Source organism: Kribbella monticola, from assembly GCF_003261635.1.
Lineage (GTDB): Bacteria > Actinomycetota > Actinomycetes > Propionibacteriales > Kribbellaceae > Kribbella > Kribbella monticola.
Window position 1 is genome coordinate 506,236 of sequence record NZ_QFXK01000035.1, and the last position, 55,506, is coordinate 561,741.

Here is a 55,506-nt window from a genome sequence, read left to right on the forward strand (position 1 = left end):
CTCGACTGGACGGCCGACGTCACCGGTACGACGGTGACCGTCCACCTCTCCTCAGCGGTCGACCTGCCGTTCGCACCACCCGGCTGGCAAGGGACCGCCGACATCGGCTCGGACGCGGCGGCCGTCGTACCAATTCGTTGATAATGGCAACAGCATCAGGGCACGCGGCGCCTGGGAGTGCGGCGCGCACGAGCAGATGAACAGCATCAGGGCACGCGGCGCCTGGGAGTGCGGCGCGCACGAGCAGATGGCAACAGCATCAGGGCACGCGGCGCCTGGGAGTGCGGCGCGCACCAGTAGGTTGTGCGCAAGGCGTTCAGGGGTGAGCTGGTCAAGCCGCTTGGGTGGGGAGCGTGATGATCTCGGCGCCGTTGTCGGTGATGGCGATTGTGTGTTCGCTGTGGGCGGTGCGGCAGCCGGTTGCGCTGCGGAGCGTCCAGCCGTCGGCATCGGTGACGAGCTTGTCGGTGTCTTCCATCACCCACGGCTCGAGCGCGAGCAGTAGCCCAGGGCGGAGTTTGTAGCCGCGGCCCGGCTGACCGGTGTTCGCGACATGCGGGTCCTGGTGCATCGTCGAGCCGATCCCATGGCCGCCGAACTCGGTGTTGATGGAATAGCCCGCCGCGCTCAGGACCGAGCCGATGGCATGGGAGATGTCCCCGATACGCGCACCCGGGCCGGCAGCGGCGATCCCCGCGCGCAGAGCACGCTCAGTCGCGTCGATCAGCGCGACGCTCTCCGCGGGCTTGGAATCGCCCACGATGAAGCTGATCGCCGAGTCGGCGGCGACTCCACCTTTCAGTACGGTGAGGTCGAGCGTCAGCAGGTCGCCGTCGGCCAGCGAGTAGTCGAACGGCAGCCCGTGCAGCACGGCGTCGTTGACGGACGTGCAGATGTAGTGGCCGAACGGCCCACGCCCGAACGACGGCTCGTAGTCGACGTAGCACGACTGCGCGCCGGCCTCGGCGATCATGGTCTGGGTCCATCGGTCGATGTCCAGCAGATTCGTGCCGACCGTGCAGCGGCTCCTCACCGTCTGCAGGATGTCGGCGACCAGTGCGCCGGTCACTTTTGCTCGGGCCAGCTCGGCAGGGTTCAGGATCTCGATCATGCTTGCCTTCTCAGCCCTCTCAGGATTCTTCATGCGGCGCCAATAACTATACCGGCCATACTATGCCGGTACTAGAATGGGTTCCATGGTCAGATTGCCGCTCACTCCCGCGGACGTCGAGCGCGGGCAGCGCCTCGGCGCACTCCTGCGCCGCGCCAGGGGCGAGCGCTCGATGCTGGAGACCGCGCTCGATGCCCGGGTCTCCCCGGAGACGCTCCGCAAGATCGAGACCGGCCGGGTGGCCACCCCCGCCTTCCCGACCATCGCGGCGATCGCCGATGTCCTCGGTCTCTCCCTCGACGAGGTGTGGGCCGAGATCAACCGCCCCGAGCCCGGCGCCGAACCGACCGGCCGCACCCGCACGCGATTGGCCTCTTGATTTCCGTACGCCGAGGAGCCTGGCGCAGCGCTGATTCCCGGCCGGACCGGTTCAACGGGTACGCTGCTTGGTTGTGGCTGGACCTGATTTCGACGCTGACCTGAAGGCACTCGACGCGACCCTGACGTCCATCGAGAAAGTTCTCGACGTCCCGGCGATGAAGCGCGACATCGCCGACCTCGGCGAGCAGGTCGCGGCGCCGGACCTGTGGAACGACCAGGCCAACGCGCAGAAGGTGACGTCCCGGCTGTCCCGGCTGGAGGCCGACCTCGAGCGGCTGACCGGTCTGCGCAGCCGCGTCGACGACCTCGGCATCATGATCGAGCTGGCCCGCGACGAGAACGACAGCGACGCGCTGGCCGAGGCCGAGCGCGAGATCGCCTCGCTGACCAAGTCGATCCAGTCGCTCGAGGTCCGCACCCTGCTGTCCGGCGAGTACGACGAACGCGAGGCACTGGTCACGATCCGCTCCGGCGCCGGTGGTGTCGACGCGGCGGACTTCGCCGAGATGCTGCAGCGGATGTACCTGCGCTGGGCCGAACGGCACGGCTACCCGACCGAGGTCTACGACACGTCGTACGCCGAAGAGGCCGGGCTGAAGTCGACCACCTTCGGCGTCAAGGCGCCGTACGCGTACGGCACGCTGAGCATCGAGTCGGGGACGCACCGGCTGGTCCGGATCTCGCCGTTCGACAACCAGGGCCGCCGGCAGACCTCGTTCGCCGCGGTCGAGGTGGTCCCGGTGCTGGAGCAGACCGACGAGATCGACGTACCGGAAGAAGAGCTGCGGATCGACGTCTACCGGTCGTCCGGGCCGGGTGGGCAGAGCGTCAACACCACCGACTCCGCCGTACGAATCACCCACATCCCGACCGGCACCGTGGTCTCCTGCCAGAACGAGAAGTCGCAGCTGCAGAACAAGGCCAGCGCGATGGTGATCCTGAAAGCCAAGCTGCTCGCGCTGAAGAAGGCCGAGGAGCGCGCTCAGATCGACGCGCTGCGCGGCGACGTACAGGGCTCGTGGGGCGACCAGATGCGCTCGTACGTGCTGCACCCGTACCAGATGGTCAAGGACCTGCGGACGCTGTACGAGTCGGGTAACACCAGTGGCGTGTTCGACGGTGAGATCGACGAGTTCATCGAGGCGGGGATCCGCTGGCGCCGTACCGGCCAGCAGGCCGCCGACCAGAACTAGCCCAGTGCAGCTGGCCGACCTGCGAGCGGACTGCGGTAACTGCCACGGTCTGTGTTGTGTCGCGTTGACGTTCGCGAAGTCGGCTGACTTCGCGATCGACAAGGACGCGGGCGAGCCGTGCCCGAACCTGCAGCAGGACTTCCGCTGCGGGATCCACGAGAAGCTGCGGCCGAGCGGCTTCCAGGGCTGCACTGTGTACGACTGCTTCGGCGCCGGCCAGAAGGTGTCGCGGCTGGCGGGGCCGAGTTGGCGCGAGCAGCCGGGACAGAAGATGTTCGAGGCATTGCCGATCATGCGGCAGTTGCACGAGCTGCTGTGGTACCTGACCGAGGCGCTGCAGTTGGAGCAGACACGTCCGCTTCACCAGCAACTGCAGGAGCTCCGGGACCACGTCGAGGAACTCACGCTGCAGGACCTGGCGACGGTCGACCTCGCGGCCGAACGGCACAAGGTCAACGAGCTCTTGCTGGAGACCAGCAAGCTCGTCCGGGGAAAACAACCCAAGAAGAAGGAACGCCGCGGAGCTGACCTGTTCGGGGCCAGACTCCGCGGCGCGGACCTGCGCGCTGCCAACCTGCGGGGTGCCTACCTGATCGCGGCCGATCTGCGAGAGGCCGACCTCCGCCAGGCCGACCTGATCGGCGCTGACCTCCGCGACGCCGACCTGCGCGGTGCCGACCTCACCGGCGCCCTCTTCCTCACCCAGTCCCAGGTCAACGCCGCTCGTGGTGACGCCGCGACGAGACTGCCTTCTGCTGTACTGCGCCCAACCCACTGGGCTTAGCGCAGCTTGTGGGTGACCGGCGTCATCAGAAGAGAGATGGCCGTGATCGCCAGCGCTACTGCGGCGAGTGCGCCGCCCTGGCCCCAGGACGTTCCGGCAAGCGACAAGTACGCAGTACCGACTGTTGCTGCTCCTAGTGCGAGGCAGGTCTGCTGGCTCGTGAGCAGGATGCCGCTGCCGAGTCCTGCTTGTGCCGGTGGCACCTGGCCGACGACTACGCCGATCAGAGGAACCATCACTAGGCCGCTGCCGAAGCCTGCGATCAGCATGGGGATCGCCAGCGTCCACGGAGTCACGTCTGGCCAGACAGTGAGCGCTACGACGGCCAGTACGGCGTACCCGACCGACTGCACGATCCAGCCGCGCAGGATGAGGCCGGCGCCGTACCGCTGCTGCAGGCGAGGTCCGTAGATCGAGGTGATCAGGAACCCGACTGCCATCGGAAGCAGGCTCATTCCGCCTTCCAGAGGAGACATCCCCGCTTCGCCTTGAGTAGCCAGCGCGAACACGAACATGAACCCGCCGAAGGTGGTGAAGAACCCGACGGCCAGCAGCAGACCGATCCGCATCGGACGCAACCGAAGTACGGTCGGCGGGATCAGCGGGGCCAGGCCGGCCTTCTCGGACTTGTGCTGGTGCACACCGAGCACTGCTAAAGCAGGGATGGTCGCTGCGAGCGACACCCAGGTCCAGAGCGGCCAGCCGAGCGGGCGGCCCTCGGTGAGCGGCAGCAGTAGCAGTACGAGGGTGAGAGCAAGCAGGCCGGCGCCGACGAGGTCGACCCGTTGCGCCTTGGCCGCACGCGTCTCGGGCAGCAGCTTGACCGCCGCAGCCAACGCGAGCAGACCAACCGGCACGTTGACGAGGAACACGGAACGCCAGCCGAGATCGAAGACGTTGGCCTCGATCAGTACGCCGCCCAGGATCTGGCCGAGCGCGGCGGCAGCACCACCGGCTACCCCGAACATCGCCATCGCACGGGCGCGGTGCTCGCCGGTGAGCAGGCTGCTGATCGACGCCAGCACCTGCGGAGTCATCGCCGCGGCGGCGGCTCCTTGGACGACACGAGCCGCCAGCAGTACGCCGATGGTCGGTGCGATTGCGCAGATCAGCGAGAGCACGGTGAAGCCGGTCAGGCCGATCATGAACAGCCGCTTGCGGCCGAAGCCGTCGCCGAGGCGGCCGCCGACGACGAGCAGGGTGGCGTTGGCGATGCCGTAGCTGCCGACGACCAACTGGAGTTCGCCCGAGGTCGCGTGCAGGTCGGACCCGATCGCGGGCAGGGCGACGTTGATGATGAAGAAGGAGAGCATCGGCAGGAAGGCGCCGAAGAGCAGCGTGGTCAGCGCCACCGGCCGCAGCGGTGACACGGCACGCGACTCGGCGCCGCGGACGGAGAGAACCTGGTCTGTCATGGAACCAGCCTGCGGCCGAACCGAGCCTGGTGGTGAGAGCCTGGTTATCCTGGTATTGCCAGCACCCGGAACCAGGCTGGGAATCGCGGCCGCCGACCTGCACGATGGAGAGGTGAGTCTCCTGACCAGCATGCCCGCTGCCACCGACAAATCCGCCGGCACCACCGAGCCTGCGCAGAGCGGCAACGACAGCAACGGCACCGTCGATGCGGCGCGCAGCCACAGCAGCGACACAGTCGAGGCGGTACGGGGCGACAGCACCGGCACGGTCGAGCCGGTGCGGACGCGTAACGGCGGTGCGGTCGTGCAGGCGGGGAGCGACACCGGCGGCACGGTCGAGGCGGTGCGGACCGGTAGCGGCGATGCGGTTGTGTCGGCGGGGAGTGACAGCGGCGGTGCTGTCGAGGTGGCGCGGACTGGTAGCGGCGGTGCGGTTGTGTCGGCGGGGAGCGACAGCGGCGGTGCTGTCGAGGCGGCGCGGACCGACAGCGGCGGTGCTGTCGAGCTGGCGCGGACCGGTAGCGGCGGTGCGGTCGTGCCGGCGGGGAGCGACAGCGGCGGTGCTGTCGAGGCGGTGGGGAGCGCCCGCGGCGGTGCGGTTGTGCCGGCGGGGACAGACAGCAGCTGCGCGGTCGAGGCGGTGCGGGGCGACAGTAGCGGCAAGGGGGAGCGGCGGCGGGAGTTGGCGGCGTTCCTGCGCAGCAGGCGGGAGCGGATCCGCCCGGACGAGGTCGGCTTCGCGCCTGGCGGCCGACGCCGTACGCCGGGGCTGCGGCGGGAGGAAGTCGCTCAGCTCGCCGGGGTCGGCGTCACCTGGTACACCTGGCTCGAGCAGGGCCGCGACATCAACGTGTCTGCCCAGGTGCTGGAGGCGATCTCGCGAACGCTCCGGCTGGACCGCTCCGAGCGCAACCACCTCTACACACTGGCCGGTCTCTCGCTGGGCCCCGCGCCGGCCGAGTGCACCGCCCTGCCGAAGTCGGTCCAGCGAATGCTCGACAAGGTCTCGCCGTACCCCGCGCTGGTGCTCAACACCCGGTACGACGTACTGGCGTTCAATGACGCCTATTGCAAGGTCGTGCTCGACATGACCACCGTCCCGGTGGAGGAGCGCAACCTGCTCTGGCTCACCTTCGTCTCACCGGAGTGGCGCTGCTCGTTCCTGGACGGCGAGTCGATGAAGTTCCACCTGGTCGCCGCGTACCGCGCGGCGCTGGCCGACCACCTCGGCGAACAGGAGTGGCGCGACCTCACCGAGCGCCTGCTGGCCAACTCGGCGGAGTTCGCCCAACTGTGGGAGCGGTACGACGTGGCCGCGCCGAGCACGAAGGTCAAGCTGCTCGAGAACGAAAGGCTCGGGCTGCTGCGGGTGGAGCCGGCGAACTTTTGGCTGACCCGGCTCGGCCAGTTCCGGGCGACGGTCTACACCGCGGTCGACGAAGCCACCGAGGAGAAACTCCGCCGCCTGGTCGACGCCTAACAGTTGCCGGAGGCATCCAAGGTGCCCCCGGCAACTGGACTCAGCTGATCGGGATGCCCGGGTTGGTCAGGCCGCGGCCGCCGGTGATCGTGTTGGAGTTGTCGATCGTCACTTTGCACGAGGACGCGTTGTAGTTGGTGATGTTGAACGCGTAGCGCCCCGGCCCGGTCGCGCCGGTCAGGTCGGAGTGGTTGTTGCGGAACACCGTGCCGCAACCCCAGCCGCTCTGCTGGGTGTGCGTCTCGTAGCCGTTGTTCGTGGTGTTCTTGCCGGTGTTGTTCTCGATCACGTAGTTGTTGCCTTTGACATCGACCCAGCTGTCGTCGTAGTTGGCGCCGGTCAGCCCGCGGCCGTCGAAGCTGTTGCCCGCGACCCGGCCGCCGGTGGTCCCTTCCTTCAGATCGACGGCCTCACCGCCGACGTCCGGCCCGATCGTGTTGTCGAGGATCTGGACATGGTCGGACTTGTCCGAGGTGCCGCCCGCGCTGCCGACGTACACGCCTTCGCCCATGCCGCGACCGTCGTTTCCGGTGTCGTAGATGGTCGAGTTCCGGATCGTTCCGTAGCTGCTGCTGTTGCGGAAGTGCACGCCTTCCATGTCCAGGCCGTGCACGGTGACACCGTCGATCGTGACCCTGGTCGCGGAGTCGATCATGATGCCCTTCTGGCCACCGGTCACGGTGATGCCTTGCACCTGCCAGTAGCTCGCGCCGTTCAGGTGCAGACCGTAGCCACCGCTCGCGGTCAGAACTGCCTTGGCGCTACCGGTCAAGGTGATCGGCGCCGACGAAGTGCCGGACACGGTGGTCTTGAAATTGCCGGAATAGGTGCCGTCGGCAAGCTTGATGGTGTCACCGGCCTTGGCGTTGGTCAGCGCCGTCTTGAGTTGCGCGGCGGTGCTGACGTTCACGGTTGCCGCCTGCGCGGGGATCGCGGGGAGGGCGGTTGCGAGGAGGAGGGCGGACAGTGCTGCTGTGCGGAGCAGTCTCATGACAGCGACCTTTCAGTGAACGACGGAAGGGGGCGTTGCGTCGTACACAGGGGATGCGCCCCGGGCCGGCGACGGGGCGGTCCGCCGGCCCGGAAGGAATCTCCATGATTAGGAAAGTTTCCTAATAGTTCACCGGAACTTAGCGGTGCTGCACAGCGCTGTCAATCGGTCGCGAAGGGTGATCACAGAAATTCCCGCGGGCCGGAACGGGAGCGCCGGATCAAGCCGTGTCGCGGGATTTCCAGCCGGCCTTGAGGGCGGCGAGGGTGGCCGCGATGGCCGGGCGCCGGGTGGTGGCGGTGCGCCATACGGCGTACAGGCGGCGGCTGGGGGCCGGCTGCAGCGGTACTGCGACGACGCCGGGCGGGAGCGGGCCGCGGCCGAGTCGCGGCAGCAGGCCGATTCCGATGCCTTGGGCAAGCATGGCGAGCTGGGTCTGGTACTCCGCGACCGAGTACACCACCTCCGGCTCGACGCCGGCCTTGCGCATCGTCCGGATCAGCCAGTCGTGGCAGATCGAACCGACCGGCTGACAGATCCAGCGTTCACCCACGAGGTCGTCGGCGCGGACGGACTCCTTGCCCGCAAGGCGATGCGATGCCGGAACCAGAATGTCGGCGGGATCGGTGCCGAGCTTCACCCGGGACAGGTCGTCGGGCAAGGTCAACGGGGTGTTGTGCCAGTCGTGCACGATCGCGATGTGGATCTCGCCGCGACCGACCGCGGCGACGGCCTCGTACGGATCCGTCTCGGACACCCGTACGTCGAGGGCCGGGTGCTCGTCGATCAACTTCGGCAGTACGGCGGGCAGTAACCCTCGTGCCGCGGTGGGGAAAGCGGCGAGCACCAAGGTGCCGATCGCCTGGCCGCGTTGCTCCTCCAGGGTCAGCTCGGCCTCCTCGACCAACTGGAGGACTTGACCGGCCGTCGCCGCGAGCTGCTGGGCCGCATCGGTGAGCACGATCCCGCGACCACGCTTCTCCAACAGCGCTGTCCGCGTCTCCCGCTCCAGCTTGGCCAATTGCTGCGAGATCGCCGACGGGGTGTAGCCGAGGGCGTCGGCCGCGCTCCCGACGGACCCGTAGACCGCGACGGCGTGCAGGGCCCGCAATCGGCCGAGATCAATCATTTAGCACTCCTACAGTAAGAGCGGTAGCAGGATTCGCTGGTCCTTAACAGTAGCTGGCGCCCAGACTAGATGACCATGAGCCCGCGCCATGTTCTCCTCGCTGTCACGGTCGCCATCGTCTGGGGGATCAACTTCGTCGTCATCGAGGTCGGTCTGCAAGACTTTCCACCACTGCTGTTCTCGGCGCTGCGCTTCTTCTTCGCGGCTGTACCGGCCGTCTTCATCCTCGGAAAGCCCAGAGTGGCCTGGCGTTACGTGATCGCCGTCGGGCTGGTGCTCGGGGTCGCGAAGTTCGGCCTGCTGTTCGTGGGGATGTCGCACGGCGCCCCGGCCGGACTGTCCTCGCTGGTGTTGCAGAGCCAGGTGATCTTCACGCTGCTGTTCGCCGTACTGGTCCTGCGTGAGCGCCCTCGCAAGACCCAGTTGCTCGGGATCGCGATCGCCTGCGTGGGCATGGTCGTGATCGCGCTGGACCATGGGTTGACTGCGCCATTGGGTGCTCTGGTCCTCGTGATCGCGGCCGCGGCCTGCTGGGGCGTCTCCAACATCGTCACCCGGCACGCGAAACCCCAAGACACCCTGCGCTTCATGATCTGGGTCAGCGCCGTCGCCGTAGTACCGCTGGTTTTGTTGTCGCTGGCAACCGAGGGGGCTCATAAAGATGCTCAGGCCCTCCGATCGATCGACCTGACCGGCGTCGGCGCCATCGCCTACCTGTCCTTCGTAGCCACCCTCTTCGGCTTCGGTGCCTGGGGCTTCCTGCTCCGCACGTACGACGCCAGCACGGTCGCGCCCTTCTCCCTGCTCGTCCCCGTAGTCGGCATGGCCGCCGCCTGGACCCTTCGCGGCGAATCCATCGGCCTCCAACAAGCAATAGCCGCCACCCTCATCATCGGCGGCATGGCCTGCACCGTATTCCGCCGCCGCACCCGCGCGAGTTCACCGACGGCGGCGGTGCTCGCTAGTACTGGTTCGATGCCGGGGTAACGGGCCGCACGTCGACGTGGATGAGCGCGGGGCGTGGGACTGCGTGGCAGGGTGTAGGTATGGATGGCGATGTGGTGGGAGCTGTAGCGAAGCTGACCGGGCGCTGGGTGCGGGAGTTGCCGGCCGGCAACAGTGTCGTGTCGGGGCTCGGGGTCTGGCCGTTGCTTGCGTTGCTGGCGACGGCGGCGGATGAGCCGGGGCGAAGTGAGTTGGCCGAAGCTGCTGGCGTCGACGCGGGCAGCGCGGCAGCGAGAGCTGTCGAGCTGGTCGAGACCATCGACCGGTCGGCGGATCTGCACGCCGCGATGGCGATCTGGGTCCACGAGCAGCTCAAGCTGAGCGAGTCGTTCGACGACGTAGTACCGGCTGCCTTGGCCGGGACGCTGACCGGTGATTCCACTGCTGACAAGGCCAAGCTCGATGCGTGGGCGGCCGAGCACACCGACGGGCTGATCCGGAAGATGCCGATCGAGGTGACACCCGACCTGGCCGTAGTACTCGCCTCGGCCCTGTCCCTCAAGACCACCTGGACCAAGCCGTTCAAGGAGCAGGTCAAGCGGCTGTACGACGGTCCGTGGGCGGGCGGTTTGTGGCACTGGCTCGAGCGCACCGATCGTGACCTCGATTCCGTACGCCGGTACGCCGACTCGCCGGCCGGCCCGTTGACCGTGATCACGGTGGAGGGCGACGCCGACGTCGACATCCTGCTCGGAATCGGCGACGCCCAGCGCACCGACGTACTCGCAGGTCTTCTCGCGGCGTCCGCCAAGCCCGCCGATGGGCAGCCGGGCAGCGCTCTGGTGGAGCAGGGTGAGCCCGGGCAGGAGGTCGCGCCTGGCGTCAAGATCGGCCTGACCACGACCTCCGTGCCGGAGGTGAAGTTGTCCCTGCCGTCGTTCAATGTCGAGGTCGAGCACGACCTGCTGGCGCTGCGCGAGATCTTCGGCCTGACGACCGTGACCGGGCCGCCGGCTGACAACGGCCACTTCAGCGGCATCAGCCCGGAGCAGTTGGTGGTCGGATCGGCGAAGCAGACCGTCCTCGCCCGCTTCTTCGCCACCGGCTTCGAGGCCGCCGCGGTCACCGCGATGGGCCTCATGCGGACGTCGATGCCCACCCACCAGGCCCGCCGCCTCGACGTCGAACTCGCCCGCCCCTTCGCCTTCACCGCCGTACTGCGGGAGAGCCGCCTCCCGATCGTGACGGGCTGGATCGAGCAACCCACCGAGCCGGGCTAGGTCGGCAGCGCGAACAACCGGTTGAGCAGGGCCGACGCTTCGTCGACGCCCGCCCGGTCGCCGGTGAGGAGCAGATCGAAGAGCAGTCCACGAGACGCCGCGAGACCCAGCCGGGCGTACGCCGGGGCCTGGTCCGGGGCGATGCCGGCGCGGATGCACAGGTCGGTCAACGGGGGCAGCCAGACATTGATCAGGTCCGCCTTGAGTGCCTCGGTGTGCGGCTGGTCCTGCATCGCGTGCGCGGCCAACTCGAAGAACAACGGCCCGTAGATCAGCGCGGCCTCGGTCACGCGGCGCCAGAATTCCTCAGCCTGTTCGGCAACCGTGCCCTCGGTGAGCGACGCGAGGAGATCGCGCTGCTGTTGCTCGACCGTGCGGACCACTTCCGCGAGCAGTCCCTCGCGCGAACCGAAGTGGTAGATCAGCATCCGGTGGCTGGTACCGATCGCGGTCGCGATCGCGCGCAGGCTCGCATCCCCGATGCCGTTGCGGGCGAAGTGATCGACCGCGTCGGTGAGCAGGCTCTCGCGGCTCACTCCCGCTCGCTGACCTTCTTGAGGTTCTCGGTCTCGGTCGCGATGTACCGCTTCGTCAGGCCGGCGTAGAGCCTCCCGAACAGCCAGCCGAGCGGCCCTTCCTGGATGATCGTCGCCGTCGCCACGGTGCCTTCCGGCGTACTGACGACCCGATGGCCGCCGGTGGTCTTGATCCCCGGGGCGCGCGAGACCCATTCGAAGTACTCGCCTTCTTTCAGCTCGGTCACCTCCCAGATCGCGACCGGCAGCTTCGGCTGGCGGATCCGGGTCCGGGCGCCGACGTGGATGCGGCCCTCGTCGAGCCGCTCGACCTGCTCGACCGTGGGGGTCCACTCGGGCCATCGGGCGACGTCGCTGAACACCTCCCAGACGCGTTCCGCCGGGGCCTGGACTGTGATGGAGTGATCGAAGCGCATGTACCAAATGGTACATGGACTCCGGGCACCGACCAATGCCCGAGCGGAGCGTGAACGGTAGTCGGACAGCGCGTAAGAGTCCGGTCAGAACGAGGGTTGGTCGGTGCTGGCGGTCCGTCCGCCCGGGTAGGGTCTGCGGCATGGCTGACCAGAACCTCACAGAGAACGAGCAGGACCCGGGTGCGAGCACGCAGATGTTCCGCGCCTTCGTGAACGAGGGAACGACCGAGGCGACCGAGGAGCCCAAGCTCAACGGCCGCACGCTGGCGATCGTCGGCGGCGTCGTCGTCCTGATCGCTGTCATCGCCGCGATCCTCGTTCTCTGACCTCCTGTGGTGACCACCGTCGACGTTCACGTCGTACGGGTGTTCGTCGACCCCTCCGGCGACTTCGGCAACCCGCTCGGCATCGTCGACGGCACCCTGGTCCCCACGCAGGCCCGCCTTCGAGTCGCCGCAGCGCTCGGCTACAGCGAGACCGTCTTCGTCGACGATCCCGCGAGCGGTCGGCTGCAGATCTTCAGCGCCACCGCCGAGATGCCGTTCGCCGGTCATCCCACCGTCGGCGTTGCCTGGTGGCTGCACTCCCAGGGCTATGACACTCCCGTACTACGGGTGCCCGCCGGTGAGGTACTCGTCTCTCGCTCAGGTGACATCACCTCGGTCCAGGCCGACCCTTCGTGGGGCAGCACCTTCACCTGGTACGAGCTGCCCACTCCGGACGCGGTCCTTGCTGCCGACCCGGGTGACTACTCGGACGACCACTCCTACCTGTGGTCCTGGATCTCCGAAACGGACGGCACCATCCGCGCCCGCATGTTCGCCCCCGCCATGGGCGTCCCGGAAGACGAGGCCACCGGCTCCGCCGCGACCCAACTGACCGCCCGCCTCGGCCGCCCGCTCCACATCACCCAAGGCGCCGGCTCGGAACTCCACACAACAGTCATCTCCCCGACCGCGGTCACGGTGGGCGGCCGGGTCAGCGCAGCGCCCCCGCGCACCATCTCTGTCTGACATCTCTCGCGCGTCCAGCGCAGTCGTTCTCCTGAGAATCGTTGACTGGGGAAGCCTGCGGATAGAGCATGGGGGCTCGGCTACGTGGGAGGTTGCTGTGGCGGAGGTTGTGCGAGCGGCGCTGGTGCAGACGAAGTGGACCGGCGACCAGGAGTCCATGACGAAGGCGCACGAGGACTATGCGCGCCAGGCCGCGGCGGCCGGCGCGAAGGTGATCTGCTTCCAGGAGTTGTTCTACGGACCTTACTTCTGCCAACTCCAAGACCCCAAGTTCTACGAGTACGCCGAGTCCGTGCCCGGCCCGACGACCGAGCGCTTCCAGGCGCTGGCCGCCGAGCTCGGAATGGTGATGGTGCTCCCGGTGTACGAGCAGGAGCAGCCCGGCGTGCTCTACAACACCGCGGCGGTGATCGATGCCGACGGCAAGTACCTCGGCAAGTACCGGAAGAACCACATCCCGCAGGTGAACGGGTTCTGGGAGAAGTTCTACTTCCGCCCGGGCAACCTCGGCTATCCCGTCTTCGACACCGCGGTCGGCCGGATCGGCGTCTACATCTGCTACGACCGGCACTTCCCCGAAGGCTGGCGCGCCCTCGGCTTGGCCGGCGCCAAGATCGTCTTCAACCCCTCCGCCACCAGCCGCGGCCTGAGCTCGTACCTGTGGAAGCTCGAGCAGCCCGCGTCGGCCGTTGCCAACGAGTACTTCATCGGCGCGATCAACCGGGTCGGCATCGAGGACGAGTTCGGCGACAACGACTTCTACGGTACGTCGTACTTCGTCGACCCCGAAGGCAAGTTCGTCGGTGACGTCGGGCACGACCACGACCCCGAACTGATCGTCCGCGACCTCGATCTCGGCCTGCTCGACACCGTCCGGGACCGCTGGCAGTTCTACCGCGACCGCCGCCCCGACGCCTACGGCGACCTCACCAAACCCTGACCCACGATCGCTGACGTCCGAAGAAGTGAGGGTCAGGACCCACGTTTGTTCGGACGCAATGTCTAGAGATGAGGAGCGTGGAGGATGTCGTTGCTGGTCAAGGGTGGAATCGTCGTGGGGGCGACCGGGACGCAGCCGGCCGACGTCCTGGTGGAGGGCGAGAAGATCGTCGCAGTACTGGATCCGGCGTACAGCCAGACCGTGCAGGCGGACGAGCTGATCGATGCCACCGGCAAATATGTGATCCCGGGTGGCATCGACGCGCACACCCACATGGAGTTGCCCTTCGGCGGTACGGCGGCCAGCGACACGTTCGAGACCGGGACGCGCGCGGCGGCGTGGGGCGGCACGACCACGATCATCGACTTCGCCGTGCAGCGGACCGGCGAAGTGGTGCAGGACGGGCTGGCCGCCTGGCACGCGAAGGCCGACGGCAACTGTCACATCGACTATGCGTTCCACATGATTCTCGGCGGCGTGGACGACGACGCGCTCAAGGCGATGGACCAGTTGGTCGCCGACGAGGGCATCACCAGTTTCAAGCTGTTCATGGCCTACCCCGGGGTGTTCTACTCCGACGACGGCCAGATCCTGCGCGCGATGCAGACCGCGCGGGAGAACGGCGCGATGATCATGATGCACGCGGAGAACGGGATCGCCATCGACGTGCTCGTGCAGCAGGCGCTAGCGCGGGGCGAGACGGATCCGATCTACCACGGGATCACCCGGCCGGCCGCGCTGGAGGCCGAGGCGACCAACCGCGCGATCTCGCTCGCCGAGGTGGCGCGCGACTGTCCGCTGTACATCGTCCATCTCTCGGCGAGTCAGGCGCTGGAGCACGTGGCCGTTGCCCGGGACAACGGTCGCAACGTGTTCGCGGAGACCTGCCCGCAGTACCTGTATCTGACCCTGGAGGACCAGCTCGGCGCGCCTGGTTTCGAGGGCGCGAAGTGGGTCTGCTCGACGCCGTTGCGGAGCAAGCACGAGCCGCACGCGAAGGATCTGTGGAAAGGCTTGCGGAGCAACGATCTGGCGATCGTGTCGACCGACCACTGCCCGTTCTGCATGAAGGACCAGAAAGAGCTCGGCCGCGGCGACTTCTCCAAGATCCCCAACGGTATCGGCGGCGTCGAGCACCGGGTCGACCTGATCTACCAAGGCGTGGTCGACGGACAACTCTCGCTGGAGCGCTGGGTCGAGACGATCGCGACGACGCCGGCCCGGATGTTCGGGCTCTATCCGCAGAAGGGTGTGATCCAGCCCGGTTCGGATGCCGATCTGGTCGTCTACGACCCGAACGGCACGACCCGGATCAGTGCGGAGACGCATCACATGAACATGGACCATTCGGCGTACGAAGGGTTCGAGATCTCCGGCCGGGTGGACAAGGTGATCTCGCGCGGCAGCGTGATAGTGGCTGATGGCAACTACCATGGCCGCAAGGGGCACGGACGATACCTGCGCCGCGGGCTGTCGTCGTACCTGGTCTGACGAGGGGACAAGCCGGTGGACTTCGGAGTGGTGTTCCAGTGCGATCCGCCCGCGTCGGCGGTGGTGGAGCTCGCGGTCAAAGCCGAGGAGGCCGGTTTCAGCCACGTCTGGACGTTCGACTCGCACCTGCTCTGGCAGGAGCCGTTCGTCATCTACAGCCAGATCCTGGCGGCCACCGAGCGAGTGATCGTCGGCCCGATGGTGACGAACCCCGGCACCCGCGACTGGACCGTGATCGCGTCCCAGTTCGCGACGCTGAACGAGATGTTCGGCAATCGCACGGTCTGCGGGATCGGTCGCGGCGACTCGGCGTTGCGGACCCTTGGCGCGCAGCCGGGGACCGTCGAGGAGATGAAGCAGTGCGTCGAGGTCGTCCGTTCGCTGGCGCGCGGCGAGACGGTGACGTACCGCGGGCAGCAGTTGAAGTTCGCCTGGGTCGAGAACGGCCGCCTCGAGGTCTGGGTCGCGGCGTACGGGCCGAAGGCGCTCGCCGCAACCGGTGAGGTCGGCGACGGGTACATCCTGCAGTTGGCCGACCCCGACATCGCCGCCTGGATGATCGCCGCCGTACGACGCTCTGCCGAGCAGGCTGGCCGCGATCCCGAAGCGATCACGTTCTGCGTGGCGGCACCGGCGTACGTGGGTGACGATCTCGCCCACCAACGCGACCAGACCCGATGGTTCGGCGGCATGGTCGGGAACCATGTCGCCGACATCGTCGAGCGGTACGGCGCCTCCGGTCAGGTGCCGACGGCGCTGACCGACTACATCGCCGGCCGCAAGGGCTACGACTACGCCGAACACGGACGGGCCGGAAACACCCATGCCGACTTCGTTCCCGACGACGTCGTCGACCGCTTCTGCATCCTCGGCCCGGTCGAGAACCACCTGGCCCGCCTGGAAGAGCTGCGGTCGATCGGCGTCGACCAGTTCGCTCTCTACCTCCAGCACGACGCCAAGGACGACACCCTCACCGCCTACGGCAAGGATGTCATCCCGGCGCTTCAGGGGTAGACGAACAAACCGTCCGGGTCGTAGGTGGCGCGGACCTCGGCCAGTCGGGCGAAAGTTTCGGCCGGCCAGCTGGTCTCGTAGGAGTTGGCGAGTTCGAGGCCGCCGGCGAAGTTGATGTTGTTGTCGGCCGAGACCCAGGGCCCGAGCTGGGCGACGATGCCGTCGACGAGCGGGGGCAGGACCGTGCTGAACAGGTTCGGGTCCGGTACGCCGACGAAAGACAGGCTGTACGCCGCCGTGCGCCCGCCGACCGCGCTGCCTTCCGGGACATCGCGCGCCGTCGCCCCGCCGAGATGCCGCAGCTCGGTCACGATGATCGGCACCTGCTGCTCAGGCCCGACCGCACTGAGCAGCGTCTTGGTGAAATCGCCGTCGAGCTCGTCCAGCAGCAGGGCGCGCACCCAGCCCGGGCCGGGGTCTCGCGGGTCGTTGTGGATCTGGGCGATGTTCGCCGCCGGCATCTCGGCGACTCCATCGATCAGCCGCGGCGCCAGGTCGCGGAGCGGCTGGAGCACCTGCTCGCCCTCGGCGGAGTCGCCGACGAAGGCGTAGCGCAGGTTCAGCAGCGTCTTGCCACGCAACGGCTCGGGGATGAACTCGAGCGGTGGCAGTCGCAGGATCGCCACCGAGCTCGAAGCCGACTCCGGTGCCGTTTTGGTCCAGTCGATCCACGCGTTCAGGACGGGCGCGATGTGCTCGGCGTCGAAGAACAGCGAACCGCCGTACAGGGTGGTGAGCGGGACGAGTTCGAACTCCATCGAGGTGACGACACCGAAGCCGCCCTTGCCGCCACGGAGGGCCCAGAACAGGTCCGGGTTCTCGGTCGCGTTCGCCGAGATCAGTTCGCCTGAAGCGGTGACGAGCCGGAAGCCGCGCGCCCAGTCGGAGGAGAAGCCGTAGGTCCGGGCAAGCGGGCCGAGGCCGCCGCCGAGGGTGTAGCCGATGGTTCCGACGGTGTCGGAGGCGCCGGCGATCGGGGCCAGACCATGTTCGGCCGCGGCCGCGATGACCTCGGCCCAGGCGCAGCCGGCGCCGATGTGCGCGATCCGGCTCTCGGGATCGATGCTGAGTTCGTTGAGACGGGACGTGGTGATGAGAATGCCGTCGGTGACCGCTGTCGAAGCGGTGGTGCCGTGGCCGGTGCCAAGGACGCGCACCGGTACTGCGTGCTTCGCCGCGACCCGGACAGCCGCGGCGACGTCGCTCTCCGAGCTGGCGCCGACGGCGATCTCAGGCGTGTGGGCGGCGATCGTGTTGTGCGCGGCAACCTCTTCGGTGAAGCCTTCGTCACCGCGCGTCAGGACCGGACCGGTAATGGTGGAACGGAGTTCGTCGATCATGCCTCAGTCTGTCCAGGCATGGGGTCATTCGCTGATGCCGGAGCGCTCCACCCCTTCGACGATCCAGCGCTGCAGGAAGACGAACATCACCACCAGCGGCAGGATCGCGATACTGGCCGCGATGAAGAGCTGCGGCAGGTTGATCGTCTGTGCGGTGAGGAAGGTGGACAGCGCGATCTGCACGGTCCAGGAGTTCTGGTCCGGCGCGATCACCAGCGGCCAGAGGAAGGCGTTCCACGAGCCGATGAAGGTGATCGTGCCGATCGCGGCGATGAAGCCGGCCGAGTTCGGCACCACGATCCGCCAGAACGTTCCCCAGTACGCCGTCCCGTCGAGCTGGGCGGCTTCTTCCAGTTCACGCGGGAAGTTGAGGAAGTACTGGCGGAACAGGAACGTCGCGAACGCCTGGAACAAACCTGGAACGATCAGGCCGCGCAGCGTGCTCACCCAGCCGAGCGAGGACACCAGCACGAAGCTCGGGACGAACGTCACGGCCGCCGGGATCAGCAGAGTGGCGACGATGAAGTAGAACACCGCATTCGCATACCTGAAAGGGATTCTGGCCAGCCCGTAGCCCGCGAGCCCGGAGATGACGAGCACGCCGACGGTTTGCACCACGGCGATCACCAGCGAGTTGACCAGGCTGCGTGCCATCGGCACGGCCGGGTCGTTGAACAGGTCGCTGATGTTGCTCCAGTGCAACGTCGACGGGAACAGCTTCCACGTCGGCGAGGTGATGTCGGCCTCGGTCGACAACCCGTTGCGCAGCAGCAGATAGAACGGCAGCAGGAAGAAGATCGCGCCGATCCCGAGTACGACGTACCGGATGGCCGAGCCGGCTTTGTCGGCTCCCGAGCGCTGGATATTCGCCATCTCAGTCCTCCCTCCGGCCGAGTCCGAGCACGCGGTTCTGGCCGAGCGCGACGAGGGCGATCAGCAGCGTCAGGATCACGGCGCCGGCGCTGCCGTGCCCGAAGTCCTGACCCTGGCCGAGCGCCGCGTAGTACAGGTAGACCAGCGGGGGACGCGCATACGGCGGGTATTGGCCCGAGCTGGACAGCAGATTGTAGAACTCGTCGAACGCCTGGAACGCGTTGATCAGCAAGAGCAGCAGTACTGCGGTGGAGGTGGCTCGCAGCTGGGGGAGCGTGATGAAGCGGAGCACCTTCCAGCCGCCGGCGCCGTCGATCGCGGCGGCTTCGTACAGCGACGGCGAGATCCGTTGCAGGCCGGCCAGGAACAAGATCATGTAGAAGCCCGCCTGCAACCACATCCGCGCGGTCACGATCACCAGCCAGTACCACGGGGGCTGGGTGACCGAGAGCCACGCGATCGGCTCGATCCCGAACCAGCCGAGCACGGTGTTCATCAGGCCGAAGCGGACACCGGAGAAGATCGACAACTTCCACACCAGCGACGCCACGACGTACGAGCAGGCGGTCGGCAGGAAGTAGACCGAGCGGAAGAAGGTCCGGGCGAACCGGGCCCGGTTGATCAGCAGGGCCAGGCCGAGCGACACCACGAAGGTGGTCGGCACGATGAACAGCGCGAACAGGACGAAGGTGGCCAGGCTGGACCGGAACGACGCGTCCCGGATCATGTCCAGATAGTTGCTCAGGCCAACGAACTTGCTCGGCGTGACGGTGTTGTGCGCGTCGAAGAAGCTCAGCACCACCGACCAGACGATCGGGATGTAGACGAACACCAGCAGGCCGAGCACGAACGGGCCGACGAAGACGGCGAACCACAGGTTGCGGTCGTAGCGGCCCCGCAACCTGGTGGTGATCGGTCCCCGGGCCGGCGCGGAGACCGACATCAGCCCGCGATGCGCTTGAGCTCGGCCTCGACGACCGCCTTCACGGCCTTGATCTCGGTGGCCGGGTCGGAGCCGTTCTTGATGATCCGGTTGAGCGCGTCGGAGTACGCCGTACCGGATTTCGGGGTCCACAGCAGCGGGGTCTGCGCGTGCCCGTTCTCGTTGACGAACCTCGCGGCGTCGGCGGCCGGACCGGACTTGAGCTTGTCGGCCTTCTCGATCAGGCTCTTGCGGGCCGGGATGTGGAAGCCGTACGACTGGGCCCAGTCGAGCTGCTTGTCGGTCTGATCGACCCACAGCCATTTGACGAACTTCTTCGCCGCGTCGACGTTCTTCGACTTCGCGCTGACGCTGGACGCGTAGGCGCCGACCGGGACGCTGGGCGCACCGGTGCTCGCGTTGAGCTTGGGCCACGGCAGTACGCCGAAGTCGTCGCCGAGCGCCTTCTGGATCTGCGGGAATGTCCACAGGCCGGTGAACTGCATCGCGGTCAGACCCTGGGTGAACGCCGACGGGTCGGACCAGTCAGTCGGTGCGCCGAGCAGCAAGGACTTCGAGGTGAACAGCTCGCGCAGCTTGCGGAGCGACTCGACCGCGGCCGGGTCGTCGAAGCCGAACGTGTTGTCGTCCTTCAGGTAGTCGAGCCCTGCCGACCACAGGGCCGGCCCACCGAGGATTCCGACGCCGCCGTCGTTGCCGACGAACAGGCCCTTCATCTTGGCGGTGGTGAGCTTCTTGGCCGCCGCCAGCAACTCGTCGACCGTCTGCGGCGGCTGGACACCCGCCGCCGAGAGCACGCTCTTGCGGTAGACCAGCAGCTGCATGTCGGTGACCTGCGGGATCCCGTACAGCTTGCCCTGATAGCTCATCCGGGCGATCAGCGACGGAGTGAAGTCGCTCTTCGCGTCGCCGAGCAGGTCCGTCAGATCGACCACCTGGCCGCCCTTGATCATGTCGATGCTCGGGCCGTTGCCGTACTCGAAGACGTCCGGGCCACCGTCGGTCAGCAGGGCCGAGGCGGTCTTCTTGTCGTAGTCGCCCGGTGACCACTGCACGGTCACCGTCGCGTCGGGATACTCCTTGGCGTACCGCTGGACGGCCTGCTGGGTCCCGGGCTCGCCGTACTGGTGGTACCACTGCGACAGCGTGGGTTTGCCGCCGCTCGAACTGCCCGACGACGCGCGGCCTGTGTTCGACCCGCAGCCGGTCACCGCCAGCGCGGCCAGCCCACCACCCACGGCCAGGAACCGCCGCCGACCGAACCCGTTGCCCTCAGCACCCGACATCTCGCCGACCTCCACTCCTCCGGCGCGGCCCGACCACCGCGCGCCCTCCCCGACCCTACGACCGAAGAGGGCTTCCCGGTCCCCATTTCCACCCCGTGGAAACGGACGCACGCCGGCGGTGTCTCAGGCGTCGGAGAGGCGGGCGATGGTGGCGCCGGCCCGGCGGACGATCGGGACCGGGCCGGCCGGGAGGACGTCGCCGATGAAGGTGTAGTGGCGCAGGATCTCGGGGTCGACGCCGCCGGGGCGGTGCCGGCTGTGGTCGCGGACCCAGTCGATGATGTCGCCCCAGCCCGGTGCCGCCAGCGAGCCGCCGAAGTGCTGGACCGACAGGCCCGCGCACAGGTTCCCGAAGGCGAGCCGGTGGGCGAGCGGCCAGCCGCGAAGCGTGCCGAGCACCAGAGACGCCAGGAAGACGTCGCCCGCGCCGGTCGGGTCGTACGACCGCACCGGCAGCGCCGGCACCTGCTCCTCCTCGCCGGTCGTGGAGTCGATCGCCAGTACGCCGTCGGCGCCGTTCGTTACGACGGCGAGCGGCACCCGGTCGGCAAGTTTGTGCAGCGCGGCCTTCGGGGTGTCGGTCCGGGTGTAGGCCATCGCCTCGCCCGCGTTCGGCGTGAAGGCGTGGAAGCCCTCCAGGACGTCGAGCACCGCGGGCGACCATGCGTCGGTCGGGTCCCAGCCGACGTCGCCGAACAGCAGTGCGCCGGACTCGCGCGCCTCCGCCGTCCAGCTCGGCAGTTCCTCGGCGACCGGGACGATCGCCGACTTCGTCCGCAGCCCCGGCCCGACCAGCTTGCTCGGGTCGCCCGGCGCCTCGTGGGCGTGGGTGACCATCGCGCGGTCGCGGTCGATCGACATCGACACGGTGACCGGGGAGTGCCAGTGGCCGATCCGCCGCGAGTGCGACAGGTCGACCTTTTCCTGGTCGGCCAGCGTGCGCCAGCAGAAGTCGGCGTACACGTCGTCGCCGAAGACCGCGGCCAGCCCGCTGCGCAGGCCGAGCCGGCTGGCGGCGATGGCGAAGTTGGCGACGCCGCCGGGACACGAACCCATTCCCTCGGCGAAGATCTCGGTTCCGGTGGTCGGGGCGGACTCCAGACCGGTCAGCACGATGTCGAGAAACACGGTGCCCTGCACGAACACGTCGTAGCAGTCCGGCTCGTCCATCATCGTCGGCTGCTCCTTGTCGGTGGCTGGTGATGTGCTGTCCTTCGTAGCATCATCAGCCGTTCATCACCACGGATTTGGGAGGACGACAGTGAGTTCTGAGGTGTGTTGGTGATTCCGACCTGGATCTCGGTGGTGGGCGTGGTGATGGCCGCGCTGAGCCCGGTGCTGGCCCTCGGTGGCGTCGCGCTGGGGTCGTACCTGACCCGCAAGTCCGATCGCGAGCTGGACACCTGGCGGCACCGCGAGGAGACGATGCGGATGGTGCGCTGGGCGGTCGAGCAGATCCTCGAGGGGGAGGAGGCCGGCACGGATGCCGGCGTGGTGACGCTGCGCTCACTGATGCGATCGGAACTGTTACAGCCCGAGGACTACGACCTCGTCGCCGCGCTGACCGCGGCCGTTGCGATCGACCGCGTCGGCCCGGCCGCGTACGCTGAGATCGCGGACGCGAACACCGAGATTGTCGAGGGAGGCGCCGATGAGTGAGAAGAAGACCGTCAAGGTCTCCCGGCAAGCCGTCGAGCTGGCCCGGTTGCACGTCGAGGCGGCCCGCAAGGCCGGCCGCAAGCCCGAGCCCGGCCTCGCCCGCATCGCCACCGCCCGGCCCGAGCCGACCCCCGGCTGACCGCACCGTAGCGCTTAGCACGTACGCCGTACCGCCTCCTGTCCGTACTGCGTACGCTCGCTGCCACCGAGTCGGGCGGCACGCCGTGGAGCACCTACACTGATCGACGGCCGCTCCGGTGGCGTACGGTGCCCTCGTGGTGACCACTACGCTGCTCCCTGTTCCCGACCACGGCCGGACAATCCCGTGATCCGCTTCGAGAATGTTTCCAAGACGTACGAAGGTCAGTCCAAGGCTGCCCTGCTGAACGTCGACGTCGAGATCGAGAAAGGCGAGTTCGTCTTCCTGGTCGGTACGTCGGGGTCCGGCAAGTCGACGTTCCTGCGCCTCGTACTGCGCGAGCACCGGACCTCCAAGGGCCACATCATGGTGGCCGGCAAGGACCTGAACCGGCTCGCGAGCTGGCGCATCCCGCAGATGCGCCGCCAGATCGGCACCGTCTTCCAGGACTTCCGGCTGCTGCCGAACAAGACCGTCGCCGAGAACGTGGCGTTCGCGCTGCAGGTGATCGGCAAGCCGCGCCAGCACATCCGCAAGACCGTGCCCGAGGTGCTGGAGCTGGTCGGCCTGGACGGCAAGGAGGACCGGATGCCGGACGAGCTGTCCGGCGGTGAGCAGCAGCGGGTGGCGATCGCCCGCGCGTTCGTGAACCGGCCGATGATCCTGATCGCCGACGAGCCGACCGGAAACCTCGACCCCGGCACCTCGATCGGCATCATGAAGCTGCTGGACCGGATCAACCGGACCGGCACCACCGTGGTGATGGCCACTCACGACGTGTCGATCGTGGACCAGATGCGCAAGCGCGTGATCGAGCTGGAGAACGGTCATGTCGTCCGCGACGAGTCGCGCGGCGTCTACGGCTACCAGCACTAGGGCAGCTGCATCCCTGGTATCCCGACGACCTACGACGTTACGGACTCAACTGTTATGCGCTTGAACTACATCCTCGCCGACCTCGGTATCGGGCTGAAGCGGAACCTGTCGATGACGATCGCGGTCGTCGTCACCATCTGGGTGTCGCTGTCGCTGTTCGGCAGTGCGTTGCTCGCCCGCGAGCAGGTCGACCTGATGAAGGGCAACTGGTACGACAAGATCCAGATCTCGGTCTTCCTCTGCACCAAGGACTCCGGCGGCCGCGGCTGCTCGGGCACCGAGGTGACCACGGAGCAGAAGAACCGGATCAAGCAGGTGATCGAGTCCAGCCCGGACACCGCGCCGGAGGGCGTCTTCGGGGAGACCAAGAAGGAAGCCTTCGACCAGTTCAAGAAGCTCTACAAGGACTCGCCGATCGTCAGCACGGTCACCGAGGACCAGATGCAGGAGTCCTTCCGGGTCAAGCTGAAGGATCCCCAGCGCTACCAGAACCTGGTCAGCGCCGTGTCGGGTCTGCCCGGCGTCGACACCGTCCAGGACCTCAGACAGTATCTGGATCCACTCTTCAAGGCGCTGAACGGATTGCAGTTCGGCGCGCTGATCGCGGCCGGGTTGCTGCTGATCGCCGCACTGATGCAGATCTCGAACACGATCCGCCTGGCGGCGTACGCGCGACGGCGGGAGATCGGCATCATGCGCCTGGTGGGCGCCTCGAACTTCTACATCCAGTTGCCGTTCCTGCTGGAGGCGGTGCTGGCCGCCCTGATCGGCGCGGTCCTTGCCTGCGGCACCCTCTGGGTCGGCGTGTACTTCGTCGTCATGCAGCGGGCCCAGGAGACGTTCCGGGTCTGGCAGTGGGTGGGAGCGTCCGAGACCTTCCAGGCGACCCTGATCATGGTGGTCGTCGGTCTGGTGCTCGCGGTGGTCCCGACATTCCTGACAACGCGGAAATACCTCAAAGTCTGACCTTCTTGACCTATGGTCGGTGACAAGTAAGTCACCAGCACCCATAGCAAGGGGTCGACTGTGGTCCCGCACTTCCCCGGTGCGAACCCGCGCAAGCGGGGGAGCATCAAGCGAGACGACAGCATCGGCACCACCGCCGTACCGGACGGACGGTTCCTCAGGCGACGCCTGGGTGGCCCGCCCGGCCGGCAGACGGTCGTCGCCGCTTGCTGCGTTGTCCTGTCCCTGTCCGCCGGAGTTCTGGCGGCGGTCCCGGCTGCCCAGGCAGACCCGCCGGACCCCGCCGCGAAGAAGAAACAGCTCGACTCGCAGATCCAGACCCAGCGCGGCGAGCTGAACGAGGCCTCCGACCAGCTGGCCAAGTCCGTTGCCGCGTACACCCAGGCCGAGGCGCAGTACCAGGCCGTGCAGGTCAAGTACGCCGCGGCGCAGGGGAAACTGGCCGCCGCGAAGGCCGCCGATCTCGTTGCCGCCGGCAAGCTCAAGGCGGCCGAACTGGCGCTCCAGACGGCGATGGACGAGGTCACCGCGGGCGAGCAGTTGCTCGATGCAAAGAAAGCGGTCGCCGGCCGCGCGGTCCGCTCGGCGTACCAGCAGCAGAACAGCCTCGTAGGGCTGAGCATCGTACTGCGGGGTGCCTCGCCGGCCGACCTGGCTACTGGCATGCAGGTCCAGCGCAACGTGTTCGGCATCCAGGGCAACGCGATCACCAACCTGAACAACGCGCAGGCGCAGCTGGCGAACAAGCGGGTCAAGGTGCAGGCGGCCGAGCAGGCGGTTGCCGCCCAGCGTGCCGAGGCGGCCAAGACCGTCAAGGAGGTCACCGCGCTCACGCTGCAGGTGGCCGCGGACAAGGCCGAGGCGGCCAAGGTCGCGGCGACCAGGCTGACCGCGCAACAGGCCGCCGAGAAGGAGAAGAACACCGAGCTCGCGCAGTACAACGCGCTGGTCAGTGAACGGACCCGGGTCGAGCAGATCCTGATCGCGCGGGCTCGTGCCGAGAAGGCGGCAGCTGCCCGTCGCAAGGCGGCGCGCGAGGCGGCCGAGCGGGCGAAGGCGAAGAAGGAGCACCGGCCGCCGCGGAACATCCCGGACGACCCGGGCAGCTCGTCGGGCCTGAGCTTCCCGATCGACACGTACATCACTTCGCCGTACGGGATGCGCTTCCACCCGATCCTGCACGTCTGGAAGCTGCACGACGGCACGGACTTCGGCGCCGGCTGCGGTACGCCGATCCATGCTGCCGCGAGCGGAGTGGTCACCGACCGTTACTACAACGGTGGCTACGGCAACCGGTTGTTCCTGTCCAACGGCATCATCCGGGGCTCTTCGATCACCACCGTCTACAACCACCTGTCCCGGTACAAGGTACGGGTCGGCCAGCACGTCTCGAAGGGCCAGGTGATCGGCTACGTCGGCACCACCGGTTACTCGACCGGCTGTCACCTGCACTTCATGGTCTACCAGGACGGCCAGGTGGTTAACCCGATGAAGTGGTTGTAGGAGTTCTGAGATACTGGTCGGATGGTGAAACAGACCGGCCACAAACCGATCGCGCAGAATCGTAAGGCGCGACACGACTACCACATCGACGACGTGGTGGAGGCCGGGCTCGTGCTGACCGGGACCGAGGTGAAGTCCCTGCGGCTGGGCCGGGCCTCCCTCGTCGACGCGTTCGCCGCCGTCCGCGGTCGCGAGCTGTGGCTGCAGGGGATGCACATCCCGGAGTACACGCACGGCACCTGGACCAACCACGAGCCGCGGCGGACCCGCAAGCTGCTGCTGCACAAGGACGAGCTCGAGAAGCTGATCAAGGCGGTCGAGCAGCAGGGTGTCTCACTGATCCCGCTGTCGCTGTACTTCAAGGACGGCTACGCGAAGGTCGAACTCGCCACCGGCCGGGGCAAGAAGGACTACGACAAACGCCACGCCCTGGCCGAACGCCAAGCCAGCCGCGAAGCCCAACGAGCCCTGTCAGACCGCAGCCGCCGCTAACCCACCTTCCTCACCACCCACCGCCTGCGGCGCCACTGCCTACAGCCACAGCGCTTTCCTTCCTTCCCTTTTGTTTGTTTGAGCTGGGGTCCGCTCAGGGGTTGGTCCGGGCTGCACCCGATGGGGTGAGCGGTCTCGCGGCGGGAGAGTGGGTGCATGTCCACTTCAGACCTGCTGGTGACGCCGGCCCAACGGGACCGCGCGGTCGAGATTCTGCAAGAGATGTACGCCGACGGCCGGCTGGATCACGGCGAGTTCGACACCAGGCTCGAACTGGCGTTGAAGTCCCGGACCCGCGCCGAGCTGAACGGCACCTTCAACGGCCTGGTCTCGCGCCCGGTCCCGACGTACGCGCCCGCCGCCTTCACCCGCCCCGCACCGCTGCAGCGACGCGACAGCCAGGGCCGGGGGATGGGGATGGTCGCGCACTGGCTCGGCTATCCCACCTTCTTCGTCGGCCCGGCGCTGATCGTCGCCACCGCCGGCAAGGAGAACCCGGCCGTCCGCAAGCACGCGGTCGAGGCGCTCAACTTCCAGCTGACCGCCCTGATGGCCTTCGCGCTGCTCGGGGTCGTCACCGGGGTGACCCAAGGGTTCACCGGGTTCCTCTTCCCGCTGGTCGGCCTGGTCTGGTTCGTGCTGACCGGTATCGGCGGCCTGGCGGCGCTGCTCGGCTCCGACTTCCGCTACCCGTTCACGCTGCGGCTCGTCCGCTGACCGGGGAATCCCAGGTGCGGTTCGCTTGTTGGAGTTGATAGTGTGGGTGACCTGCGGTGAGCCGCAGGTGTTTGACAACTCAACATGGGGGTGAACGGTTTCGACTTTGGACGTACGTTCCAAGAGAAGCGGGCCGAGGATCCAGGGTTATCTCGTAAACGATCTCTGGAAAACAATAACTGCCAACGCTAACGCGCGCAGTGACTTCGCTCTCGCCGCCTGACGGCCTGAGCCAATGAAGTCGGTCAGCCCGGGGTAGCTTCCGACCCGGTTCCTGGCCTCAGCTAGGAAGCTTGCTTCGTCAACCCGGTCACGGGGTTGACGCGGGACATTCACAGTGACTGAGCTTGTCAGCGACCCTGTCTGTGGGAGCGCTGGAGCCGAGAAAAGCGACTAACAGACTGCGCCCGGAGAAGTCTTGGGTCGACGCTGAAGGACGCGGGTTCGATTCCCGCCACCTCCACCCCTTTGAGTCGAACACAGAAGTGCCTGGTCAATAACCACTGACCAGGCACTTTCTCGTTCCACAACGACCACCCCGACGGCTCAGCGGAGTCGACTTTCCAACGCAGTCGGCAGCCCCGTCTGCCGCCGGTCAGCGTGGTGTCGGGGGCGTGGTCGGCTTGTTCACCCACTGGTACGTCGACGAGAGATGGGTCGACCAGACGTCCAGCAGCTGCGTCATGCGCTGATCGGATGCCATCGCCAGCAACTGGTCGCCGGTGATCGGTGCGGTGCTCTGCCCCTGGTCGGGGAAAATGGCCAGCCGTAGCCCCAGTCCGTGGTGATCCACGTTCAACGTCGCTGTCCGAGGCCCAGTCGGCTCGAGCGTCACGACGCCGTTCTTGGTCGTCTGCTTCTCACTGGCGCTGGACAGCCGCACGACTGCGAGGCCGCCGGTGGCCAATTGCTTGACCTGGCACGCGTCGTGGTCGGGCTCGATCTTGTAGTTGCCTTTGAGATGGGTCGCGGGCGCGGCGCAGCGCGTTCCGGGTGCGGGGAAATCGGCCATCGGTTCGGACAGCTCGAAGGTGATCGGGAACTTCAGTCCGCCGGCCTCGACCGTCAGGCCTCCCTGGTGATCGACCTGGACCGCGTCGAACTGCTCCGGCAGTAGTGCCGACAGCGTCTCCGCGGCGTACCGGAGGAACTCGTTGTATCCGATGACCTCCGGGATCGGCGGCAACGTGCTTGCGGGCGCGGTGACCGGCGGTTCGGTCCGAACCAGCGGCGCGATGGTGAGGCCGCCCGCGACCACTGCCAGCGAGGACAGGACCGCACCGGTGCCCAGCAGGACGCGCTGTCGCCGGACCATGCGGGGGCCCCGGGCCAGGACCGCCGGAATCAGATCCGGCATCGGCTCGACGTTGTCGAGCGTGCGAGCCAGTTCCTGTTTGATGTCGAACGTCATATCTCCTCCTGAGGTTTCAGATGGCCGACAAGGCCGAGAAGTCGCCACCGAGCCGGTCGCGCAGCTTCTGCAGGCCCTGGGCGGACTGGCTCTTCACGGTGCCTGGACTGCAGCCGAGGACTTCGGCCGTCTGCTCGATGCTGAGGTCCTCCCAATACCGCAGTACGACGACCGCCCGGGCCCGGGCCGGCAGTTCGGCCAGGACGGCCAGCATGGTCATCCGCAGCTCGACCGAGGTCTCCGGCCGGGCGGCGTCGGGCTTGCGGAACCAGTCCAGTTCGCGCCGGCGCCGCCGCTCACCGTCGAGGTAGGTGCGGACCATCGTCTTGCGCCCGTAGGCGTCGATGTTGTCGGCCCGCCGCGCTGACGGCCACGCTCGGTAGAGCTTCAGCAGTTCACCCCTTGGACCCGAACGGCGGCGGCGTTGCCTGAACCAGGTCCTGAGCACTGTGCCGGTCACCGCACAGCAAGTAGGCCTGCTGAAACAGCCGCTGCTGCCGCGCCGCGGCGTACTGCGTGAATTCCTCGTCGCGTCGCATCCACGCTCTCCTCTCGTCACACCCTTAGAAGAGCGGGCCCGCCCGGAAAAGGTTCAGCCCGGTCCAGATCTGGTCGAGCGCGATCGTCGGCGTACTGCGCCGGGCCTGGTGGTGCTCGTAACGCTCGGCGAGAGGGCAGCGATAGAGGTAATGGTTGACGTGTCGGTGTACGACGCGTCGCCAGGGGGCACTGACCCCACACGAGCGCCGGGTACTCGAGGATTCGGTGACTCCAGGTCCCGGCGTTGAAAAGCAGCGCCGGGACTGCTCATGTCCGGGCCTGCACGCCGCCGATGATCAGTTCTGGTTCGAGGCTCTGGTGATGACGCCGGTGACGATCTCTTCCGCGACGATCCTGAGTTTGGTGTTGCTGTCCTGGGAGGTCCGGACCAGGAACGCGAACGCGCGGTCGGGCGTGAGCGTGTAGCGCTCCATCACGATGCCGACCGCCTGGCCGATCACGTTCCGGGTGATCAGGGCCTGGTTCATGGTGTCTTCTTGGCGGGACCAGCCCATCGCGACCGCGACCAGCCCCGCGAACAGCGCGCCCAGGGCCCGGGTGTCCGAGTCGAGGCTGTGTGGCTTGTCGGCGTACAGGTTCAGCGCTCCGCGAACGTGCGGCTCGGCCCGGAACTGGAAGGCGATCTGCGCGCCGAAACCCAGCGCCGCGGCTTTCGGTCCGTACTGCGGCCAGCGCGGGTCGCCGGCGAGGTCGGCCGCCTCGACCACCGGTTCCGACAGGGCGGCCTCCAGGCAGGGCCCTTCGAGCAGCTGGTACTGCAGCTGGTCGGCCAGCACCACCCGCTCGTCGGTCGGCGCCAGCGTCTCGATCCGGCCGTCCCGGGTCGTGATCGACAAACTCGCCTGATCGACGCCCGGCACCGTGTCGACCACACTGGCCAGCAGATGCTCGAGCGTCTTGGCCAGATCGATCGGTGCCTTCAATGCCGCCGCGGCCGCGGTCATCACCGCGGCAAGGTCGTCCGACGGATCCAGGGTCATCGACAACTCCTCAGCGAAACCATGACAATCGTGGCTCACCCTCAAGGCTGAGCCACCGGTACGTGGGCGGAATCCCCGCTCACCCCAATTATCTGGTCCCACGCGCCGTACCCGGGCAAACTTATGCGTCCGTTTCAGGCGCGGAATATCCGTCACGGTCGTCGCCCGGACCCTCGGGCAGTACGCCGGTGGCGCAGAGTCGGTGGGCCACCTCATCGGGTGACAGCCCGGTCGCCGCCGCACGCGCCTCGATGAGCGCCCTGGCCAGCTCGACCGGGATCCCGTATCGCTCCAGCAGGACCCCCTCGGCCACAGCAAGAGCCCAGGTGGGTAAAAGGTGATCGAAACCGGGAACAGGCCCGCGCTCATCGTCATGGTCCACCGGACCGTCCGCTCTCACGGCCACCAAACGGGCCGGGACGTGAATCACCGCAGGCGGCACACCCTACTGGCGAATCCGAAAAGCCAACGGTCCCCATCACCCTACGCACAGACTTCGACACGCTCCTCCCGCGGCGCGTCCACCCGTGGGCGCACCAGCCGCGCAGGACGTCCTGGCGGGTGATACGGTGCTCGGATAGTATGAGATCGATATTATCTCGAAGACCTTCGCCCGCCCAAGGAGAGCCAATGCGTCGTTTTGCTGGAATCCTCGCTGCCCTGATCGGGCTGGTTGCCGTCGGTGCGGTTCCACCCGTGGCGACCGCGGCCGGTACGACGGTGGTGGGCACGTACACCGTGTGGAGCTGGAACGTCGCCGGGTGGGAGATCAATCGCGCTCTCACCGACAACGGGATGGTCGCCGGTGCGGTCGCGTCGATCCGGACTCGCGGCGCCGACTTCGTCGTACTGAACGAGTTGTGCTGGCAGCAGTACAAGGCGATCCAGAGCAGGCTCGCGGACGCCGGGTGGCCACAGGACACCACCAACTTCTCCCGTTTCGAGCGGCAGCGCACCGACAAGTGCAACAACCAGCCGTTCGGCGTGGCCATCTTCAGCAGGTTCCCGCTCGGCCCGGTCGAAGCGGTGACGTTGCCGCAGGATCAGAGCAAGGAACAGCGGAAGTTGCTTTGCGCGCCTTTGATCGCCCAGCCGCACCTACGGTTCTGCGGCACGCATGTCACGCCGTCGCAATTGCCGACCGCCGACGGCCGGCACGACAATGCGAATCTCGCGCAGCTGCAGACAATTCTCAGCCGGCTGGAGCAGCAGAATTCCAACGGCGACACCACGCTGATCGCCGGTGACTTCAACGCGCAGCCGAACTTCGGCCGCCTCGACGACTGGTACGACAGCGAGCTCGACACCGTCAACAACCGGCAGAACCGGGGCCAGTACCGCGAGCTCGACGACACCGAGGCGACCTGCCCCGGCTACGGCGAAGCCACCACGGAGAACAACAACGACGGCCCCTGCGACCAACCGACGAAGATCGACCTGATGTTCGTCCGGAAGAACCACCTGGCCGGCCCGTACTCCGCCGACGCACTGGCCATCTCGCACAACTGCGCCGGCGCCGCGTGCTCGGACCACCGGATCATCACCGGCACAGCGGAGCTCAGCATCCAGAACTAGCGGCCGGACCGAGGCAACAGTCGGCCGTTGGCAATGGCGTGCCCGGGTTCGGAAAAAAGGTCACCGATCGGCGGAAGCAATCAGCTGCTTTATCCCGGGAAAACGCTCTTTTCTCGGCTGACAACGCAGTCAACTGTCTCGCTTGTGCCAACGGCAGTAATGGGCGTTGACCATGATATGAGACGGGCATAGTGTCCCCCCGCGATCCACCGGCGTTGGAAGAGGAGTAAAGGAAGTAGTGAGGCCCGGTGGTATCCGGAGCGTTCCAGGCGGAATAGGTGCACCCGCCTGCCAGCCCGGCGCATCGCAACCCGCCCAGCACCATTTCCTGAAGGGGCCACGCCCATGGTCTTGTTTCAGCGTTCCCGAAAGACCGCCACTTATCTGGCGGTCACCGGTCTGACGGTCGTTTCCGTCGCCGGGCTCGGTGCCGCGACGTCCACCGCCGCGCCGAGTGCAGCACCGCCACCCAGGCCTACCCAGGCCCAGTCGAAGACGCTGGCCGCCCAGGCTGCGTCGTCGCTGGTGTCGCAGTTGCCGGCCGGACTGCACGCCGGCAAGAGCGACAAGTTCATCGCCAAGCCGGTCATCTCCGAGCAGACCGGTCTGCAGTACGTCCCGTACGACCGCACCTTCAAGGGTCTGCCGGTCATCGGTGGTGACTTCGTGGTCGTCACCGACGAGCACGGTGCCGTCAAGAGCACCTCGGTCGCCCAGACCGTCGCGATCCCGGACCTGTCCACGACCGCCGGCATCACCGCGGCGGCCGCGAAGGCGACCGCGACCAAGCAGCTCAAGAAGGTCACCTCCAGCACCCAGCCGACGCTGGCCGTCTACGCGCTCGGCAGCAAGCCGACCCTGGCGTGGCAGTCCCGCGTCACCGGCTTCAAGGGCAAGGAGCCGTCGAGCCTGTCGGTGTACGTCGACGCCAAGACCGGCAAGGTGCTCAGCACCAAAGAGCACGTGATGGCAGGCAACGGTACGGCGGCGTACAGCGGCCCGAACCCGGTGCACCTGGACACCACGCTCAGCGGCAGCACCTACTCGATGAAGGACCCGAACACCACCAACCAGTCCTGCCAGGACGCGGCGAACAACACCACGTTCTCCGGTCCGGACGACAACTGGGGCAACGGCAACGCCACCAGCAGGGAAACCGGCTGTGTCGACGCCCTCTACACGGCCCAGACCGAGCGGCACATGCTGACTGACTGGCTCGGCCGCAACGGCTTCGACGGCAACGGCGGCGGCTGGCCGATCCGCGTCGGCCTGGCCGACGTGAACGCCTACTACGACGGCTCCCAGGTCCAGGTCGGCCACAACAACGCGAACCAGTGGATCGGCTCGCTGGACGTCGTCGGCCACGAGCTCGGCCACGGCATCGACGACCACACCCCGGGCGGCATCTCCGGCTCCGGAACGCAGGAGTTCGTCGCCGACACGTTCGGCGCGAGCACCGAGTTCTACAGCAACCAGGGCTCGGCCTACGACCCGCCGGACTTCCTCGTCGGCGAGGAGGTCAACCTGGTCGGCCAGGGCCCGATCCGCAACATGTACGACCCGTCGCAGGTCGGCGACCCGAACTGCTACTCCAGCTCGATCCCGGGCTCCGAGGTGCACGCCGCCGCCGGTCCGGGCGACCACTGGTTCGTCCTGGTCTCCCAGGGCAGCGGTGGCAACCCGAACGTTCCGACCTGCAACAACTCCTCGGTGACCGGACTGGGTATCCAGAAGGCCATCAAGATCATGTACAACGCGATGCTGATGAAGACGAGCAGCAGCTCGTACCTGAAGTACCGCACCTGGACGCTGACCGCGGCCAAGAACCTGTACTCCCCGAGCTGCACCGAGTTCAACACCGTCAAGGCGGCGTGGGACGCGGTCAGCGTTCCGGCCCAGGCCGGCGACCCGACGTGTAGCAGCACCGGTGGCGTCACCGTCACCAACCCGGGCAACAAGACCGGCACCGTCGGTACGCCGATCAGCTCGTTCACGCTGTCGGCCAGCGGCGGCACCGCGCCGTACACCTGGTCCGCCACCGGTCTGCCGGGTGGTCTGACGATCGGCTCCTCCACGGGCACGATCTCCGGCACCCCGACCGCCAACGGCACCTTCAACGTGACGGCGACCGCCACCGCGAGCGCCGGCGGTTCCGGCAGCACCACCTTCACCATCACCATCGGTGGTGGCGGCGGCAGCTGCTCGGGCCAGAAGCTCGGCAACCCGGGCTTCGAGACCGGTACGGCGACGCCGTGGTCGGCCTCGGCGGGCGTCATCGACAACTCGCCCAGCCAGGCCGCCCACACGGGCTCCTGGAAGGCGTGGATGGACGGCTACGGCACCACCCACACCGACACCCTGAGCCAGTCGGTCGCGATTCCGGCCGGTTGCCACGCGGTGCTCTCGTTCTACCTGCACATCGATTCGGCCGAGACCACCACCACGACTCAGTACGACAAGCTGACCGTGAAGGCGGGCTCGACCACCCTGGCGACCTACTCGAACCTGAACAAGGCTTCGGGCTACTCGCTGAAGTCGTTCGACGTGTCGTCGCTGGCGGGCCAGACGGTCTCGATCAGCTTCACCGGCACTGAGGACTCCTCGCTCCAGACCTCGTTCGTCGTCGACGACACAGGCCTCAACCTGAGCTGACGAACAGGGCACGACCAGTAACAGCCGGCCCCCTCACCCCCCAAGGGTGAGGGGGCCGGTGTTTTGGTTGCTCAGCTCAACGACATCCGGGGTTCGCCGTTGAGGAGGCCGGGACCGGCGATAGTGCAGGTGCCCGCGTGGTTGAGTGTGTAGGACTGCCGGATACAGGAGCGCAGCGCGAGTTGGGCCCAGTAGTTGGGGTGCAGGGACTCCTGGATGAAGTAGTCCGAGCCGATCGTGGTGACCGTGCGGATCTGGTTGATCCACTCGGTCCTGTCGACGGCGGCCGGCTGGGTCCACGACGACAAGCCGGTCTCCTCGTAAAGCCCGACGCCGGACTCGCAGAGGCGGCGGCCGTTGAAGGCCGACTGAAGTTCGAGGATCCGGGTGTTCGACAGGCCGGATTGGCCGACCGCTGCGCGGACGGTGTTGTTGATGGTCGCCAAGGCGGTGCTGTTGGCCCAATCTGCGTCGGCGTTCCAGAAGCCGCAGCCGCCGGTGTTCTGTCGGCCATAGCCGCTTTCGCCGTACCGGAAGCCGCTGCCGGCCGGGATCGGTGACGGGTAGGTCTGCACCTGCAGGGTCCACGCGTTGTCGGCGTACCCGGCGTTGCGCATCGCCGTCCGGAGGTTCTGGAACGAGGTGGCGATCCGGGCCCGTACTGCGGTGATGTTGGCGGTCGTGAAGTTCGCGACCACCGACGAGTCGTCCTTGCAGTAGTCCTTGAACCAGGTCGGCGAGGTGAGGAAGTCGGTCACGCAGGACGTCACGATCGAGGCGAAGTTGAAGTCGTTGCCGCCGATCGAGACGACCACCAGTTTCACGTTGTGGGTGGCGGCGAACTGCTGCAGCAGTTTCGCCTGGCCGAGGTGGCCGTTGCCGTCGTCGTAGAAGTCCAGGCCGGGCTTGAAGTCGTCACCGGTGGTGGTGCCGGTGCTCGCGCCGGAGCAGGCGAGGTTCATCCCGCCGACGCCGCCGCCGATGTACGCCTCGGCGGACCGGCTGCGATGGCATTTGGGGATCGTCTCGCCGGTACCGGCGGCGTTGTCGTGGTAGGCGTGCGCGCCGAGCGCGTCGGCCGGCGTCTCCGAGTTGTTCGAGCTACCGGCCCAGCGGCCGGCCTCGCCCGAGATGTAGGAGTCGCCGACCGACACGACGTACGGCGTACCGGCGCCTGGGCCGTCGGCGTGGGCGGTGGACGTGCTGACAACCAGGGCGGCGGCTGTCAGCAGGAATGCACTGGCGACGGACGAACTGCGATGGATCTTCACCGGTTGGCCTCATCTCGGACGAAGGGGCGGACGGCGGCCGTCGGACCCCGTGACCGGCCACCTGGCTCGGGAATCTACTCCCGGGTAACGCCTTCGGATAGACCGAGAGTGCTGGCATGTTCTCGCACTGTCACGATCATGCCAATCCGCTGCGGCCCGGACCCGCGATGCGAGAGCATGGCGGCATGTCGGTGGAGGGTCCGCAGTTGCCGGTCGGCACACAGGTCGTACTGCGGGTCGCCCGGCCTGACTCGGACGGCGGCACCGCCCAGCGTGGCGCGACCGGCCGGGTCAGTGGGGTCACCCCGGACGGCCGCTACCTGGTGCACCTCGTCGACGGACGCGACGCCACCGCCGGTCGCGACCAGCTCAGCCTGCGTACGGCGTACCAGGACGAGGCGGTCGCCGTGGCGCAGGTGGACGGCGACGAACTGGTGCGGGACCACACGGTGTACGCCGCGGTGGTCGGCTCGCGTGCGTTCGGGCTCGCCACGGATTCGTCCGACACCGATACGCGCGGCGTGTACGTCGCACCGACCGCGGCGTTCTGGTCGCTCGCGAAGCCGCCGATGCATGTCGACGGGCCGGATCCCGAATGGTTCTCGTGGGAGGTTGAGCGGTTCTGCGAGCTTGCCCTGAAGGCGAATCCGAACCTGCTCGAGGTGCTGCACTCACCGCTGGTGGTCCGGCAGACACCGCTGGGCGAGGAGCTGGTGGAGCTGCGACAGGCGTTCCTTTCGCAGCTCGCGTACCAGACGTACTCCGGGTATGTGCTGAGCCAGTTCAAGAAACTCGAGGCGGACTTCCGGCGCGACGGCGCGCCGAAGTGGAAGCACGTCATGCACCTGCTCAGATTGTTGCTGGCAGCCCGCACTCTGCTTGCTGAGGGCAAGTTGATTGTCGACGTCGGCGGAGATCGTGAACGTCTGCTGGCGATCAAGCGAGGCGAGTGCCGCTGGCCCGACGTGGAACGCTGGCGGCTGTCCCTGCACGAGGAACTCGATCGCGCACTCGCGAAAACGGTGCTGCCGGCAACACCTGATGTCGGTAGGGTCGACGCCTGGCTCAGGTCGGTCCGGAAGAGGAGCATCGGTGACGCGTGACATGCGAACGCTCGACTACGCCGAGCTCCGCGGCATCGTCGGCGACCAGCCGTACGACCTGCTCTTCGCCACTGTCTCCGGCGCCCACCTCTACGGCTTCCCGTCGAAGGATTCCGATGTCGACCTGCGCGGCGTCCACGTACTTCCCGCCGCCGAGGTCCTCGGGCTGACCACAGGCCCGGAGACACTCGACCGGACCTGGTTCCAGAACGACGCCGAGGTCGACCTCGTCACCCACGACCTGGCGAAGTTCCTCCGGCTGATGCTGCGCCGCAACGGCTACGTGCTGGAGCAGGTGCTCTCGCCCCTGGTCGTGATGACCAGCGCCGGGCATGAGGAACTGGTCGCGCTGGCGCCGGGATGCCTGACGAAGGGGCACGGGCATCACTACCGGGGCTTCGGGAAGACGCAGTGGGCGTTGTTCGGCAAGACAGGCGAACTCAAGCCGCTGCTCTACACGTTCCGGGTGCTCCTGACCGGGATCCATCTGATGCGCACGGGCGAGGTGCAGGCGGATCTGCGGGAGTTGCTTGGCGACGGCCCGTCGTACCTGCCGGAACTGATGGCCGCCAAGGCGGAGATCGAGCACGGTCCCGTGGCCGGGCCGTCCTTCGATGTGATCGAGCGCGATGTCGTGCGGTTGCAGGCAGTGCTCGACGCGGCCGAGTCCCAGTCGAAGTTGCCGGACGAGCCCTCGGCGGCGCCGGCGTTGAACGAGCTGCTGATTCGTACCCGCCTCGCTGCGCGTTAGTGCGCGCTCGCCTCTGGGCAGGCGCGGATGCGGGCTCTAGAGTATTTACTTAACCGCGTGAAGCTATTGACATCCCTGCCGGTAGGGTAAATAGTTCCGTCCTGAAATCAATCAGAAGGCAGAGTGAATCAACAGTGTCGAACATCAAGGTGCTGCAGCTGCGCTCGGCGGGCGTGAGTCTCGTGCTCGACTGCTCCGGTCCCGGTCTGCCGTCCGTGCTGCACTGGGGCGCGGATCTCGGTGAGCTCAGCGATGCTGCTCTGGTTGATCTCAGGCGTGGCGCGGGTGCGGTCCAGGTCGGCAACGGCCTCGACGACAACCAGCCGGTCGCGATCGTCCCGGAGTATTCCTCGGGCTGGTTCGGGCTGCCCGGGCTCAACGGTCACCGCGACGGCCAGGACTTCTCCGCGTCGTTCCAGCTCAGCGAAGTGGCCCAGGCCGGCGACACGGTCCAGGTCGCCGCGAGCGACGCGCAGGCTGGGCTCGGACTCGCGCTGGTGATCGAGCTGACCGACTCGGGGCTCGTCCGAACCAAGGCCGAACTGACGAACACGGGCGATTCGCCGTACACGGTGGACGGCCTGGTACTGGCCCTGCCGGTACCGACCGAGGCGACCGAGCTGCTCGACCTGACCGGCCGGCACATCGGTGAGCGGCACCCGCAGCGGAGCACGTTCACCCAGGGCCTGCACGTCCGCGACAACCGCCGCGGCCGCACCGGCGCCGACGCCACACTGCTCCTGTACGCCGGTACGCCCGGCTTCGACTTCGGCACCGGCGAGATCTGGGGCGTCCACACCGCCTGGAGCGGCAACCACCGCTCGTACGCCGAACGCGGGATGAGCGGGTTCGCCGTCATCGGCGGTGGCGAGCTGTTGCTTCCCGGCGAGGGCCGCCTCGAATCGGGCGGCAGCTACGCGACCCCGTGGATCTACGGCTCGTACGGAGTGGGCCTCGACCAGGTGTCGACCCGCTTCCACGAGTACCTGCGGGCCCGGCCGACGCACCCGTCGACCGCGCGGCCCGTCGTACTGAACACCTGGGAGGCCGTGTACTTCGACCTCGACCTGGACAAGCTGAAGTCGCTCGCGGACGCGGCGGCCGAGGTCGGCGCCGAGCGGTTCGTCCTCGACGACGGCTGGTTCCGCGGCCGCCGCGACGACCATGCCGGGCTGGGCGACTGGTACGTCGACGAGGGGATCTGGCCGAAGGGGCTGCACCCGCTGGTCGACCACGTCACCGGGCTCGGCCTGCAGTTCGGTCTCTGGGTGGAACCGGAGATGGTGAACCCCGACTCCGACCTGGCCCGCGAGCACCCCGAATGGATCCTTGCCGCCGGCAACCGGATGCCGCCGACCGCGCGGCACCAGCAGGGACTGAACCTCGGCATTCAGGGCGCCTACGACTACCTGCTCGAGCGGCTCGACAGCCTGCTGAACGAGTACGACATCAGCTACCTGAAGTGGGACCACAACCGCGATTTCGTTGACGGCGGCAACCAGTTGACCGGGACGGCCGGCATCCACGAGCAGACGCTCGCGGTGTACCGGTTGCTCGACGAGCTGAAGCGGCGGCACCCGGGTCTGGAGATCGAGTCCTGCTCGTCCGGCGGTGCGCGCGTCGACCTCGCCATCCTGGAACGGACCGACCGGGTCTGGGGCAGTGACAGCAACGACGCCCTGGAGCGGCAGAAGATCCAGCGGTACACGCAGTTGCTGCTGCCGCCGGAGCTGATCGGCTGCCACGTCGGCCCGCCGAAGGCACACACCACCGGCCGGACCCAGAGTCTCGCGTTCCGCGCTGCCACCGCGATCTTCGGACACTTCGGAATCGAGTGGGACATCAGCACGGCGTCGGCCGGGGAGCGCGCGGAACTGGCGGGCTGGGTCGCGCTGCACAAGGAACTCCGGCCGCTGCTGCACACCGGCCGCGTGGTCCGTGCCGATCGTGGCTCGGACGACTTCCTGCTGCACGGGGTGGTCGCGCAGGACGGGTCGCGCGCGGTGTACTCCGCCGTACAGCTGGCTCAGTCGATCACTTCCGAGGTGGGCCGGGTGCGGTTGCCGGGGCTGGCCAAGGACCGGGTCTACCGGGTCGGGAAGCTGGCCACGCCTGGTGCGGAGCCGCGAAACAGTGCGCCTTGGTGGACCGACGGCGTGGAGCTGAACGGCGCCGCGCTCGCGGCCGTCGGCGTACAGATACCGGCCCAGTGGCCGGAAAGCGCGGTACTGCTGGAAGTTCTGGCCATCGACTAGAAGGAGATCGCCCGTGACCGTGACGACGAGTCCCCCTCGAAAACGACGAAGTCTCGGGGATCTGAAGGTCGCGATGATCTTCCTCGCTCCTGCCACGCTGGGATTCGTGGTGTTCTACATCTGGCCCACGCTCCGCGGCGCGTACCTGAGCTTCACCGAGTACAGCCTGCTGTCGGCGCCGAAGTTCACCGGGCTGGACAACTACGACCGGATGGTGCACGACAGCTTCTTCTGGAACGCGCTCGGAGTCACGGTCGAGTACGTGGTGATCAACATCGGCCTGCAGACCGTGCTCGCGGTCGGCATCGCGATGCTGATGTACCGGCTGACCAAGTCGATCACGGTCCGCGCGGTGGTGCTGTTGCCGTACCTGGTGGCCAACGTCGTGGTCGCACTGGTCTGGTACTGGATGCTCGACTACCAGGTCGGCATCGTGAACCAGGCGCTGAGCTGGGTCGGGATCGACCCGGTCGCCTTCTTCGGCGACTCGCACTGGGCGATCCCGACCGTTGCCTTGATCAACGTCTGGCGGCACATGGGCTACACGGCGCTCCTGGTGTTCGCCGGCCTGCAGACCATTCCTTCCTATGTGTACGAGGCTGCCGAGGTGGACGGCTCGACCGAGCTGAAGACGTTCTGGCGGATCACCCTGCCGCTGCTGCGGCCCGTACTCGTGATGGTCCTGGTGGTCACCATGATCGGGTCGTTCCAGATCTTCGACACCGTCGCGGTGACCACCCAGGGCGGTCCGATCAACGCCACCCGGGTCATCTACTACTACATCTACGAGCGAGCCTTCACCCGCTTCGACTTCGGCTACGCCTCGGCGATGGCGCTGGTGCTGTTCGCCATCCTCGCCCTCATCTCCCTGCTGCAACTGCGGTTGCTGCGGGCGAAGGAGAGTGATCTGGCATGAGGCGCTCGGAGCTGAACCTGGGCCGCATCGTCGCCTGGGCGCTGTTGATCGTGCTGATGGTCCTGACCCTGTTCCCCTTCTACTGGATGCTTCGTACTGCGTTCTCGGACAACACCCAGTTGCCCGGGCACCCTAGTTCGCTGCTCCCGGTGGAATCGACCCTCGGTGCTTTCAAGCGCGTCCTGGGTTTGTCGTCGGTCGCCGAGGCGCAGGCCCAGGGTGGGTCCGGTGCAGCGGTGAACTTCTGGCTCTACCTGCGCAACTCGCTGATCGTGTCGACCGTCACCACGGTCTGCCAGGTGTTCTTCAGCGCGATGGCGGCGTACGCGTTCGCCCGGTTGCGCTGGCCCGGCCGCGACAAGGTGTTCGCGCTGTTCCTGGCCGCCTTGATGGTGCCGCCGATCTTCACCACGTTGCCGAACTTCGCGCTGATCAAGAACCTCGGGCTGCTGAACAGCTTCGCCGGCATCATCCTGCCCGGTGCTTTCATGACCCCGTTCGCGATCTTCTTCCTGCGCCAGTTCTTCCTCGGCATCAACCGGGAACTGGAGGAGGCGGCGATGATCGACGGCGCCGGCCACCGGCGGATCTTCTTCGGCCTCATCATCCCGATGAGCGCCGCGCCGATCACCACGCTGGCGATCCTCACCTACATCAACTCGTGGAACGACTACTTCTGGCCCTTGCTGGTCGGACAGCAGGAGAACGTCCGGGTGCTCACGGTCGCGCTCGGCGTCTTCCGGTCGCAGACGCCACAGGGTGGACCGGACTGGGCCGGGCTGATGGCGGCGACGCTGATCGCGGCACTGCCGATGATCATCTTGTTCGTCGCGTTCGCCCGCCGGATCACCAACTCCATCGGCTTCTCCGGGATCAAGTGAGGCTTGCGATGACTGTCTCGAGACGCACAGTGCTGAAGGCCGGAATCGCCGGGCTGGCCGCCTCGGCTGTTGCCGGCTGCAACAACGGAGCGGCCGACCGTGGTGCCGGCGAGGTGATCTACTGGCTCTGGGATTCCGCCCAGCTGCCGATGTACACCGAGTGCGCGAAGGTGTTCCAGCAGCAGAACCCGCAGTACCGGGTCAGGATCGAGCAGTACGGCTGGAACGACTACTGGAACAAGCTCGTCACCGGCTTCATCTCCGGTACGGCGCCCGACGTGTTCACCTCGCACTCGTCGCGGTACCCGCTGTTCGCGGACAAGGGCCAGGTGCTGCCGATCGACGACTTCGTCGCTGCCGACAAAGTCGATCTGAGCATCTACCAGAAAGGGCTGGCCGATCGCTGGGTCGGTGCCGACGGCAAGCGGTACGGCTTGCCGAAGGACTGGGACACCGAGGTCTACTTCTACAACAGCGCGCTCACCGACGCGGCCGGGATCTCCGCCGAGCAGCTGAACTCGATGACCTGGAACCCGTCCGACGGCGGCACCTTCGAGCAGATCGTCGCCCGCCTGACCGTGGACGCCAAGGGCCGCCGCGGCGACCAGCCCGGTTTCGACAAGAACAACGTCAAGGTCTACGGCCTGGGCTACAGCGACGCGGGCGGCGCCGACGGCCAGACCAGCTGGAGCTGGTACGCCGCGTCCAACGGCTGGGTGTACTCCGAGGGACAGCCGTGGGGCACCAAGTTCTTCTATGGCGACCCGAAGTTCACAGAGACGATCGGGTGGTGGCGCGGCCTGATCACCAAGGGGTACATGCCGACGTACGCGCAGGCCAAGTCCGGTGTTGACATCACCACCAGCTTCGGCGCGGGCAAGTACGGGCTGACGCCGAACGGCTCCTGGATGCTCGGCACGTACGCCGGTCTGAAGGGCGTGAAGACCAAGCTCGCCCGGCTCACCCAGGGCCCGAACGGCAAGCGCATGTCGATGATGAACGGGCTCGCGGACACCATCTGGGCTGGGACCACCCGCCGGGAAGCGTCCTGGGCCTGGGTGAAGTTCCTCGGCTCGCAGACCGCTCAAGACATCGTGGCCAAGGCAGGAGTCGTTTTCCCGGCAGTTACTGCCTCGATGCCGGCTGCCAAGGCGGCGTTCGCGAAGGCCGGCTGGGACGTCACGCCGTTCCTCGAACCGGTCGAGGCGGGCAACGTGTTCCCGTACCCGGCGAACCCGAACGCCGCCGACGTGGCCGCGGTGATGAGCCCGGCGATGGAGTCCGTGATGTCCTTCGCCTCCGACCCGTCGTCGCTGATCAAGGCCAACAACGACGTCAACAAGATCCTCGCGGCAAACGCCTAGCTCGCGCTGCTGTAGCGACGACTGGCCACCTCCCAGTGCAGGATCGTGAGGGCGATGCCTGCGATCAGCAGCAGTAGACCCGTCGTCAAAGTGGTCGCGGTACCGGTCAGCGCCTTGGCCGGTACCGCGGCGATCAGGCCGGCCGGAACGACGGTCGCCAGGACGAACTGGACGGATCTGGGGAAGTAGGTCAACGGGTACCGGCCGGCCTCCCTGACCTGTAGGGCGACCTCGTTGATGGGCTCCGCGCTCTCGAACCAGAACGCGAGGTAGACGAGGTTCGCCCAGAGCACGCTGAAACCGGCGAACCCGATCGCCGTCCAGATCGCTGCCCGGATCACCAGGCCGGCTTCGAACGGCAGGTGGGCGGCGTGGGCGCCCGCGACAGCCAGACCGAGGCCGGTGACGACCCGGCCGAGCTCGGCCGGCTCCATCCAGCGCAGGGTGGCGAAGAGCTGGGCGTTCACCGGGCGGATCAGGATCAGGTCCAGCTCGCCTTTGCGGACGTAGCCGTCGATGCGGCGGAGATTCGGCGCGACGAAGCAATCCATCAAGCCGGTGCAGGCGCCGTAGATCCCCACCACCACGAGCGTGCGCGGACCGTTCCAGGCGACCGCGGCCGCCGACGTACCGGTGAGGATCAGCACCGGTATCAGGCCCAGGACGAGCTCGGCGATCGAAGCGACCGCGTTGATCAACGTCTGGCTGCGGAACTGCAGGTCGCGCCGGATTGCTTGCCGTAGGCAACTCCACCAGAGCCGGGCGTACCTCTTCATGCGCCGGCTCCCTGGTAGCTGCGCAGGCCGAGTCGCCAGCTGACGACGGCCGTGCCCACGAAGGTCGCGAACCAGCCCACCTGCAAGGCGAAAGCCTGGCCGGAAGGGTGTCCGATCAGGACTTCGAGCGGGAACGACACCATGAAGCGGAACGGCTGGGCGTTGAGGAAGGGGATGACCGCGGCAGGGAAGAGGGCGAGGGGGATGAGTGAGCCCGACAGGATGCGGGCGAGCAGGTAACGCAACCGGTTGACGGCCGTGACGTCCTCGAACCAGAACGCCAGCGATCCGATGACGATGTCCAGCGAGAACGTCATCGCGCCGGCCATCAGCAGCGACACGGCGAACACGAGCCAACGCAGGCCCAGCGGCGGCAACTCGACCTCGGTGCGGAAGATGATGCCGAGTACGGCGACCAGTGGTACGAGCAGGACCAGCTTCACCACCTTCTCGCCGATGTTGTTGGCGATGCCGTTGAGGTGGGTCGAGCACGGCCGGACCAGCCAGGAACTCAACCCACCAAGGCGAATGCTGTCGGCCAGGAAGCCGGACGTCCAACTGCTGGGCAGCATCGCGACGACGCTCACCAGCACGAGGTACGTCGTGAGGAAGGTCTCCGTGACCGGCGGGGTCGACCCCTGCGCGATGGCGCCGCGCCAGACGAGCAGGGAGATCGCCGGTGCGACGATGTTGCTGAGCTGCAGCATGGCCAGCCACCAGCGGTAGTGGAGCATGATCGTGACCTCACGGATGACCAGTATCCGAAGTACGCGAGCGAGTCTCATGCGTCCGCGGCCTCGGTGAACAGCTTCGACATCACCTGGTCGAGGTCGGCGTCCACGCCCGCGTCCGCGCGCGACCGCAGCGCGTCGAGGTCGCCGTCGAAGATCGTCCGGCCGTGGTTGATCACGGCCACCCGTTCGCAAAGGGCGGCGACGTCGTTCATGTCGTGGCTGGTGAGGACGATCGTCGTACCGAGGTCGCGGTTCAGCTCGGCGAGGAACGTGCGGACGCTGAGCTTGGCGACCACGTCCAGGCCGACCGTCGGCTCGTCCGCGAACAACAGTTCCGGGCCGTGCAGAAGCGCCAGGACCAGCTCGCACCGCATCCGCTGCCCCAGCGAGAGTTTCCGGACCGGGATGTTGAGGATGTCCTGCACTTGCAGACGCTCTGCTAGGTCCTTGGTGGTGTTGGCGAAGCGCGGCTTGGGGATCGCGTACATCTCGCGATGGATCAACAGCGAGTCGTACGTCGACACGTCCCACCAGAGCATCGACTTCTGGCCGAACACGACCGAGATCCGCGACAGGAAGTCGTAGCCGCGCTTGGCCGGCCGATGACCGAGGACCTCGAGCTCACCACTAGTCGGCCGGAGCAGACCGCACAGCATCTTGATCGTGGTCGTCTTCCCGGCGCCGTTCGGGCCGAGCAGCCCGATGATCTGGCCGCGGGGGACGGTGAGGTGCAGCTTGTCGACCGCGGTGCGTTCGCGGCGGTCCGGGCGGAAGAGGCCTTTGACGGCGCCGGCGAGGCCGGGTTGCTGCTCGGTGTAGCGGTAGGTCTTGGTGAGAGCCTCGGTGTGGATCGCCGGCTCGTTCCTGGGCATGGAATCTGTCCAATCCGCGGCTCCACGCTGACTGGGGAAGTCGCCTCAGTGGATCAGCCGGAGCCTGCCGGGGTCGCGTCGGACCCGGTCAGACCCTAACCCGATAGGAGAGCGCGGCTCATCCGGTTTTCCGGGGTCCGACCCTGGGTCGCCCCTGGTACGGCGTACCTCAGCGGGAGTACGTCGTACTGCGTCCTGGGGTGCAGGGTGCGTCGGGTGGAGTAGGTCAGGTGTAGCCGCCGAGGCGACGCGGTTCGGGGTGCCGGCGCGACACGATCGGTGCAGTTGAAAACCAGCGAGCATCGAGGAGTTGTCATGAGTGGGACCGAAGGGCCGATGCGGATCGGCGATCAGGAGCGCGAGGCCGCGGTGGCGCGGCTCGGCGCGCACTACGAGGCGGGCCGGCTCAGCGCCGAGGAGCACCAGGAGCGCGTCGGCGAGGCCCTGCAAGCGAAGACCGACGCCGACCTCGCGGCACTGTTCACAGACCTGCCGGGGGAGGGGTACGCCGGTACGCCGGGTGCAGGTGGGCCGGGTGACGAGCAGGGCTGGGCCGGGCCGTGGGGGTGGGCTCGTCCGCCGTGGACTGCGCCTTCGGAGCACGCCGGAGCGGCCGGGGCTGGGCCGGGATGGGCCGGGGCTGATGGGCCCGGGCGTGCGGCGTATGCGGGTGGGCCGGGTGCTCGCGGTCCTTGGGGTGGCGGGCGCGCGGCGTACGGGCCGGGGTTCTTGGGGCGGGTGCCGTTGCCGGTGCTGCTCGCGTTGGCGGTGTTCGGCGTACTCGCTTCGATCGGTTGTGTGGTGGGCGGAGGGCATCCGCCGTTCCTGCCGTTGCTGTTGGTTGCCGCGGGCATCTTCATCGTGAAGCGGCGTAGGCAGGAGCGGCGGGCATGAGGGCGGCGTACCGGCTCGTCGCGATCCTGATCGCGATCGCGGTCGCACTGCAGGTCGCGTCGATCGCGCTGTCCGGCTTCACGATCGCCAAGGACGCCGACGACGGGACGACGATCGGATCCGACTACAGCAACTTCGGCGAGAGCTACCACAGCATCGCCGGGACGGTGATCGGGCTGCTGGCGTTGGTGTTGCTGATCTTGTCGTTCCTGACCGATGTGCCGCGGGGACGGGTACTGGCGGGGATCATCGTCGGGCTGGTGGTGCTGCAGTTCCTGCTCGCGGTGGTGTCGTTCGGCCTCCCTGCGCTTGGTGTCCTGCACGGCCTCAACGGGCTGGCGATCGCCGGAATCGCCGGAGCCGCTTCGAGTCGAGCTACGTCCCCGACCCCTGCACCCAGTGTCTGAGGGTCGCCGGTTGCGCGGCAAGCTGATCGCCCTGGGAGTAGCACTGGCGGTACTCGTGCCGCTGGGCTACTTCTGGGCGACCAGCCATGTCCCGGGCAACTATTCCGCGATGGACATGGGGTACGCCGACTACGGCGGCGGGCCTGCGGGTATGCATCAGCATCACGGTGGGACGAGTGTGACCTCCCTGGCCGGTCCTGCTGGGAGTCCTTCGGTTGTTGTGATGTTGGTCGCGCGGAAGCAGAAGTTCTCGTTGGCCAGTGGCGAATCGGTCGACGGCTTCACCTTGAACGGGACGTCTCCCGGTCCGTTGATTCGTGCTCGGCTCGGTGACTTGGTCCAGGTCACGTTGGTGAATGAGTCGGTGTCGTCTGGCGTCACGCTGCATTGGCACGGGGTCGACGTACCGAATGCCGAGGACGGAGTCGCCGGCATCACGCAGGACGCAGTACCGGTTGGTGGTCAGCATGTCTATCGCTTCCGGGCTTCCCAGGCCGGCACATACTGGTATCACTCGCATCAGGTGTCCAGCAAGGAAGTCCGCGACGGCCTCTTCGGCCCTCTCGTCATCGGCGCTCCGGGTGCTGCGCGTGAGGTCGTTGCCGCGATCCACACCTATGACGGCAAACGAACGATCAACGGCCACACCGGATCTGCATCGATCGCCTTGCCCGCCGGTACTCCGGTACGCGTCCGCGTGATCAACACGGACAACTCCTTGATCCGCACGGGCCTGGTCGGTACGCCGTACAAGGTGCTCGCGGTCGACGGCCGCGACCTCGTCGGGCCTACCCTCACCACGGCCGCCTTCCCCTTGGCCGCGGGCGCGCGCGTGGATCTCGAAGCGTCTGTTCCCGAAGGCGGCGCCCTACGCCTCGACGCCGGCTCCGCATCGCTGGTCTTCGGCACCAACCCCACCGGCACCCTTTCTGCTGACACCGTCGACCTGCTGACGTACGGAACGCCTTCTCACGTTGACCTAGCGACCGCCCGCCCCACCCGCACCTTCGACTACCGCATCGGCCGACGCATCGGCTTCCTGGACGGCAAACCCGGCCTCTGGTGGACGATCAACGGCCACAAATACCCCGACGTCCCCATGTTCATGGTCTCTGCGGGAGACATCGTCCGAATGAGAATCTCCAACACCAGCGGCCAATCCCACCCCATGCACCTCCACGGCCACCACGCCCTAGTCCTCACCCGCAACGGCACCCCGTCCACCGGCACCCCCTGGTGGACCGACACCCTAGAAGTCGCCAACAACGAAACCTACGAAATCGCCTTCCACGCCGACAACCCAGGCATCTGGATGGACCACTGCCACAACCTCCCTCACGCCACAGAAGGCCTGATGACCCACCTCGCCTACTTCGGCGTCACCACCCCCTATCGCCTCGGCGGCCCCACCTCGAACAAACCGGAGTAGGCACCGGACCGCCAACACTGACCAACCTCGGCCGATCCGCTTCGCTTCGTCTGTCCACGCGAACTTTTCGGCAGTTTCGACACTTAGTCAGTGTTGGCGGTTCAGTGCTGGCAGGCGCACCACGGGGAACCGACCTGCCACGTTGCGCCGTCTACCTCCCTGTGAGCAGACGATGAGTGATGACAACGACGACCTGGAGGGTTGGCAACTGGTCCTGCTCCTGGTCTTCTTCTGCACGGTCGGCGGCGGCCTTTACCTGATCGGCTGGCTCACCCGCCCGAGCTTCTTCTGGGACCACCCCCTAGCCTGCGCCGCCACCGCCGGAGTCGCCTGCTACCCGGCGCGCTTCCTGGTCGAACGGTTCTCCTGGTGGAACAGGCTGGAAGAGCGCCACGCCTCCCGCCACCGCCGTCGCGAAGCGACGCCCAGCTCTGCTCCACGTCGCGCCCGGTCAATGCTGTTGCGGGCCCTTCGAGTCCTGACCGGCGTATCGATCGCCCTCGGCTCCCTCGCGGTCCTTCCGATCGCCGTCTTGTCCAGCCACGACTACGAGAACATGATCGAGCACGGCCCGATCCAGCAGGCGGTCGTGGTCTCGGTAGAACGAGACAGGTGGTCGAAGAGCGACGAGGTGACCGTGAAGGTGGCTCGCCCCAGTGACGCCAAACCCGTCGAACTCGACGGCGGCTACGACCTCACCCCGACTCCGCAAGTGGGCGACCACGTAGCCGTGGTAGTCGATCCGGACGACCCGTCCCTCATCATCTCGGCCACCAAAGACTGGTCAACTCCTTGGTGGGCCTACCCCCTGATCCTCGCCTGCCTGGCAATCCCCTTCGCCGTAGGCTTAGCAATAGCCTTCGCCTGACGCGTGACCAACCGGTGTCGTCAAGCGATCGAGCTCAACGGGCGAACCGGCTCCTCCGCCCGCGCCGGGAGAGCGCCCGTGCGTCGCTCCAGTCGCGCTACGCCAAGCGGTAAAATCTTCCCGAGACCGGCCGGGTCGGCATTCCTGCGAGGCCCGGAGATGTCCCGAAAGGCTGTTGATCCGGTGATGGACCATGGAGTGCCGGCGATCTCTTGGATGGGTGTCAACTTTGACAGGTTTGCCGAGGTTCAAGAGATGTTCTATCCGGGCGAATTCGAGTTGAGGACATTTCTCAAGGCCCGAGTCTCGGCTAGTGACGCCATCTCAGTGGCTGCCCTGCTTTGGCCTGAGTTCCGAGACTATCGCGACGGGGTGTTCTTAAGCAGTCTATTTGATCAGGCCGGAGTTGATCGTTGGTTCGAGCAATACCAGTCTGCAGTTTCTGCTGTGGAGGCATCGTGTAATCATCTGCACTTGTGGGATGCTTTTTCTGCGCAGACCGAGCAGGACAGGACTGCATTGTCTGCATTGGGCGCCGTCATGCAAAGAACCTGGTCTTCAGCTCTCACCTCTGCGTATAGCGACAGGAGATTCGAGGTTAGGTTCTCCGACGAACCCACAGAATACGGACCGACGCTTACATTCTTCTCAGTTGACTCTTGAGCGCCAATATTGCTGGCTCGAGCGCCGATCGCTGACTGGATGGGCCGAGGCGTTATGGGGTGGTGGTGCGACCGGTGTTTGAGTGGCGACGAAGGAGCCGCGTGCTGGGTGGCACGAGACTCGGGTGTGGTGGGATCTCGGGGGAGCGCGGCCGGTTTCTAGCCGCGACGGAGGAGCGGCGTGGTGGGGTGGGTGGGTCGAGCGGGCGACGGAGGAGCCGCGATGCGGGTGCTTCTACCCTGAGGTTGTTGCTGGGGACAACAGTTGGTGGCTGATGCGGTGGGCCTGGGTGAGGTGGTAGGCGGCTAGGCGGGCGCAGGCGGCGTCTATGGCGGCTCGTTGGGAGGTGTAGTAGCCGTACCAGTAGGGGTCGTCCGGCTGGGGGTCGTTCCAGTCGTCGAGGTCGGCGTACCAGTCGTGGCCGGTGCGGAAGACGCGTGCGTGTAGGTGGATTTCGGTGCCCAAGTCGTTCATCGCTCGCCATCCCAGGTGAGAGTGCCGTGCGTGCCTACAGTTCCCATGATGGAACTGCGTAACCGGTGTTCGGTGACGCGACACGCGGGGATGGGTCAGGTGACGAGGACCGTGATGCGCTGGGCGCTGTTGTTGGCGAAGCCGCCGCGGTTCCAGGGGGCTTCGATGGGCTGGACGTGGCCGCTTTCGTCGTAGGCGCGGACTGTGAGCACGTGTTCACCGGGCCGGGCGTCCCAGTCGTAGGTGAACAGGCGCCAGGACAGGTCGTTGCTCGGAGCATCGAGTTTGGCGTCGGACCAAGAGACGCCCGCGTCGACCGAGACCTCGACACGTTCGATCGGAGCCCAGCCGGACCAGGCGCGGCCGCTCAGTACGACGGGGCCGGCGGCAACGAAACGGTGGCGGGACATGAAGTCGGGGTGCCCGGGCGGGATCAGCAGAGCGCGGGGTTCGATCCGGGTGACGGCCACGCCGACCTCGTGCGGCTCGGTCCGGAATCGATAGGCGACCGCGTTCTGGTACCCGGTGAACTCGTGGTCGATGACCTCGATCGACCGCAACCACTTGACACTCGCCATGCCGTACCAACCAGGCACCACCAAACGCAGCGGATATCCGTGCTGTGGCGGCAGCGGTTGCCCGTTCATCTCCCACGCGACGACAGCGCCGGAATCCAGCGCCTCGCGCACAGTCAGGCCACGCTGATAGTCCTGCTCGACGCCCCGCTCGAACCCATGGTCAGCACCGGTGAACACAACGTCGATCGCATCCTCGCGCAACCCGGCCGCCCGTAGCAGATCAGCCAGCGGTACGCCGGTCCACTCGGCCGTCCCCACCGCCTCGGCCAGCCACGGCTGACTGATCGGCCGCGGATTCAGCGCGGCCCGGCCGTTCCCGGCGCATTCCAGCGTGACCCGAACGGTCTCCCGGCCCATCGCCCGCAACGCGGTCAGCCCGAACGACAACGGTTGCTCGACGCAACCAGAGATCTCCAGTTGCCAGGTCGCCGCATTGGCGGCCGGGATGTCGTAGTGCACCAGAACGTAGTGCAGCCCGGGCGGCGTCACGTCGTACCGCAGGGCCTCCAGGGGAATCCCGTGATTCCGCGCGGCCAATTGCAGTTCGTCACCGGTGATGCCCTCCCCGGTGTCCGCAAGGCGACTCTTCGTACTGAAGTTCTCGACGGTCATCGCAACCCCTTCCCCCAACCGTCAGCCTAGGCCACGAGCCCCGAGCGCCACCAGAGCGCAAACACTCAGAGCAAACACTCAGAGCCAGCCGTTGTCGACAGCGATCCGGACTGCTTCGGCGCGGGTTCGGGCGCCCGTCTTGCCGATGGCGGCCGAGAGGTGGTTCCGCACGGTGCCCTCCGAAAGATGGAGCTCGCGGGCGATGTCCGCGACGGTGCCGCCCTCGCGAGCGGACCGTAGTACGTCGGACTCGCGCGCGGTCAACGGGCTGGTCCCGGCGACGAGCGTCTCGGCGGCGAGTGATGGATCGACGACGCGGAGTCCTTGGTGCACACGCCGTACTGCGTCGGCCAGTTGCGCGGCGGGCGTGTCCTTCACGACGAACCCGGCCGCACCAGCCTCCATCGCACGCCGCAGATACCCGGGCCGGCCGAAAGTCGTCACCATCAGAACGCGAACAGACGGTACGGCGGTACGCAGCGCAGCGGCAGCCTCGATGCCGTCGAGCCCGGGCATCTCCACGTCCAGCAACGCCACATCTGGCTTGGCCGCGAGGACGGCGTCGACGACCTCGTCGCCGCGGCCGACCTCGGACACCACCTCGAGATCGGGCTCCAGATCCAGCAGCGCGGCCAGCGCGCCTCGGACCAGGGCCTGGTCATCGGCGAGCAACAATCGGATGTTCACGAGGCCACTCTGACAGCCAGCCGAAACCCGCCACCCGGTGCCTGGCCCACCTGGAGGCTCGCGCCCGCCTTGTCGGCCCGCTCCCGCAACCCGATCAGGCCGTGCCCGGTCCCGCTCCCGCTCGGTGCCGGCCCTTTTCCGTCGTCCCGTACTTCGATCTGCTGCGCGTCGAGTCGGATCGTGCAGCGCTTCGCACCCGAGTGCCGTACGACGTTGGTCACGCCCTCGCGCACCACCCAGGCGAACAACTCACGATTCTCCTCAGGCACCTCGTCGACCACGGTCGGCAGATCCGCCTTGATCTCGGCAGCCTGCAGCGCGGCGCGCGCGGCCACCAGTTCGCCCGCAAGACTCAACTCCCGGTACCCCGCGACAGCGGCCCGTACGTCGGCAAGCGCAGCCCGGGCCAGGTGCTCCACGTCGGCTACCTCCGCGGCAGCGCGTTCCGGGTTCGCCTCCATCAGCCGCCCGGCCAGCTCCGCCTTCACCGTGATCACCGTCAGCGAATGACCCAGGATGTCGTGCAGATCCCGTGCGAACCGGTTCCGTTCCTCCTGCACCGCGAGCTCGGCGAAGTCCTGGCGCGCAACGGCCAGTTCCATGCTGCGCTGGATGGCCCGGCGCATCCCGAAGACAGCGAGGCCGCCGAGGACGATCGAGATGCTGTAGCTGCCGTCGTCGGACCAGCCAGGGACCAATCGCAGCGAGATCTCGGCGAGCGTCAGGAGCCCGACGCCGAGCGCGACGCCGACCCGCAGCGACATCACCATGATGCCGAGCGCCTCGACGAACACGAGGGTCGTCAGCGCGGTGTCCCCGGCGGCGGGCACCATCAGCGCGCCCAGGACGAGCAACACGATGATGAAGGTGAGCCGCAGCGGCAGCGGCGCCGTGACCCGGGCCATGTTCCGGTACCGCGCGTAGCCGAAGAACGCCATGTAGCAGATCACGAACAACACCAGCGCGGTCAGCCCGAGCACTCGCTCGGGCATGTTGTCGTGCTTGAGGATGACCTCGAGTGGCTTGTTGAGGAAGAACAGCCAGATCCCGGCCAGCAACCAGCCGAATCCGGGCCGCCGGCGCACGCTGTCGAGCGCGGCACCGACGGCCTCGAACTGGTCCGGATTGCCCGGCATGCTGGGCTGTTCGCGGGGACTCACGATCTCAAACTATCTGCTCGGGACCGGTGCTCAGGCGCGAGCGGTGTCGGCCCGGTAGCGGCGCAGCGCGATGAAGCCCAGCACCACGGTCCAGCCCAGCACCACCAGGACTGCGTGGGTGTCGAGTCCGCTCTGCGACAGCGCGCTGCGCGAGCTCTGCCCGGTCCAGTACGCCGGGGTCAGCTGGGCAATGTGCTTCATCACCGACGGCATCGAGTCGACCGGCAACCACAGACCACCGAAGGCGGCGATCAGCATGGTGCTCAGCCCTGTGATCGGCTGCACGCTGTCCGGCTTGGCGACGTACCCGATGACCAGGCCGATCGCGGCGAACGGCAGGGCGCCCAGCCATGACACCAGCGCCACAGAGATCCACTGCGAAGCGCTCAGGCTGACGTGACCGGCCGTCATACCGAAGAGGAAGACGACCACCAGCGGGGGAATCGCCAGCAGCAGCGACAGGATCACCTTCGAAACGACGTACGCCTGCGGCTTCAGCGGGGTGAGTCGTAGCGTCCGGTTCCAGCCGCCGTCACGTTCGGCGGCGATGATGCCACCGCTGCTCATCGCGGCGGACATCGAGCCGAAGATGGCCATGCTGACCATCACGTAGGCGATCGCCGAGATCCCACTTTGGCTGGCGTCCTTCGGGATCGTCAGGCCGAAGATGGCGAACAGCACCAGCGGCATCAGGATCGCGAAGATCACCACTCGCCGGTTCCGCAGCGTACGGCGGATGTCGAACTTCAGGTAGTCGAGGTTCATGCCAGGGACTCCTCTTCAGCGTCGCTGATCGCCAGGACGGCGTCCTCGAGGTCGGCCGAGGTCACCTCGATGTCGTGTGCGGGGGTGTTGTTCAACAGGTGGCGCAGGGTGTCGTCGGAGTTCGCGCATTGCAGCAGCACCACGTCGCCCCGCGTCTCGACATTCCGTACGCCGGGAAGCGCGGCGAGGGCGGCCAGGTCGGCCCCCGGGACGGTGGCCCGGATCGTCCGCCCGGAGACGCCCGCCTTGATCTGCGCGGCGGTGCCGTCGGCAACCACTTTGCCGTTGCGCATCAGCACCACGCGGTCGGCGTACGCGTCGGCCTCTTCCAGATAGTGCGTCGCGAACAGGACGGTCCGGCCGCGCGCGGTCTCGGCGTGCATGGAGGCCCAGAAGTCCCGGCGGGACTCCACGTCCATACCGGTGGTCGGCTCGTCCAGCACGATCAGATCGGGCTGCGGGATGATCGCCATCGCGAACCGGACCCGCTGCTTCTGCCCGCCGGACAGGCCCTTGATCTTGCGGCCAACCAGGTCGGCGATGCCGGCCCGGTCCAGTGCCTCGGCCACCGGCATGGGCTCCTTGTGCAGACCCGCCACCAGGTTCATCAGTTCGCCGACCTTGGCGTCCTCGATGATGCCGCCGCTCTGCAACATCGCGCCGACCTTGCCGGTGGCGATCGCCTCGGCCGGCGACGAGCCGTACACCTGCACGCTGCCCTGGTCCGGCCGGACCAGACCGAGCAGCATCTCGATGGTGGTGGACTTGCCGGCGCCGTTGGGCCCCAGCATCGCCACCACTTCGCCCGACCGGATCGTGAGGTCCACCCCGGCCACGGCCTGCACATCGCCGTACCTCTTGGTCACACCGTTGAGGGTGACCGCAGTCGTTGTCGTCATACCCAGAATGCTCCCGCCGGGCGGGGTCCGCATCCTGGATCGGCCGTCATGATCCACCCATGACATTCGTCAGCCGCTTCTCAGGGTCGTCGGTCAGGGTTGCTGTTCAGGGGTTCCAGGACCAGGGCTCCCCGCAACGCGGCGGGCCCTTCGAGTTCCGCCGCGCGGTCTCAGATGTCCGGCGCCTCGGTTCGGGGCGTTCGGGTGATCGCGATGGAGGCCGCGACGACGCAGGCCATTCCGGCGAGCTGGATGGCCGCGAGGCGCTGGCTGAGGATGAGAAATCCGGCGGTGGCGCCGACGGCCGGTTCGAGGCTCATCAGGATGCCGAACACGGCCGGCTTCATCTTTCTCAGCGCGAGCGTCTCGAGCGAGTACGGGAGGACGGATGAGAGCAGCGCGATGGCGAGTCCGGTCACCAGCGAATGCCAGTGCAGCAGTTCGCCGCCCGCGGTCGCGATGCCGAGCGGCGCGGTGACGAGCGCACTGACCACGATCGCCAGCGCCAGTCCGTCGAGCTGCGCGAACCGTCGCCCGGTCTCCGCGCTGAGGAGGATGTAACAAGCCCAGAGCGCCCCGGCGAGCCCCGCGAACCCGACGCCGAGCCAGTTGACCGCGCTGAGTTCATGACCATTCACCAGTACGACGCCCAGTGCGGCTCCGGCGACGGCGATGAGATCCCGGCGCTTGCGTGACATCGCCGCGGCGAGGCCGAGCGGGCCGATGAATTCGATCGTCACCGCGACGCCGAGCGGGAGGCGCTCCAGTGAGAGGTAGAAGCTGAGGTTCATCAATCCCAACACGATGCCAAAGGCAACCACTGCTGCGACATCCCGCTTGGTTCGTTGCCTCAGTCGTGGCCGGGCGATCACCAGCAGGATCGGCACTGCCAACGCCAGTCGAAGCGAAACGGTGCCCACGGCCCCCAGTCGCTGGATCAGCTGAGCCGCCAACGCCCCACCGAACTGGACGGACACCACCCCACCCAGCACCATGACCGTCGGCGGCACTTGCAACTTACGCACCCCCCGATCACATCACGCCCGTACTACGTG

At 67.2% G+C, this 55,506-nt stretch carries 58 protein-coding genes and 1 other RNA gene (1 of these 59 only partly in view); 33 read left to right on the top strand and 26 right to left on the bottom strand.

Annotation, left to right across the window (positions count from 1 at the left end; all coding sequences use genetic code 11):
• A protein-coding gene (locus DIZ26_RS28410) for a pilus assembly protein TadG-related protein (RefSeq protein WP_112246937.1) crosses the window boundary here: on the top strand, positions 1–141 show its final stretch. Its footprint begins 258 nt before the window's first position; only the last 141 of its 399 coding nucleotides appear in the window; the start codon falls outside the window, past its left edge; the stop codon is at positions 139–141.
• Between the two features lie 190 nt (positions 142–331).
• Here the strand turns inward: DIZ26_RS28410 and map are convergent, their stop codons facing one another.
• Positions 332–1,111: a type I methionyl aminopeptidase gene (gene map / locus DIZ26_RS28415; RefSeq protein ID WP_112246939.1), complete on the bottom strand. Its 780-nt coding sequence runs from the start codon at positions 1,109–1,111 to the stop codon at positions 332–334.
• A gap of 85 nt (positions 1,112–1,196) precedes the next feature.
• Between map and DIZ26_RS28420 the strand changes: the two genes are divergently transcribed.
• The 3 genes from DIZ26_RS28420 (at position 1,197) to DIZ26_RS28430 (ending at position 3,469) form a co-directional block, all read left to right on the top strand.
• On the top strand, positions 1,197–1,490 hold the full coding sequence (locus DIZ26_RS28420) for a helix-turn-helix domain-containing protein (RefSeq protein ID WP_112247199.1): 294 nt from the start codon (positions 1,197–1,199) through the stop codon (positions 1,488–1,490).
• Positions 1,491–1,563: 73 nt separating this feature from the next.
• On the top strand, positions 1,564–2,685 hold the full coding sequence (prfB, locus tag DIZ26_RS28425; RefSeq protein ID WP_112246941.1) for a peptide chain release factor 2: 1,122 nt from the start codon (positions 1,564–1,566) through the stop codon (positions 2,683–2,685).
• A gap of 64 nt (positions 2,686–2,749) precedes the next feature.
• Complete coding sequence (locus DIZ26_RS28430) at positions 2,750–3,469, top strand: pentapeptide repeat-containing protein (RefSeq protein ID WP_232828650.1); 720 nt, start codon at positions 2,750–2,752, stop codon at positions 3,467–3,469.
• Here the strand turns inward: DIZ26_RS28430 and DIZ26_RS28435 are convergent.
• On the bottom strand, positions 3,466–4,884 hold the full coding sequence (locus DIZ26_RS28435) for an MFS transporter (RefSeq protein WP_157979834.1): 1,419 nt from the start codon (positions 4,882–4,884) through the stop codon (positions 3,466–3,468). The two genes, DIZ26_RS28430 and DIZ26_RS28435, sit on opposite strands and share 4 nt — an antisense overlap.
• A 112-nt stretch (positions 4,885–4,996) precedes the next feature.
• Here DIZ26_RS28435 and DIZ26_RS38015 point away from each other — a divergent pair, with 112 nt between their 5' ends.
• The gene (locus DIZ26_RS38015; RefSeq protein WP_232828651.1) at positions 4,997–6,364 is read left to right on the top strand and encodes an MmyB family transcriptional regulator; all 1,368 of its coding nucleotides are present in this window, start codon (positions 4,997–4,999) and stop codon (positions 6,362–6,364) included.
• 40 nt (positions 6,365–6,404) lie between these two features.
• Here the strand turns inward: DIZ26_RS38015 and DIZ26_RS28445 are convergent, their stop codons facing one another.
• Together DIZ26_RS28445 and DIZ26_RS28450 are read right to left on the bottom strand one after the other, a co-directional pair.
• Positions 6,405–7,355, bottom strand: a complete 951-nt coding sequence (locus DIZ26_RS28445) for a right-handed parallel beta-helix repeat-containing protein (RefSeq protein WP_112246945.1) — start codon at positions 7,353–7,355, stop codon at positions 6,405–6,407.
• Between the two features lie 220 nt (positions 7,356–7,575).
• Positions 7,576–8,484 (bottom strand): LysR family transcriptional regulator, encoded by a 909-nt coding sequence (locus tag DIZ26_RS28450; protein WP_112246947.1) that lies wholly within the window; start codon positions 8,482–8,484, stop codon positions 7,576–7,578.
• 75 nt (positions 8,485–8,559) lie between these two features.
• Here DIZ26_RS28450 and DIZ26_RS28455 point away from each other — a divergent pair, with 75 nt between their 5' ends.
• Positions 8,560–9,471 carry an EamA family transporter gene (locus tag DIZ26_RS28455; protein ID WP_112246949.1) on the top strand — a complete coding sequence of 304 codons (912 nt, stop codon included), beginning with the start codon at positions 8,560–8,562 and terminating at the stop codon, positions 9,469–9,471.
• Positions 9,472–9,530: 59 nt separating this feature from the next.
• Positions 9,531–10,709 (top strand): serpin family protein, encoded by a 1,179-nt coding sequence (locus DIZ26_RS28460; protein ID WP_112246951.1) that lies wholly within the window; start codon positions 9,531–9,533, stop codon positions 10,707–10,709.
• Here DIZ26_RS28460 and DIZ26_RS28465 read toward each other — a convergent pair.
• On the bottom strand, positions 10,706–11,245 hold the full coding sequence (locus tag DIZ26_RS28465; RefSeq protein WP_112246953.1) for a TetR/AcrR family transcriptional regulator: 540 nt from the start codon (positions 11,243–11,245) through the stop codon (positions 10,706–10,708). The genes DIZ26_RS28460 and DIZ26_RS28465 overlap by 4 nt on opposite strands.
• A complete protein-coding gene (locus DIZ26_RS28470; RefSeq protein ID WP_112246955.1) occupies positions 11,242–11,661 on the bottom strand; it encodes an SRPBCC family protein in 420 nt (139 codons plus the stop codon). Before DIZ26_RS28470 ends, DIZ26_RS28465 begins: the two co-directional genes overlap by 4 nt.
• Positions 11,662–11,801: 140 nt before the next feature.
• Between DIZ26_RS28470 and DIZ26_RS28475 the strand changes: the two genes are divergently transcribed.
• The 5 genes from DIZ26_RS28475 to DIZ26_RS28495 all read left to right on the top strand — a co-directional run bounded on the left by DIZ26_RS28475 (position 11,802) and on the right by DIZ26_RS28495 (position 16,119).
• Positions 11,802–11,987, top strand: coding sequence for a hypothetical protein (locus DIZ26_RS28475; RefSeq protein ID WP_112246956.1), 186 nt, complete (start codon positions 11,802–11,804; stop codon positions 11,985–11,987).
• A gap of 9 nt (positions 11,988–11,996) precedes the next feature.
• Positions 11,997–12,674, top strand: a complete 678-nt coding sequence (locus tag DIZ26_RS28480) for a PhzF family phenazine biosynthesis protein (RefSeq protein WP_112247205.1) — start codon at positions 11,997–11,999, stop codon at positions 12,672–12,674.
• A 97-nt stretch (positions 12,675–12,771) separates the two neighbouring features.
• The gene (locus DIZ26_RS28485; protein ID WP_112246958.1) at positions 12,772–13,614 is read left to right on the top strand and encodes a nitrilase-related carbon-nitrogen hydrolase; all 843 of its coding nucleotides are present in this window, start codon (positions 12,772–12,774) and stop codon (positions 13,612–13,614) included.
• Positions 13,615–13,698: 84 nt separating this feature from the next.
• Complete coding sequence (hydA, locus tag DIZ26_RS28490) at positions 13,699–15,105, top strand: dihydropyrimidinase (protein ID WP_112246960.1); 1,407 nt, start codon at positions 13,699–13,701, stop codon at positions 15,103–15,105.
• A gap of 15 nt (positions 15,106–15,120) precedes the next feature.
• Positions 15,121–16,119 (top strand): TIGR03842 family LLM class F420-dependent oxidoreductase, encoded by a 999-nt coding sequence (locus DIZ26_RS28495; protein ID WP_112246962.1) that lies wholly within the window; start codon positions 15,121–15,123, stop codon positions 16,117–16,119.
• Here DIZ26_RS28495 and DIZ26_RS28500 read toward each other — a convergent pair.
• From DIZ26_RS28500 to DIZ26_RS28520, 5 genes are all read right to left on the bottom strand, one after another.
• Positions 16,110–17,459: an FAD-binding oxidoreductase gene (locus tag DIZ26_RS28500; RefSeq protein ID WP_112246964.1), complete on the bottom strand. Its 1,350-nt coding sequence runs from the start codon at positions 17,457–17,459 to the stop codon at positions 16,110–16,112. The genes DIZ26_RS28495 and DIZ26_RS28500 overlap by 10 nt on opposite strands.
• A 24-nt stretch (positions 17,460–17,483) precedes the next feature.
• Positions 17,484–18,332 (bottom strand): carbohydrate ABC transporter permease, encoded by an 849-nt coding sequence (locus DIZ26_RS28505; RefSeq protein WP_112246966.1) that lies wholly within the window; start codon positions 18,330–18,332, stop codon positions 17,484–17,486.
• Between the two features lies 1 nt (position 18,333).
• Complete coding sequence (locus DIZ26_RS28510; RefSeq protein WP_198676317.1) at positions 18,334–19,275, bottom strand: carbohydrate ABC transporter permease; 942 nt, start codon at positions 19,273–19,275, stop codon at positions 18,334–18,336.
• Positions 19,275–20,561 carry an ABC transporter substrate-binding protein gene (locus tag DIZ26_RS28515; RefSeq protein ID WP_112247209.1) on the bottom strand — a complete coding sequence of 429 codons (1,287 nt, stop codon included), beginning with the start codon at positions 20,559–20,561 and terminating at the stop codon, positions 19,275–19,277. Before DIZ26_RS28515 ends, DIZ26_RS28510 begins: the two co-directional genes overlap by 1 nt.
• 123 nt (positions 20,562–20,684) lie before the next feature.
• Entirely contained in the window at positions 20,685–21,734 is a 1,050-nt protein-coding gene (locus DIZ26_RS28520; protein ID WP_232828652.1) for a carbohydrate kinase family protein, read from the bottom strand.
• A 108-nt stretch (positions 21,735–21,842) separates the two neighbouring features.
• Between DIZ26_RS28520 and DIZ26_RS28525 the strand changes: the two genes are divergently transcribed.
• The 8 genes from DIZ26_RS28525 to ssrA all read left to right on the top strand — a co-directional run bounded on the left by DIZ26_RS28525 (position 21,843) and on the right by ssrA (position 27,379).
• Complete coding sequence (locus DIZ26_RS28525; RefSeq protein ID WP_112247213.1) at positions 21,843–22,220, top strand: hypothetical protein; 378 nt, start codon at positions 21,843–21,845, stop codon at positions 22,218–22,220.
• Positions 22,213–22,359 carry a hypothetical protein gene (locus DIZ26_RS37575; RefSeq protein ID WP_157979835.1) on the top strand — a complete coding sequence of 49 codons (147 nt, stop codon included), beginning with the start codon at positions 22,213–22,215 and terminating at the stop codon, positions 22,357–22,359. Before DIZ26_RS28525 ends, DIZ26_RS37575 begins: the two co-directional genes overlap by 8 nt.
• A gap of 186 nt (positions 22,360–22,545) precedes the next feature.
• Positions 22,546–23,235, top strand: coding sequence for a cell division ATP-binding protein FtsE (ftsE, locus tag DIZ26_RS28530; protein WP_112246967.1), 690 nt, complete (start codon positions 22,546–22,548; stop codon positions 23,233–23,235).
• Between the two features lie 54 nt (positions 23,236–23,289).
• Complete coding sequence (gene ftsX, locus DIZ26_RS28535; protein ID WP_112246969.1) at positions 23,290–24,201, top strand: permease-like cell division protein FtsX; 912 nt, start codon at positions 23,290–23,292, stop codon at positions 24,199–24,201.
• A gap of 60 nt (positions 24,202–24,261) precedes the next feature.
• On the top strand, positions 24,262–25,704 hold the full coding sequence (locus tag DIZ26_RS28540) for a M23 family metallopeptidase (RefSeq protein WP_112246971.1): 1,443 nt from the start codon (positions 24,262–24,264) through the stop codon (positions 25,702–25,704).
• A gap of 21 nt (positions 25,705–25,725) precedes the next feature.
• A complete protein-coding gene (gene smpB, locus DIZ26_RS28545; RefSeq protein ID WP_112246973.1) occupies positions 25,726–26,196 on the top strand; it encodes an SsrA-binding protein SmpB in 471 nt (156 codons plus the stop codon).
• A 156-nt stretch (positions 26,197–26,352) separates the two neighbouring features.
• Positions 26,353–26,913: a DUF1707 and DUF4870 domain-containing protein gene (locus tag DIZ26_RS28550; RefSeq protein ID WP_112246975.1), complete on the top strand. Its 561-nt coding sequence runs from the start codon at positions 26,353–26,355 to the stop codon at positions 26,911–26,913.
• 86 nt (positions 26,914–26,999) lie between these two features.
• Positions 27,000–27,379, top strand: a transfer-messenger RNA (tmRNA) gene (ssrA, locus tag DIZ26_RS28555).
• 129 nt (positions 27,380–27,508) lie between these two features.
• Here the strand turns inward: ssrA and DIZ26_RS28560 are convergent.
• From DIZ26_RS28560 to DIZ26_RS28575, 4 genes are all read right to left on the bottom strand, one after another.
• Positions 27,509–28,324, bottom strand: a complete 816-nt coding sequence (locus DIZ26_RS28560; RefSeq protein WP_112246977.1) for a type I phosphoribosyltransferase — start codon at positions 28,322–28,324, stop codon at positions 27,509–27,511.
• Between the two features lie 16 nt (positions 28,325–28,340).
• Positions 28,341–28,784, bottom strand: coding sequence for a sigma-70 family RNA polymerase sigma factor (locus tag DIZ26_RS28565; protein WP_232828653.1), 444 nt, complete (start codon positions 28,782–28,784; stop codon positions 28,341–28,343).
• Positions 28,785–29,160: 376 nt separating this feature from the next.
• On the bottom strand, positions 29,161–29,865 hold the full coding sequence (locus tag DIZ26_RS28570; protein ID WP_112246979.1) for a GAF and ANTAR domain-containing protein: 705 nt from the start codon (positions 29,863–29,865) through the stop codon (positions 29,161–29,163).
• Positions 29,866–29,986: 121 nt separating this feature from the next.
• Positions 29,987–30,178: a hypothetical protein gene (locus DIZ26_RS28575; protein WP_157979836.1), complete on the bottom strand. Its 192-nt coding sequence runs from the start codon at positions 30,176–30,178 to the stop codon at positions 29,987–29,989.
• 317 nt (positions 30,179–30,495) lie between these two features.
• Here DIZ26_RS28575 and DIZ26_RS28580 point away from each other — a divergent pair, with 317 nt between their 5' ends.
• Together DIZ26_RS28580 and DIZ26_RS28585 are read left to right on the top strand one after the other, a co-directional pair.
• Entirely contained in the window at positions 30,496–31,440 is a 945-nt protein-coding gene (locus tag DIZ26_RS28580) for an endonuclease/exonuclease/phosphatase family protein (protein ID WP_112246983.1), read from the top strand.
• A 345-nt stretch (positions 31,441–31,785) separates the two neighbouring features.
• Positions 31,786–34,092, top strand: a complete 2,307-nt coding sequence (locus tag DIZ26_RS28585; RefSeq protein ID WP_112246985.1) for a M4 family metallopeptidase — start codon at positions 31,786–31,788, stop codon at positions 34,090–34,092.
• A gap of 71 nt (positions 34,093–34,163) precedes the next feature.
• On the opposite strand, the gene DIZ26_RS28590 is transcribed toward DIZ26_RS28585, so the two are convergent.
• Complete coding sequence (locus DIZ26_RS28590; RefSeq protein WP_232828654.1) at positions 34,164–35,363, bottom strand: SGNH/GDSL hydrolase family protein; 1,200 nt, start codon at positions 35,361–35,363, stop codon at positions 34,164–34,166.
• 185 nt (positions 35,364–35,548) lie between these two features.
• Between DIZ26_RS28590 and DIZ26_RS28595 the strand changes: the two genes are divergently transcribed.
• The 6 genes from DIZ26_RS28595 to DIZ26_RS28620 all read left to right on the top strand — a co-directional run bounded on the left by DIZ26_RS28595 (position 35,549) and on the right by DIZ26_RS28620 (position 42,633).
• Complete coding sequence (locus DIZ26_RS28595; RefSeq protein WP_112246987.1) at positions 35,549–36,466, top strand: nucleotidyltransferase domain-containing protein; 918 nt, start codon at positions 35,549–35,551, stop codon at positions 36,464–36,466.
• Entirely contained in the window at positions 36,456–37,217 is a 762-nt protein-coding gene (locus DIZ26_RS28600) for a nucleotidyltransferase domain-containing protein (protein ID WP_232828655.1), read from the top strand. Before DIZ26_RS28595 ends, DIZ26_RS28600 begins: the two co-directional genes overlap by 11 nt.
• A gap of 134 nt (positions 37,218–37,351) precedes the next feature.
• Positions 37,352–39,472 (top strand): alpha-galactosidase, encoded by a 2,121-nt coding sequence (locus DIZ26_RS28605; protein WP_112246991.1) that lies wholly within the window; start codon positions 37,352–37,354, stop codon positions 39,470–39,472.
• Between the two features lie 13 nt (positions 39,473–39,485).
• The gene (locus DIZ26_RS28610) at positions 39,486–40,388 is read left to right on the top strand and encodes a carbohydrate ABC transporter permease (protein ID WP_232828656.1); all 903 of its coding nucleotides are present in this window, start codon (positions 39,486–39,488) and stop codon (positions 40,386–40,388) included.
• A complete protein-coding gene (locus DIZ26_RS28615) occupies positions 40,385–41,269 on the top strand; it encodes a carbohydrate ABC transporter permease (protein ID WP_112246995.1) in 885 nt (294 codons plus the stop codon). Before DIZ26_RS28610 ends, DIZ26_RS28615 begins: the two co-directional genes overlap by 4 nt.
• Before the next feature lie 8 nt (positions 41,270–41,277).
• Positions 41,278–42,633 carry an ABC transporter substrate-binding protein gene (locus DIZ26_RS28620; protein WP_112246997.1) on the top strand — a complete coding sequence of 452 codons (1,356 nt, stop codon included), beginning with the start codon at positions 41,278–41,280 and terminating at the stop codon, positions 42,631–42,633.
• On the opposite strand, the gene DIZ26_RS28625 is transcribed toward DIZ26_RS28620, so the two are convergent.
• From DIZ26_RS28625 to DIZ26_RS28635, 3 genes are read right to left on the bottom strand one after another with little or no spacing between them, the layout of a single operon-like run.
• Positions 42,630–43,409 carry an ABC transporter permease gene (locus DIZ26_RS28625; RefSeq protein ID WP_112246999.1) on the bottom strand — a complete coding sequence of 260 codons (780 nt, stop codon included), beginning with the start codon at positions 43,407–43,409 and terminating at the stop codon, positions 42,630–42,632. The two genes, DIZ26_RS28620 and DIZ26_RS28625, sit on opposite strands and share 4 nt — an antisense overlap.
• A complete protein-coding gene (locus tag DIZ26_RS28630) occupies positions 43,406–44,194 on the bottom strand; it encodes an ABC transporter permease (RefSeq protein ID WP_112247001.1) in 789 nt (262 codons plus the stop codon). The genes DIZ26_RS28625 and DIZ26_RS28630 overlap by 4 nt, the downstream gene beginning before the upstream one ends.
• The gene (locus DIZ26_RS28635; RefSeq protein WP_112247003.1) at positions 44,191–45,015 is read right to left on the bottom strand and encodes an ABC transporter ATP-binding protein; all 825 of its coding nucleotides are present in this window, start codon (positions 45,013–45,015) and stop codon (positions 44,191–44,193) included. Before DIZ26_RS28635 ends, DIZ26_RS28630 begins: the two co-directional genes overlap by 4 nt.
• A 315-nt stretch (positions 45,016–45,330) precedes the next feature.
• On the opposite strand from DIZ26_RS28635, the gene DIZ26_RS28640 reads away from it, so the two are divergent.
• From DIZ26_RS28640 to DIZ26_RS28660, 5 genes are all read left to right on the top strand, one after another.
• Complete coding sequence (locus DIZ26_RS28640; RefSeq protein WP_112247005.1) at positions 45,331–45,909, top strand: DUF1707 SHOCT-like domain-containing protein; 579 nt, start codon at positions 45,331–45,333, stop codon at positions 45,907–45,909.
• Positions 45,906–46,316 carry a hypothetical protein gene (locus DIZ26_RS28645; RefSeq protein ID WP_112247007.1) on the top strand — a complete coding sequence of 137 codons (411 nt, stop codon included), beginning with the start codon at positions 45,906–45,908 and terminating at the stop codon, positions 46,314–46,316. Before DIZ26_RS28640 ends, DIZ26_RS28645 begins: the two co-directional genes overlap by 4 nt.
• Positions 46,309–47,745, top strand: a complete 1,437-nt coding sequence (locus tag DIZ26_RS28650) for a multicopper oxidase family protein (protein ID WP_232828657.1) — start codon at positions 46,309–46,311, stop codon at positions 47,743–47,745. Before DIZ26_RS28645 ends, DIZ26_RS28650 begins: the two co-directional genes overlap by 8 nt.
• A gap of 172 nt (positions 47,746–47,917) precedes the next feature.
• A complete protein-coding gene (locus DIZ26_RS28655) occupies positions 47,918–48,613 on the top strand; it encodes a DUF3592 domain-containing protein (RefSeq protein WP_112247008.1) in 696 nt (231 codons plus the stop codon).
• A 159-nt stretch (positions 48,614–48,772) separates the two neighbouring features.
• Positions 48,773–49,276, top strand: coding sequence for a hypothetical protein (locus DIZ26_RS28660; protein WP_157979837.1), 504 nt, complete (start codon positions 48,773–48,775; stop codon positions 49,274–49,276).
• A gap of 234 nt (positions 49,277–49,510) precedes the next feature.
• On the opposite strand, the gene DIZ26_RS28665 is transcribed toward DIZ26_RS28660, so the two are convergent.
• The 7 genes from DIZ26_RS28665 to DIZ26_RS28695 all read right to left on the bottom strand — a co-directional run bounded on the left by DIZ26_RS28665 (position 49,511) and on the right by DIZ26_RS28695 (position 55,476).
• Complete coding sequence (locus DIZ26_RS28665; RefSeq protein WP_112247012.1) at positions 49,511–49,750, bottom strand: hypothetical protein; 240 nt, start codon at positions 49,748–49,750, stop codon at positions 49,511–49,513.
• A 95-nt stretch (positions 49,751–49,845) separates the two neighbouring features.
• Positions 49,846–50,940 carry a sulfite oxidase gene (locus tag DIZ26_RS28670; protein WP_112247014.1) on the bottom strand — a complete coding sequence of 365 codons (1,095 nt, stop codon included), beginning with the start codon at positions 50,938–50,940 and terminating at the stop codon, positions 49,846–49,848.
• A gap of 78 nt (positions 50,941–51,018) precedes the next feature.
• Positions 51,019–51,627, bottom strand: coding sequence for a response regulator transcription factor (locus DIZ26_RS28675; protein WP_112247015.1), 609 nt, complete (start codon positions 51,625–51,627; stop codon positions 51,019–51,021).
• The gene (locus DIZ26_RS28680) at positions 51,624–52,787 is read right to left on the bottom strand and encodes a sensor histidine kinase (RefSeq protein WP_157979838.1); all 1,164 of its coding nucleotides are present in this window, start codon (positions 52,785–52,787) and stop codon (positions 51,624–51,626) included. The genes DIZ26_RS28675 and DIZ26_RS28680 overlap by 4 nt, the downstream gene beginning before the upstream one ends.
• 30 nt (positions 52,788–52,817) lie before the next feature.
• Positions 52,818–53,552, bottom strand: a complete 735-nt coding sequence (locus DIZ26_RS28685) for an ABC transporter permease (RefSeq protein ID WP_112247020.1) — start codon at positions 53,550–53,552, stop codon at positions 52,818–52,820.
• Positions 53,549–54,451: an ABC transporter ATP-binding protein gene (locus DIZ26_RS28690; protein ID WP_112247022.1), complete on the bottom strand. Its 903-nt coding sequence runs from the start codon at positions 54,449–54,451 to the stop codon at positions 53,549–53,551. Before DIZ26_RS28690 ends, DIZ26_RS28685 begins: the two co-directional genes overlap by 4 nt.
• Before the next feature lie 170 nt (positions 54,452–54,621).
• Complete coding sequence (locus DIZ26_RS28695) at positions 54,622–55,476, bottom strand: EamA family transporter (RefSeq protein ID WP_112247024.1); 855 nt, start codon at positions 55,474–55,476, stop codon at positions 54,622–54,624.
• Positions 55,477–55,506 lie beyond the last annotated feature (30 nt).

Bases quoted from the DNA above. Each gene is read 5' to 3' on its own strand.
- DIZ26_RS28550 (WP_112246975.1), top strand. From the start codon at position 26,353: ATGTCCACTTCAGACCTGCTGGTGACGCCGGCCCAACGGGACCGCGCG.
- DIZ26_RS28595 (WP_112246987.1), top strand. From the start codon at position 35,549: ATGTCGGTGGAGGGTCCGCAGTTGCCGGTCGGCACACAGGTCGTACTG.
- DIZ26_RS28640 (WP_112247005.1), top strand. From the start codon at position 45,331: ATGAGTGGGACCGAAGGGCCGATGCGGATCGGCGATCAGGAGCGCGAG.
- DIZ26_RS37575 (WP_157979835.1), top strand. From the start codon at position 22,213: ATGAGTGAGAAGAAGACCGTCAAGGTCTCCCGGCAAGCCGTCGAGCTG.
- DIZ26_RS28585 (WP_112246985.1), top strand. From the start codon at position 31,786: ATGGTCTTGTTTCAGCGTTCCCGAAAGACCGCCACTTATCTGGCGGTC.
- DIZ26_RS28630 (WP_112247001.1), bottom strand. From the start codon at position 44,194: ATGAGACTCGCTCGCGTACTTCGGATACTGGTCATCCGTGAGGTCACG.
- DIZ26_RS28580 (WP_112246983.1), top strand. From the start codon at position 30,496: ATGCGTCGTTTTGCTGGAATCCTCGCTGCCCTGATCGGGCTGGTTGCC.
- DIZ26_RS28420 (WP_112247199.1), top strand. From the start codon at position 1,197: ATGGTCAGATTGCCGCTCACTCCCGCGGACGTCGAGCGCGGGCAGCGC.
- DIZ26_RS28455 (WP_112246949.1), top strand. From the start codon at position 8,560: ATGAGCCCGCGCCATGTTCTCCTCGCTGTCACGGTCGCCATCGTCTGG.
- DIZ26_RS28460 (WP_112246951.1), top strand. From the start codon at position 9,531: ATGGATGGCGATGTGGTGGGAGCTGTAGCGAAGCTGACCGGGCGCTGG.
- DIZ26_RS28615 (WP_112246995.1), top strand. From the start codon at position 40,385: ATGAGGCGCTCGGAGCTGAACCTGGGCCGCATCGTCGCCTGGGCGCTG.
- DIZ26_RS28470 (WP_112246955.1), bottom strand. From the start codon at position 11,661: ATGCGCTTCGATCACTCCATCACAGTCCAGGCCCCGGCGGAACGCGTC.
- DIZ26_RS28570 (WP_112246979.1), bottom strand. From the start codon at position 29,865: ATGACCCTGGATCCGTCGGACGACCTTGCCGCGGTGATGACCGCGGCC.
- DIZ26_RS28450 (WP_112246947.1), bottom strand. From the start codon at position 8,484: ATGATTGATCTCGGCCGATTGCGGGCCCTGCACGCCGTCGCGGTCTAC.
- DIZ26_RS28515 (WP_112247209.1), bottom strand. From the start codon at position 20,561: ATGTCGGGTGCTGAGGGCAACGGGTTCGGTCGGCGGCGGTTCCTGGCC.
- DIZ26_RS28510 (WP_198676317.1), bottom strand. From the start codon at position 19,275: ATGTCGGTCTCCGCGCCGGCCCGGGGACCGATCACCACCAGGTTGCGG.
- ftsX (WP_112246969.1), top strand. From the start codon at position 23,290: ATGCGCTTGAACTACATCCTCGCCGACCTCGGTATCGGGCTGAAGCGG.
- DIZ26_RS28560 (WP_112246977.1), bottom strand. From the start codon at position 28,324: ATGACGTTCGACATCAAACAGGAACTGGCTCGCACGCTCGACAACGTC.
- smpB (WP_112246973.1), top strand. From the start codon at position 25,726: ATGGTGAAACAGACCGGCCACAAACCGATCGCGCAGAATCGTAAGGCG.
- DIZ26_RS28500 (WP_112246964.1), bottom strand. From the start codon at position 17,459: ATGATCGACGAACTCCGTTCCACCATTACCGGTCCGGTCCTGACGCGC.
- DIZ26_RS28665 (WP_112247012.1), bottom strand. From the start codon at position 49,750: ATGAACGACTTGGGCACCGAAATCCACCTACACGCACGCGTCTTCCGC.
- DIZ26_RS28520 (WP_232828652.1), bottom strand. From the start codon at position 21,734: ATGATGGACGAGCCGGACTGCTACGACGTGTTCGTGCAGGGCACCGTG.
- DIZ26_RS28505 (WP_112246966.1), bottom strand. From the start codon at position 18,332: ATGGCGAATATCCAGCGCTCGGGAGCCGACAAAGCCGGCTCGGCCATC.
- DIZ26_RS28475 (WP_112246956.1), top strand. From the start codon at position 11,802: ATGGCTGACCAGAACCTCACAGAGAACGAGCAGGACCCGGGTGCGAGC.
- DIZ26_RS28625 (WP_112246999.1), bottom strand. From the start codon at position 43,409: ATGAAGAGGTACGCCCGGCTCTGGTGGAGTTGCCTACGGCAAGCAATC.
- DIZ26_RS28685 (WP_112247020.1), bottom strand. From the start codon at position 53,552: ATGAACCTCGACTACCTGAAGTTCGACATCCGCCGTACGCTGCGGAAC.
- DIZ26_RS28670 (WP_112247014.1), bottom strand. From the start codon at position 50,940: ATGACCGTCGAGAACTTCAGTACGAAGAGTCGCCTTGCGGACACCGGG.
- DIZ26_RS28445 (WP_112246945.1), bottom strand. From the start codon at position 7,355: ATGAGACTGCTCCGCACAGCAGCACTGTCCGCCCTCCTCCTCGCAACC.
- map (WP_112246939.1), bottom strand. From the start codon at position 1,111: ATGATCGAGATCCTGAACCCTGCCGAGCTGGCCCGAGCAAAAGTGACC.
- DIZ26_RS28435 (WP_157979834.1), bottom strand. From the start codon at position 4,884: ATGACAGACCAGGTTCTCTCCGTCCGCGGCGCCGAGTCGCGTGCCGTG.
- DIZ26_RS28620 (WP_112246997.1), top strand. From the start codon at position 41,278: ATGACTGTCTCGAGACGCACAGTGCTGAAGGCCGGAATCGCCGGGCTG.
- hydA (WP_112246960.1), top strand. From the start codon at position 13,699: ATGTCGTTGCTGGTCAAGGGTGGAATCGTCGTGGGGGCGACCGGGACG.
- DIZ26_RS28655 (WP_112247008.1), top strand. From the start codon at position 47,918: ATGAGTGATGACAACGACGACCTGGAGGGTTGGCAACTGGTCCTGCTC.
- DIZ26_RS28690 (WP_112247022.1), bottom strand. From the start codon at position 54,451: ATGACGACAACGACTGCGGTCACCCTCAACGGTGTGACCAAGAGGTAC.
- DIZ26_RS28645 (WP_112247007.1), top strand. From the start codon at position 45,906: ATGAGGGCGGCGTACCGGCTCGTCGCGATCCTGATCGCGATCGCGGTC.
- DIZ26_RS28635 (WP_112247003.1), bottom strand. From the start codon at position 45,015: ATGCCCAGGAACGAGCCGGCGATCCACACCGAGGCTCTCACCAAGACC.
- DIZ26_RS28660 (WP_157979837.1), top strand. From the start codon at position 48,773: ATGTCCCGAAAGGCTGTTGATCCGGTGATGGACCATGGAGTGCCGGCG.